A 57,671-nucleotide genomic window follows, 5' to 3' on the forward strand; every position below is an offset into this window, starting at 1 on the left:
CTGGTCCAGAGATAGAGTAACAGGTGGTCCAAAGTGACGCGAACGAGTGGTCCAGAGTTAGACGATACTGTGGTCCAGGGTAACGCGAAACTGTGGTCCAAAGTTATGCGAACGAGTGGTCCAAGGTTGCGCGAAACAGTGGTCCAGGGTACGAGAATAGCTAGTCAAAGGAGACATGGATGCCTGTGTCCATTCGAACAGAGGGGGAGCGGATCGTCACTGGTGACGAATTGCGACTACCGTTGTGGAGTCGAAGCGGTGGTCGGTTCGGATTGGGATCGGAGTACACTCCGAGATCAGGGTCCAGCAGAACCAAGAGGAACCGGGGTCAGTTGAGGTACGACTATGGAGTTGATCTCGCCTGCCTGGCACCCCCAAAGAGCAAAGTGAAGTTCTGGGTTGGGCTCGGACTGGCAATCTGCCCCTTTCATGATGCTGCGATCCAAATGCCATGTTGACTGAGCAAACTATCGCAACGATGGCTTCTATGAACGACGATCGCCCAACATGGCCTGCCGGTTGGGACTACCATAGGCGCCCGGCACGGGTTGCTTCGAGATGCTCTGGATTGAACCAGGACGATGACACTGGGTCCCCATGAGGGCCTCTGGTCAGCCACATGAATGCCAAGAGAGCCGACAATGCCTGAACGCCTCCTGCTAGTGTTGCCAAGTGTGCGGAAGCAGGAAGCCGAATTACTTCACAAAGGTAATCTTGGCCACTCAGGTCGATGGCGGTTACTAGCGCTTGTTACCAGCGCATCACTGCTCCTGGCGGCTTGCCATAAGAGTTCGTCCACCAACCAGGCTACTTCGACGACAATCAGCGGTATCGGTACTCCTCATCGAGCGCTGGTGATCGATGCTGTGCCCCTTCGACGATCCTTTCTGCTCTTTGCGATGGATTGCCAGGGCGGATCGTCGGGTGCAAAGCTCTACCTGAACTACAGCAAGACTGGCTCTCAGAACGAGTACGTTGAAACTTTTACCTGTCCGTCATCGAGAACTCGAAGCCCAGATCGTTTCTGGGTTAAGCGCTCCTCCCTCACCGACGATCGGGTGAATCTCTACCTGTCCAACCCGAAGATTAGCTGGCGTCTCCGCATATCCGGTGTTGCTCGTGCTCCAGATGCACCGAGGATTGCTCACGTACCACCTCCACCTCCCACGCACCTGTACATACCACCAACCCCCATTGGCCTCCCCAAGAGTGCACCTGCTTGCTCAGCAGATAACCTCGTAGCGACCGTCCAGGACTCGGTCCCATCCCCACCTCAAGGCGCCTCTCTCTTTGCGCTGATCACGCTCAGGGCCACGAGCGCAATCACATGCAGCCTAAAGGGCTATCCAACGGTGGTGTTGGACGGCACAGACGGTAGCGCTGTCCGACTCACGCCAACCACCAACAAAGGTGCGTTTTTCCTATTCACACCTCCGTTATCAAAGAGCATCCAGTATCGCAAATCCATCGTGATTGTAAAGCGTGGGGTCCAAAACGCTGAGATACCAATTAGCTTGCCATTACTGTGCGGTCCAGATGTTACATCGTCTCCACTGACGCCATATACCGGTGTAACGGTTACCCTTCCAGATGGCGGGGACTCTCTAACTGTGCCAGGGAACGATTTCGTTGATCGAGCAATGCCCGTCAACTACCATTTCTCGAGCTGCGGACAGGGCAGCGTCTACCCATTTGAACCGTCAGATCTATTTGAATACCCCACCAACCTCGGCCCCCCAGGTTCATAATTTCTGGCGCCCGATTCCCGGGATGCATGGGAGCGTTGTATGGCTGAAGGCGCTGCTGCCTTCATGCGTTTCAAGAAAGAGGGGTGCTATGAGTGACCCGGAGCTCGAACCACTTGCCGCAGAACTTGCTGACTTCGCACCGCCTGAGAAGAAGGGCGGACGACCGGCTCTTGAGGAGCGGGTTATCGTGGGCTTCGAGGAGATCCAGCGTTGTGCCGAGAAGCACGGCCGAGTTCCGCAACACGGTGAAGATCGCGAGATGTCCTTGTCATAACGTTCCCTTTGAACTGCCATTTTAACTGAGCAAACCATCGCAACGATGGCTTCTAAGAGCGACGATCGCCCTGTCTCCTCCATTCCCCCCATGACTAGGAGAGATGTTGTTGCTGTCCATCGTTTCGATGGTAAACCTGGCTCTCTATGAGTGCCGGTACTTGATTCCTCGCCCCGCTCGGACGCAGTCGAACATCAGAGCGTAACGAGGAATGTGGCCAGGAGCCCTCTGAGTGTCGTGTCTCTGCAGGTGAGTCGTCTTCATGCGGCGCCTGAGGCACTCCCTGGAGGTCAAGCGTTTCTGTCATAGACAGACCAGAATCAGCTGATGCCGCTCTGTTTCGCCGTACTGGTTCACCCCTAGCAACCCTACCAAGCCCTCGCATGGCTGTTGAAAGCTAGTGGCGTCCGTGTTTACGAAAGAAACTGTTCGTGGTTCGAGTTGGATGGAGGACTACCCAATTCCCTCCTCCTGCTTGATGGGTGATCCCAAAAGTGTGCCCATAATTGATGCCGCCTCTTGGTTCTTTGCCTCAAGCACATGGGAATAGACCTTCAAGGTGACAGAGGCCTCTGCATGGCCGAGGCGTCCGGCGACCGTACGAATGTCCACTCCAGCTGCGACGAGCTGAGTTGCGGAGAAGTGGCGCAAGCTATGAAGGTGCAGTTCATTCCACCCATACTTATCCGCCAGGCGCCGAAAGAGTTTGGAGGGGCTATCGGGATGTACTGGCAGTGATCCGTCAGGCTCTGAGTAGAAAAGATATGGGTTCACAACGAGCCTTAAGCCTACGCTCTGGGCTGCCAGCTGAAGCTGTTTCTTCTGATCCTCGATGAGGGACTGTGCAACCTCGTCAAGTGCGACGAACCGTGCTTGATGAGTCTTGGTCGGTGCCTCTCGTGTTCCTCCAGGTGAGGTATAGATAAGGGACTTGGCAACCGTGATCCCCGTCTCCTTGCAGTCGTCCCAATGCAAGGCGCAGAGTTCTCCACGTCGCATTCCCGTGAGGGCCGCTAGCAGGAAGAAAGCTCCCCACTGGGGATGCACCGCCCTTGCTTCCTCCAAGAGCTTGGTCAGCTGGTCAATTGATGGTGTGACAACTTGAGGGACTCGGACCTTGGGAGGAGATGCCAAGAGGGCAGGGTTCGCCCCTGTCCACCCCCACTTCATCGCCTGATTGAAGAAACGTCGAATGATGGCATGAGTCTGGCGAATAGAGGCAGGAGAGTTGCCTTGCCTCACCAGGTCTTGGTACAGAAGGTCCAAGTGAGAGGCGGACACCTCGTGGATGGCAAGCGCTCCAAGTTCCGGTAGGATCTGGCGCCGAATGCGCCCCTCGTAGCCTTGGACAGTCGTTGGAGAGAGTCCTTCACGCACCCGATCGAACCATTCGGTCATGGCTGAGGCGACAGACTGTGTTGAGGATCGGACTTTCTCGTCCTTGACGCTCACCAAGAGTTTCTGGAGTTCGAACTCAGCCTTGCGCTTGGAGCCATGTACGGTCACGTACTTCTGGCGACGATTTCCCGAGATTGGGTCCTTTGGGAGGTCCACAACAAGTTGCCAGACATCCTTGTCGCGCTTGCGAATGTATCCTCTCATGGCTCAAGTCTATCACAATCTTGAACCTAATGTGGGCAAGATGTGGGCAGATCCCTCCGTTAGAGACTCTCAAATAGCCCCTGAACTGGTGGGCCGCCAGGGTCTCGAACCCTGCACCTTGGGATTAAAAGTCCCCTGCTCTACCGGATGAGCTAGCGGCCCGTTGGCGCTCGCAAGAGCGAGCGCTCGGTTACAGGCTACTTCTTGGTCTCCCAAAAGATATCGCTAATCTGTCCAATGCTTGCAAGCAGTTGATCAGCTACGGCAGTGTCGTTGGTACGCTTCACTTGACTTGTTAGCTTCTTAGCGCTCCAAAATACTTCGTGGAGCTGCGGATACTTCTCAAGGTGGACAGGCTGGAAATACTGGTACCACAGAACATCAAGATGACGATTGACCTCCTCAGCACGCTGTTCCTTGATCAAGGTGGCACGATCTCTGAAGTACTGATCATCGGATGCATTATATTTTTCGACGATAGCTTTGATGGATTCAGCCTCGATCCGTGCTTGTGCAGGATCGTAAACACCACATGGTAGGTCGCAGTGCGCCGAGGCCTTGGCCGGAGCGCGTAGTGTGTCTACCAACGTGAGTATTTTTGTGAGGTACATAAGTTGTCCTTTCTACTGTTGTTATTGGACGACAGTAGCTTACCAGGGATAGTCGTGTCTGATCGGACCCCTCCCGAGTTCACTGTTCGTCGACGTGCACGCCTAGCGTTGAGTCTCCCTTCTCTGGTGATGGCATCCGGGGCTTTAGCTTGGGCAATGGTGCAGCGATACGAGGTGGTTGGAGACTCGATGTGTCCGACGTTGACCCATGGCGACAGGTTATTGGTCTTGAAGTGGCGTTGGGTACCGGTTGGGCGGATCCTCGTTCTGCAGGATTCGCATTCGGACGAGCACTTCATTAAGAGGTTGGTACGCCGTTCTCAGTCCTCGATTTGGGTTGAGGGTGATAATCCCTTGGGTTCGACGGATAGTCGCCAGTTAGGTTGGTTCTCGAACAAGAGTGTTGTTGGCTGGGCTATCTACCGTTATTATCCATCCAGTAGGGCAGGGAGCTTGATCGGTGAGTAGAGTAAGTTGGTAGCTGCAAAGGGGTGAGCATGGCGGACCTTCGGGTTCAGATCAACCAATGGTTGGAAGAGGTCGACGAGTTAAACCTCGACAAGACACCGATCGATTCATTACGATCACTGCGTGACGTCGGTCGTCGTCTAGAAAATTCCGTCTCGTATGCAAGAAGAGTGCTACAGACTCGACTTGATATCGCAACAGAGCTTGACGCCACTCGACCGACGTCGATCGTTTCAGTTGTCGCGTCGCATTCAGCTCCGTCTCCACTGGCTGAGCGCCACGTAGAGGTTGAGATTCCTGAGGACGACATGGTAAGTGCCGAGACGTATCTCCGCTTGCTGGTTGGCGGTGATCGAACGCACTCACTAGATCTTCTTGATGAATCGCAGCTGGCCGGCTATCAAGCGCGTCTGCAAGAGGGTGAGCGGACGATCTCTGGGTTGCGGAGACAGTTGCATCAACGCTTGGATGCGTTGGGTGGCGAACTGGTGCGCCGCTACCAACAGCACTCCGTGAATGACGTCTAGGTTCTCCGTTATCCCTGCTTAGGGAACAACAAGCGTGCTCCTGCGGTTAGGCTAGCCATGTTAGCCAAGTGTGCCAGGGGTGTTCCATCTTGAGACTTGCAGTGATTAGCTACCACGCCTCTCCCATAGCCGTGCCAGGATCTGGTGTGAACGGTGGTATGAACGTATACGTGAGGGCTCTGACGACTCATCTTGCCCGTGCTGGGGTGGAGTGCGATATTTTTTCGGCTAGGGTCGGTGCTCAACACGAGAAGTCCGTACGGCTGGAGTCTGGTCTCTGGCTCCATTCTTTGCCAGTACAACCCAACGCGCCAGTTGGTTCGGCGCCTGACTACACCGGGATTCCTGAGTTCGCTGACCGTGTGGTGGAGCACATGGTGCGATCTTCGATCACTTACGATGCCGTGCATGCAAACTATTGGCTATCTGGGGTCGCTGCACATAGGGTAAAACACGACCTTGATATCCCGATGATCACCACTTTCCATACACTCGAGAAGGCCAAGCGTGCACACGGGGCGTTGGTGGATGACAGATCGAGCCTCCGGATCCATCAGGAGTGTCGCATTCTGGGTTGCTCTGATGCCGTGTTAGCCTCCGGAGACGATGAGGCGAAGTGGTTGTTAGAGATGTATCAAGCGCCTGAGGAAAAAATCGTGCACTTGCCTCTTGGTATTGATCGAGCCTTCTTCGCACCTGGGCCGTCTGGGCCGGCGCGAGAGGCCATCGGCTTTGACGATACTATTCCCATCATTCTTTACGTCGGTCGTATCCAATCGCTCAAAGGCACGGCGTTGGCGGTCAGGACCCTTGCCGAACTGCGTAAACACCGTTCGGCTCGACTCATTATTGTTGGTGGTCCATCAGGTGTTGACGGTGAGCGGGAGTTTGCGCGTGTCTTGGCTCTTGTGAAAGAGCATGGACTTGATGATACGGTGACCATCGTTGAGCCTATGTCACATGAACTCTTGTCAACGTACTACCGTGCGGCGGATGTGGTTATCGTGCCTTCGGTGAGCGAGTCGTTTGGACTCGTTGCCTTGGAAGCCATGGGCTGCGGCACGCCGGTGGTGGCGACGGATGCGGGAGGACTTCGAACGGTTGTCGATGATGGTTACTCTGGGATCTTGGTTAAAGATCGTGAGCCCTCGGCCTTTGCTCAAGCCATTGAATCGTTGCTGGCGAACCCAGTGCACTATCGAGCGATGTCAAATCGGGCGTCAGCCTGTGCCGAATCGTTTACTTGGACGGCCAGTGCGCGAAGGCTCATCGGTGTTGTGGAACGTGTGGCTCAGCAGGAAGTATTGGTTAGCTGTATGAGTTGTGCGTAGTTCCGGCGGCTGGCGGTAGAAAAAAGCTTTCATTGACCTCCGCCCGTGACCAGTGCGGTGCTGGCAGGTTGTTTGAATAACCCCGAGTAGCTTGGAGTTTATCGTGCATGATTTGCTGGTAGTTGGTGGCGGGGTCATGGGTGGCGCTTTGGCCGTTGGGATTGGCCGTGCCGAAGGTGGACCTCGTTCGGTCGCGATCCTTGACCATAGTCCCGAAAAGGCTCGCTTCGTTGCCTCTCGTTTTCCAGGTGGCGTGGCGGTTGACAGTATGGAACCCGCAAAGATGTACCTGCTGGCGGTCAAACCCCACCACCTACGTGGTGTTCTCACCAATCTCCCTCCTCATTCCAAAGCAATCTCGGTCGCGGCGGGTGTGCGGCTCGATCAACTCCAGACCTGGGCGCCTGCCGGTGCCCAGGTCATTCGGGCAATGCCCAATACGGCCTGCGAGATCGGTGCGGGAGTCATCGCCATCAGTGAAGTAGATGACGGTGGCTTCTTGACGGCTACTCGGGAGCTCTTTGGTCTCGTGGGCAAAGTGTTTGTTGTACCTGAGAAGCAGTTCGACGTCGTAAGTGCGCTATCAGGTAGCGGACCTGCTTATGTGTTTTTACTGCTAGAAGCGATGCAAGAGGCTGGCCTGACCCTTGGCCTTCCAGCCTCGGTGGCCCTCGAGTTGGCGCGCGCCACCGTTCGAGGGGCGGCACTATTGGCCGACGCCAGAGGAGAAGACCCCCGGACCTTGAGGCTGGCGGTGACATCTCCAGGTGGAATGACAGCAGCGGCAATCGCTGTGTTTGAAGAGCTTGGCTTGCGACATCAGACACTTGAAGCGGTTCGCGCTGCCACTGCGCGGGCACAGGCACTCGCAGATCACGCCGGCGAGTGAATGGCTGTCGATGTCGTTGTCTGAAGTGGGTCCTAGCGTAGCGTTTCGGCTAGGGAGGACTTGTGCGATACACTGAACAAGTCAAAGGTTTGCGTTTTTGTTGCGGTGGTAGTGCATGTCTGTCATACTTTTAAGTATCAACGAGTCCGATGTCGGTGTCGATTTTGACCGATTTGCGCTGACCCGGCCTGGCGAGGAGGAGTTACGTTCGTCCCTCAGGAGTCTCGTCGAAGGCGGTGTGATCGAGGAAGCGTTGTTGTTGAGTACGTGCGCACGTACCGAGCTTTACGTCATGGCAGAGCAGTTTCACGCTACGGTTGATGAGGTTGCAGCTGCCCTAGCGCAGTCGCTGCAGCTGCCCATAACGGTGGTACAGCCGGTTACACGCGTGCTCTATGGAAGGGCGGCTGTTCGGCATCTTTTGAGGGTTGCCGGGGGTTTGGAGTCGGCCATTGTGGGGGAGAGCGAGATTCTTTCTCAGGTCAAGCAGGCCCTGTCAGCTGCGCGGGAGAGCAAGATTGTCCTTGGCTCACTTGGTCGCTACTTCGAACGTGCACTTGAGGTTGGAAAGCGCATTCGGAACGAGACACTGATTGGTTCTGGGAACGTATCAGTGACCTCGGCCGCTGCTTTGTTGGCCATGACCTCAGATGCGGCACTTGTTGATGGTACTCCTCGTGTTGGTGTTGTCGGTTCAGGAGCTATTGGGTCGGAGGTCGCTCGAGTTTTGGTCGATCATGGCGCTGAGGTGACGTTGATGTCGTCATCTCCGGAGCGTCGGGATCTTCTTCAACGGGAGCTCAGCGGTGTCAGGGTGGTTGCAACCAGCGATCTGTCTGACCAACTCGCTTCGCTTGACACCCTTGTAATGGCCGGATCGGCCGTCCCAATGGTCCTCGATGGTTCAATTCTTGAAGGTTTTTCGGGTTTACGCATTATTGATCTCTGTCGGCCACGCACGATCGAGCGGGGAGTTGCTGAGGTCGCAGGTGTTGTACTTGTCGATCTCGATGATGTCAATCGATTTGTGTCCGATCAGTTGGCGGAACGCATGGAAGCGGTCGACTCAGTAGAACTTATTATTGAGGCCGAACTCGCCGATTTTGGAGAGTTGGCCTGGCTGCAGGATATGAATCCCGTGCTCCGCGCCCTCTATGAGGAGGCAGAACGGGTTCGCGAAAGCGAGTTGAGCCGATCATTAAAGCGACTCGGGGCTACTGATCCAGCGGTCATTGAAGAACTGGAATTACTGACGCATCGGCTTGTGAACAAGCTACTGCATCATCCTGCCACATCATTGCGAGAACAGACAGGGGCAGAGGGCTTCGCGGAGTTTCTCGAAAACTTCAAAACTATCTTCCGGCTGTGACAGCCCATCGATCATGACGACCTCTTTGAAGATAGCTACGCGTGGTTCAGAGCTGGCGCTATGGCAGGCGATGCATGTCGCCTCCGCACTCCCGGTTCCGTCAGAGATTACTGTGGTCGAGACCGAGGGGGATCGAGTGCAGGATCGTCCGCTTGCGGAGATTGGCGGTCAAGGGGTATTCGCAAAGGAGATTCAACAGCACGTTTTGCACCATCAGGCTGCCTTGGCGGTCCATTCTGCGAAGGATCTCCCGAGCGTGACCGTCAGTGGCCTCCAGATTGGCGCTTGGCTCCCTCGCGCTGACCCTCGTGACATGCTTGTGGGTTCCACGTTAGGGGATCTCCCGAACGGTGCCCGTGTCGGGACCTCGTCAATTCGTCGAGCAGCGCAGCTCCTCGCCCTGCGGCCAGATGTCGAGATTGTGCCACTTCGTGGAAACATACGGACCAGGCTGGAGAAAGGTCAACGATTGGACGCAATCTTTGTCGCAGCTGCGGCGCTCCAACGACTCGATATCTTGCCAGAGATAACGGAAATTCTCAGCCCTGAGTTGATGGTGCCACAGGTTGGACAGGGAGCGATCGCTATCGAGTGCAGAGCGGATGATGTTGCTACCCTTGAGATGCTTGCATCGGTCAACGACTCTGCCACAGAAAGGGCGGTACTGGCGGAGCGAAGTCTCCTTCGGGTCTTTGGCACTGGCTGTAGCCTTCCTATCGGTGGACTGGCTGAGTTAAGCGGCCACGGGCTGGTGTTGCGTGCGATGGTAGCAGCCCATGATGGAACGAGGATCCTTCGCGGCTCCGCCAGCGGTGACGAACCTACCCAACTCGGATCCACACTTGCTCATTCACTTGTCGAACGAGGAGCCCTTGCGTTGTTATCTGATTCGGATGGGGAGTAGCATCAGGTGGCACGTGTTGTACTCGTAGGAGCCGGACCAGGAGATCCAGGACTCATCACGGTGCGAGGCTTGGAGTTACTCAGGTCGGCCGATGTCGTGGTGACCGATTTTCTGGTAGATGGCCGCCTTAAACAGCTGATCCCCGCAGATGTCGATATCGTCGATGTGGGCAAGCGGCCGGGTGCGACGTCGTTCTCACAGGATGCTATCAATCAAGAGCTCATTCGTCTCAGCCGGTCTCACGGCCTGGTCGTCCGTTTGAAGGGTGGAGACCCATTCCTTTTTGGTCGTGGCGGTGAGGAAGTGGATGCACTCCTTACGGCAGGCATCTCAGTCGAGGTGGTGCCTGGTGTGACGTCCGCGCTGGCTGCCCCAGCCTACGCTGGGGTTCCAGTGACACATCGAGGGTTGGCTGATGGCTACATTGTGATCACTGGGCATCGACATGCTGACGCTCCTCTCGACTACGATTGGTCGGCGCTGGTCGGGTCAAAACTCACCATTGTGGTCTTGATGGGAGTTGCACGCCGAGGACTCATCGCCGACGCGCTTATGGCCGCAGGCATGAGCGCGAATACCCCCGTTGTTGCGGTTGAGTCGGTCACCTGGCCCCAGGAACGATCACTGCGAACAACCGTTGGCCAGCTTGCTGCTCAACAGATCGGATCTCCTGCGGTCATCGTCATCGGGACCACAGCGGGCCTTCACTTGGATTGGCGAAGATCCTTGCCGTTGGCCGGTGTGAGCGTTCACCTGTTGCGCCCTTTTGATCCTTGTGATCCGCTTGCTGACAAGCTGCGTGCAGACGGGGCTACGGTGATTCAAGCGCCTGCGATTGAGATCCAGGATCCCTCAGATGGCGGTAGTGCCCTGCGGGATGCGATGCACAATATCGAGCGATATGATTGGCTGCTCTTTACCTCGAAGAACGGTGTTGAGCGCGCGATAGGAACGACGGTTGATCTGAGGCGACTGGCCAACATCAAGATCGCGGTGATTGGCTCTGGGACTCGCGCTGCTCTTCAACGCTATCGCGTTGGTAGTGATCTCATGCCTGCTGAGTTTGTGGGCGAGGCGTTAGTGGATAGTTTCCCGGCCGGCCCAGGAAGGGTGCTATTTCCACGAGCGCAAGTCGCCCGTGACGTGGTTCCCGATGGTCTACGAGCCAAGGGCTGGGATGTCGATATTGTCGAGGCCTATCAGATCGGTGTTCCTGCTCCGCTCATGAAAGAAGATCTCGCTGGCGCGATGGATATCACCGTCTTTACTGCTGCGTCTACGGTGAGTGGCTATCGTGAGCAGTATCCAGGTGTGTTACCCAAGCAGGCGGTTGCCATCGGTCCCGTGACGGCTGACCGCTTGCGAGACCTTGGCGTAGGGCAGATCGTTGTTGCTGACGAGTATTCAGTAGAGGGCCTGACTGCAGTGATTAGACGGCTCGCCTCCTCGTCGACGCAGGGGTAGGTGGGTAGGCTAGAGAGAATGGAACACTTTCGACGACCACGACGACTACGTGCGACGCCTCAGATTCGCAATCTTGTTGCAGAGACGCACCTCCATCGTGAGCAGTTTATCCTACCGATGTTTGTTCGTGAAGGACTTGACCGTCCTGCACCGATCGCTGCCATGCCAGGAGTGGTTCAACATTCCACGGCGAGTGCAGTGGAGGAGGTCCGCTCCCTTCTTGATCATGGAGTGACGAGCGTTCTCCTCTTCGGGGTGACTGATCATAAGGATGAGGATGGCAGCTACGCCTGTCGTGCCGATTTTGTGCTCCAACGTACGATCCAAGAGCTGAAGGAGACCTTTGGTGATACGGTCTTTGTGATCAGTGACCTGTGTCTTGACGAGTACACGACACATGGGCACTGTGGGGTTCTGGATGAGCGAGGGAGGGTAGATAACGACCGGACGCTCATCCGCTATCAGGTGCTGGCACAGTCGCTAGCACAGGCCGGCGTCGACATGGTAGCTCCCTCTGGGATGATGGATCATCAGGTCGCGGCGATACGAGAAGCGCTCGATGATAGCGACGCCATTGACTGCGGCATTTTGGCCTACTCGGCCAAGTACGGATCGGCCCTGTACGGGCCATTCCGAGAGGCGGTTGACGTTGAGATCGCTAACGGAGGCGACCGACGGGCCTACCAACAGGATTATCGCAATCAGCGAGAGGCGCTCTTGGAGGTGGAGTTAGATCTCACCGAGGGTGCAGACATGGTGATGGTGAAGCCAGCATCGTTCTATCTTGATGTCCTTTCCAAGGTCCGTTCGGTGTGCCCGGTCCCGCTGGCCGCTTACCAGGTTTCAGGCGAGTACTCGATGATTGTGGCGGCCGCAGCGGCGGGATACATCGATCGTCAGCAAACGATCCAAGAGTCACTGACGGCCATCGTTCGCGCTGGAGCGGATTGTGTGCTGACGTACTTTGCAAAGGAGGCAGCAGCATGGCTGTAATCGACGAGGACGCTATGACGAATGAGGCAGCGTTCTCCAGGGCCTGTACGTCGTTGGTTGGCGGAGTCAACTCGCCGGTGCGTTCCTTTAATGCAGTGGGGGGAGTCCCCTTCTTCGTACGGGAGGGTCACGGTTCCTATGTTGTTGACGTTGAGGGCCGTCGTTACCTCGATTACATCCAGTCCTACGGAGCGATCATCCATGGCCACGGTGATCAGCAAATCTTAAGTGCACTGTACGAAGCGGCTCGCCGCGGAACGACCTTCGGGGCTCCGACGCTTGGTGAGGTCCGATTGGCGGAGAGTATCAAGGCGAAGGTACCTGGAGTCGACCTGGTACGTCTCACGAATTCAGGTACCGAGGCGACCATGACCGCGCTGCGCTTAGCTCGTGGCGTGACAGGCCGTTCCAAGATCATCAAATTTGAGGGATGTTATCATGGGCATTCGGATGCCTTGCTGGCTGCAAGTGGTTCCGGAGTCGCATCGCTGGGTCTCCCTGCGTCGGTCGGCGTGACCGCTGCGGCGGTACACGATACGGTGGTGCTCCCCTTCAACGAAGTTCCTCAGATCGGTGAGGATATCGCCGCTGTGATTGTCGAACCAGTCGCCGCCAATATGGGACTGGTTCCAGCGGTACCAGGCTTTCTATCCCAGCTTCGCTCGCTCACCACCCAGGCCGGTGCCTTGCTCATCTTTGATGAGGTGATCACTGGATTCCGTGTGGCAGATGGTGGCGCATCGACGCTCTTTGACATCACGCCAGACCTATGGTGTTTTGGGAAGGTGATTGGTGGGGGACTGCCAGTTGGCGCCCTGGCAGGCAGAGAGGATCTGATGGCTCAGCTTGCGCCAACAGGCCCGGTCTACCAAGCTGGGACACTTTCTGGAAATCCACTAGCGACGGCGGCCGGAGCTGCTGCGCTTGATCAACTGAACGTGGCTAGTTACCGGATGCTGGATGGGCGGGCCGAACAGCTGGCACTGGGACTCACCAAGGTGATCGAAGAGGCCGATCTTGCCGTTCAGGTCCAGCGAGTGAATGGACTGCTTGGACTTTTCTTCGCTGATGAGCCCGTCACCAACTATCGTCAGGCGGTTGCATCGGTTGAGCGCGGATTCTATCCCTACTTCTTCCATGCGATGCTCAAACGTGGCGTAGCGCTCGCTCCGGGGCCCTATGAGATTCTGTTCCCTGGGCTCGCACATACAGTCGATGATATCGACAAGACCATCGATATTGCCTCAGCAGCAGCGGCTGAGGCTCGTGACCAGTGGCACCAACACCACTAGTTTGCAGAGACCTTCTGGAGGGTCTGAAGCGGTCACGCTACCGACGGAGGCGCCATTAGGTGGTTGCCTATAGCCCAGCGTTAGGGCTGCCGACTCGACCATACGATCCTCACTGGCAGGCGAGAGGACCAAGCGTGGTAGAGGACTGGCTAACCTGCCTCGCGTTCGCGTAGCCGCTGCGTCAAGCGATAGATCTGTTCGATCCGGTCGGGGGCTGAGCCTGGCATGAGATTGGCCATGATTGCCACGACTGGGGTCATCGTGGCCTTCGAGCGCATGGCGAGCCAGACCCCGGAGGACATCAGTAGTGGATTGGAGATCGCTTTGACGAATAGGGTTCCGACTGCGTAATAACCCGCGTAGCGAGTCTGCAGCGCTGTGGTGAAACCCACTATCGGGCGAGGATCTCCCGTGCCGAGGCTTTGTGTGATGGCATTAGCGGCCATCCGACCGGTCTCGTATCCGTAGGAGATCCCCTCACCATTGAAGGGATTGATGCTTGCCGTTGCGTCACCGACCATGAGGAAATTAGGTCCAGAACGCGGTTCGATACTAAGACCCATCTGTAATTTTCCGCCAGTAGCTTCGCGGACGGTTCTATCCGCCGGGAAGTGCCAAGCATCTTGCGTCTTTTCGAGAAACCGTTCTAGGGCATGCGTGGTGTTCATCTTGCGCCACCGAGCGCTGTTTGAAAGTAATCCAAAGCCGACGTTGGCGGTCCCATCTCCGGCTGGGAAGATCCACCCATAGCCGGGTATGGTCGCGCCATTCTCATCGCGAAGATCGAGGTGAGACTCGATCCATTGTTCGTCGGATCGATCCGTCTCAAAGTAGCCGCGGATTGCGAGCCCGAGAGGTTTGGTCACATTGCGGCGAGCTCCAAGGGATCGAGCGATCCGCGCGTTCGAACCTTCGGCGAGAACGTAGACCTTTGCCGTTAGGGTGGACGCTTCGTCCGTCTCGATGTCCTTGACACGTAGGGACTGGATATGTCCCGATGTGAGCGTCGCTTCAATCGCTTCATGATGGTACAGCACGGTCGCGCCGACGCTAGCGGCACGATCGAGGACCGCCTGATCTAGCACGGATCTTCGAACAACGTATCCATAGCTCGGATAGTCCGGCAGACTTGGCCAGGGTAACTCGTAGGAGCGACCATAGGCGACCGCACGTAATCCGTGGTATTTCTGCTGACTGTCGAGCATCGATTGCAGGCCCATGGCCTCAAGTTGAACGACGGCCCGTGGGGTCAGCCCATCACCACAGGTCTTGTCGCGGGGAAACTGCTTCTTCTCCACCACAATGACCGAGACTCCTCGCATGGCGAGCCAAAAGGCGGTTGCCGCACCTGCTGGGCCGCCCCCGATGACGATCACGTCAGCTGAGTGTTCTTCGTCGATATTTTTATTCACCTCATCTATCGTAGACTGGGGCAGGGCGCTAGTTAGTGGTTCACCAAATAGGTTGGTCCTTTGGCAATCAGAGTAGGGCGATCTCGTCTGGATTTGCACGTAAGGGTAGAAACGTATCAAGATGGAGGTGCACGTGGGTGATTTTCGCGTCTGCATTGACGATGGTACCGATAGAAATGGGGTGAGGTGACTCAATACCTTCCAATAGTCATCATGCTGGTCCTGGGAGCACTCTTTGCATCAGGTTCCTTTGTAGCCTCAGGCCTTTTTGCTCCACGGCGTCCGCATCGGGCCAAGTCGGCGCCCTACGAGTGTGGTATTGTCCCAAGGACTGAGTTGGCAGAACGTTTCCCTGTACGGTTTTACCTTGTAGCGATGATCTTCATCATCTTTGATATCGAAATAATCTTCTTATATCCCTTCGCGGCGGCCGCAGGCGAGTTAGGTACTTTCGGGGTGATTGAGATTGCGACCTTCGCTCTCGTTGTCTTCATCGCCTTTGCATACCTGGTGGCAAACGGCGCGCTGAGTTGGGGACCAAAGCGGGGCGCGTCGGTCGAGGGTCGTGTCGCTCGTCGGGTCGATCTCGGCGAACTGACCGCATCGATGGTGCGAGGAGGACGTGACTAATGCCACTGGAGGACCTCAGCTACAACTTCCTTACTGGTAACGTTGAGAAGTTGGTGCAGTGGGCACGCAAGGCCAGTGTCTGGCCAGCTACGTTTGGGCTCGCGTGTTGTGCCATTGAAATGATGGCGAGTGGAGCAGCTGATTTTGATCTCGCCCGCTTTGGTATGGAGGTTTTTCGAGCGTCGCCTCGACAATCAGATCTCATGATCGTGGCTGGTCGTGTATCGCAAAAAATGGCACCCGTCCTTCGTCAAGTGTACGACCAGATGATGGAACCTAAGTGGGTGATCTCAATGGGTGTGTGCGCTTCGACTGGTGGAATGTTCAACAACTATGCAATCGTTCAAGGTGTCGATCAGATCGTCCCGGTCGATGTCTACGCACCTGGATGTCCTCCTGGTCCAGAGACGTTGATGCACGCCATTCTGACCCTCCATCATCAGATTCAAACTGGGGACATCCTGCGGCGTCGTGCGGCCGGCGAGAAGGGTACGACTGTTCGCATGATTGGCGAGCCGTCCACGACCAAGATGCTCGGAGGTGTCGAGGACCTTGTCTGAGGTGATAGTGATGGAGAGGTCGGAGTACCTCTCAACGGTTCGTGCGCGCCATGACGACGGTTACATCTATCTGGCAGACCTCACCTGCGTCGACTATTTGAATGATCAGACGCGGTTGATCGATGGGGATCTTCGACCTCAACGATTTGAGTTGGTTGTCAATCTTCGATCATTTGCGCCACCAGCTATCCTGCGTCTGCGGGTACAGGTACCAGAGGATGACCCCGTGGTCCCATCGATCTTTTCTCTGTACCCGGGGGCAGAGGCCATGGAACGAGAGGTCTTCGATCTGTTTGGTATCCGATTTGCGGATCATCCTGACCTCACGCGCATCCTGTTGCCAGAGGACTGGGAAGGCCATCCACTCCGAAAAGACTATGGAGTGGGGAGAGTGCCGGTGCAGTTCAAGGAGGTGAAGCGTAATCGATGAGTAGCTCGATTTACACGGTCATTCGACCGGATGGGGACAGTCGATTCGGGCTCGTGCAGGAGACCTCTGAAGGGCTCCAGGAGCTTGGCGCACGCTCAGCAACGACGGCCGCTGCCCTTGCGAAGGAGACAGGGTCGACGTTGCGCATTCCAGAGGGTGAAGCCGAGCTTGAGAGCGAATCCGATGATGGCCGCATGATCATCAACATGGGTCCACAACACCCTTCGACTCACGGGGTACTGCGTATCATGCTGGAGATCGAAGGCGAGACGGTTCTCCGTTCCAAGCCCGTCGTTGGGTACCTCCACACAGGGATGGAGAAGACGGCCGAGAACCTGACCTATCTGCAGGGCACCACGAACGTGACTCGAATGGACTACCTGTCCCCATTAAACAACGAGCTGGTCTTCTGTCTAGCAGCCGAGAGTCTGCTCGGTATCGAAATGCCTGAACGTGCGACCTGGATTCGGATGCTGATGTCAGAGCTCAATCGCATCGCATCGCACGTCATGTGGCTGGCCACGAATGGGATGGATCTCGGTTCGACATCGATGATGATCTTTGGCTTCAGGGATCGCGAGATGGTGCTCTCGTTCTTCGAGAAGGCCTCTGGCCTCCGAATGAACAACAACTACATCCGTGTTGGCGGTGTCGCGGCAGACCTTCCTGATGGTTGGGAGGATGACGTCACCGCCATCGTCGACACGATCGAGGCTCGGACCAAAGATTATGACGAACTCATCACTGGACAGCCGATATTTCGTGAGCGTGTGGTCGGTGTTGGCCTTTTGAGTCCTGCGCAAGCCGTTGCACTTTCAGCGTCAGGTCCGATTCTTCGAGCCTCAGGAGTGCCCTGGGATCTGCGCAAGGAGATGCCATATCTCTACTACGACCAGGTGGATTTTGACGTTATTGTCGGGAGCGTGGGCGATACTTACGATCGATATGCGGTCCGGCTTTTTGAAATTCGGGAGTCCATCTCCATTGTTCGCCAGATACTCGACAAGATGCCAAAGGGCCCCTATCGAGCACTCGACCCCAAAGTGACGCCACCTCCGAGGGCGAGGATCGATGAATCGATGGAGGCATTGATCCACCATTTCAAACTCTTCACCGAGGGTATTCGTATCCCTCCTGGTGAAAGCTATGTAGCCATCGAGTCACCTCGAGGTGAGTTGGGTTGTTATATGGTCTCCGATGGCTCAGCGAAGCCGTTCAGGATGCACATACGCGGACCATCTTTTGTGAATCTGCAGAGTCTCCCGGTGATGCTCCATGGTGGAATGTTGGCAGATGCCGTCGCAGTCATATCGTCAGTAGATCCGGTGATGGGAGAGGTGGATCGTTAGGTGTCGCGTTTCACAGGTGAAATGTTGAGTCGTGCAGAGGAGCTGGTGTCACTCTACCCAGATCCTCGCTCCGCGACTATCCCACTGTGCCATCTGGCACAGGAGCAGGATGGTTATGTAACGAATGAGGCTATGGCCCATATCGCTGAGCTCGTAGGATCAAGCGCGGCGGAGGTCCAAGGGACAGCCTCGTTCTATGACATGCTGAAGTTAGAACCGGTTGGGCAGTATGTGATCGGTGTCTGCACAAATATTGCTTGCATGCTGCGCGGAGCCTATGAACTACTCGAGGATGCCGAAGCGGTCCTTGATACTCCGGTCGGAGCGACCACGCCCGATGGTCTGTTCACCCTGGAGGAGGTGGAGTGTATTGCCCACTGTGATCGGGCACCGGCGGCACAGGTTAACTATCGCTATTTCGGCCCGCTCGACCGGCCCAGTTTTGAGACCCTCGTAGCCAAGCTTCGCAACGGTGAACTCGATGACGAGGTTCCACCGCATGGAACGCTCCTGCGGGTTCGCAGAGAGGCACCTGGCGTGATCCCGATGGAGGAGATCGATCGCTACCGAGCCCAGGAGGCAGAGCGGGAGAAGCAAAGTGACTGAGCGAATTGTCGGAGCTCGTCTGCAGTATGAGGACTCTGCGACCCTGGAGCGGTTTTTGGCCACTGGTGGTGACGATGGACTTCGCAAAGCAGTGCTCGAGATGCGTCCCGAAGAGGTCGCAGCCGAGGTCATGACCGCCAACCTCCTTGGGCGTGGCGGCGCGGGGTTTGAAGCTGGTCGCAAGTGGTCGATGTTGCGCAAGGCCCCCCGTCGTTATCTGGTGATCAATGGGGATGAAAGCGAACCGGCGACTTTTAAGGACCATCTCTTAGTCGAGCGCGATCCCCATCAACTCGTCGAGGGAGCGACCATCGCAGCCTACGCAATTGAGGCCTCTTTTGTGGTGATCTATCTGCGAGGAGAGTTCGCGCTCGGCCTCGAGCGGGTGCAGCAGGCGATCAATGAAGCGTATGCGAGGAATGCACTGGGACGCTCGATCTTTGGGTCCTCGTTCTCGGTTGACATCGTCTTGCAGCCGGGAGCGGGCGCCTATATCTGTGGTGAGGAGACATCGCTGATTGAGTCCTTAGAGGGCAAGCGTGGGTTTCCAAGGATTAAGCCACCGTACTTCCCGGCGGTCATCGGCCTCTACGGTGAACCTACCATCGTCAACAATGTGGAGACGGTCTCGAACTTGCCCTGGATCATCAATCGAGGTGGCGAAGCATTTAAAGAACTTGGACAAGGTCGCTCAACCGGTACGCGACTCTTTGCGCTCTCCGGACAGGTGCAAAGGCCCGGGCCTTACGAGGTTGAGATGACAAAGATCACCTTTCGAGACTTGATTTATGGTAAAGAGTACGGGCAAGGGCTGCATCCTGATCGGTCTCTTTTGGCGTTTATCCCGGGAGGCGTTTCGGCACCATGGTTTTTTCCAGAGCACCTCGATATCCCGCTCGGGCAGGATGAGGTAGCCAAGGCCGGTTCGATGCTAGGGTCGGGGTCGGTCATTGTGATGGATGATTCCTCCTGCCCGGTCCGGTCGGCTTGGCGTATTGCAAGGTTCTTTGCCCGAGAGTCGTGCGGACAATGCACCCCGTGTCGTGAGGGAGGCGCCTGGATTGACAAGATTCTGCGACGTATCGAGGAAGGGGAGGGAAGAGAGGCTGATCTCGATCTTCTTCTTGACCTGTGCGACAACATCTCGCCTGGGATCAAGTGGCCTCCGGCACAGACGACGATCTGCGTGCTAGGGCCTTCGATTCCTCCGTCGGTCAATGCAGCGATTCAGCATTTTCGTGATGATTTTTTGATCCATATCAAGGAAGGACGGTGCCCTCATGCCTGATGAGTTGGTCGCCGTGACGGTCGATGGTCACTCCTTTCACGTGCGCAAGGGAGTAAAGGTCATCGATGCGCTCGATGATGTCGGGGTCCATGTACCTCGATTTTGTTACCACCCGCGCATGAGTGCGGTTGGGATGTGTCGGATGTGTCTGGTGGAGGTGCAGGGACCGCGTGGACCCTCTCTACAGCCATCATGTTTTATCGATATCGCCGACGGCATGGAGATCCGCACCGAATCGGAATCGGTCAAGAAGGCCCAGCATGGTGTCCTTGAGTTTCTGCTTGCGAACCACCCCTTGGACTGTCCAGTCTGTGATAAGGGTGGCGAGTGTCCCCTCCAGGACCAGGCCTTTGCCCATGGCTCAGGCGAGACCCGCTTCGTGGAAGAGAAACGACATTACGCAAAGCCGATCCCGATCTCGCGGTTGATCAAACTCGATCGCGAGCGCTGTATCCAGTGTGACCGGTGTACGCGGTTTGCTGATGAGATCGCCGGCGAGCCCCTCATCGACTTTGCTGGTCGCGGCGGAACGTTGCGTATCTCAACATTTTCGGACGTGGATTTCGACTCCTACTTCTCCGGCAACGTGGCGCAAATCTGTCCAGTAGGTGCGCTTACGGCGACGCCGTATCGCTTTAAGGCACGGCCATGGGACCTTTTGCAGTCGTCCTCGACCTGTCTGCAGTGTGACATGGGTTGCCAGGTCAGCCTCCAATCGAGCCAGAACGAGTTGACAAGAATGCTGGGGATCGACTCTGACGCCATCAATCATGGCTGGCTCTGTGATCGTGGCAGGTTCTCTACCAGTGAGATCAACAACCTTGAGGGTCGGGTGAGCCGACCACGGGTACGGGATCAAGACACCGTGGTGGATGTCTCATGGGCGAGGGCGTTACGGCTTGCGGCGGCGGCCATCAAACAAGCTATTGATGAGCGTGGTGCCTCCACAGTCGCCCTCCTTTCGGGGGCCTCAATGACGCTCGAAGATACCTACGCATGGGCGAAGCTTGGGAGCGATGTAGTGCGCACGAACGCCGTCGATGGAGCCGCTGACGTGCGCATTGATGGGACACTGCTCTTGGCAAACCCGGCAACGATCAACGAGGCGTTGCGTGCAAAGACACTGGTCTTGTTCAACGTTGATCCAAAGAACGAACTTCCAGTGATGCATCTGCGTTTGCGGGCCGCTATGCGTAATGGGCTTCGGGTCGTTGAGGTGAACACGACACCAACTGACCTTACGCCAATGGTCGATCGCTGGGTCGCCATTCAGCCGGAGGACTTGGCCAATACCATCGACGCGGCGGTGGCTGCTGTAGGAGATGATCTCGATGGCGTGGTGGTCATGGCAGGCTGTCGTGAACGAGCGATCAGTACGTCCTTGAACACGGCGTTGGTGGCAGCGATGTTGCACCGACTCCCGGACGCGAAGGTGCTGAGCGGTGTGGCTCGTGGGACGAACGCGTTGGCGGTGGGATTCACCCCAAACGCGCCCCAGGGAATCCGTGCGACGGATGGCGTCGCTCCATCGTTGTGCGCGGATGCGATTCTGGCGGGTGCGCTCCGAGGCGAGATAGCGGTACTGATGATACTCGATACGGATCTGATGCGTCTTGGACTCTCCGAGGAGGATCTTGTGACCCTAGGACAGCGAACGACCGTCATCGCGTTGAGCTCGTTCGAGTCGGCAACGACCCAGCACGCCTCTGTTGTGTTGCCGTTAAGTGCCTATGGCGAACAGCAGGGCTCGACACTCAACATCGAATGGCGACATCTCCGCCTTGGTCGGCAGGTGGAACCGGTTGCTCAGGCACGGCCAGCGTGGGTGGTGGCGACAGAGCTCGCCTCTGCACTCGGTGATGAACTGGGGTTCTTGACGTTGGCGGATATCACGCGCGGTCTGAGTCAGTCTGGTGGGCTGCTCGCAGGGCTCGGCTATCAGTACTTTGCGGAGGGTCTGGATGGACCACTCTTTCCAAGAACACGGACCGAACCGGTGGCGACCCGCCGAATCCTCGATCCGATGGCGACGCCAGGCATCGCGTCCATCGATCGTCAGGGGGCCAATTTTGGCTCCGGTAACGTCATCGAACCCAGTGAGGCCCCAGGTTTTGGACTCGGTGGAGGGGAGACGCCAAAGGCCCTTGCTTCGGCTTCGGTTCCCAAATGGGAGGGGCCGGTTGCGCTGGATCCACTCTCCGATGGGGAGTATTGGCTGCGATTGGTGCCCCGACTCTATGATCCGACGCCCGAGCTGATGGCCAATCCCTTCTTGAAGGCTGCAGTTCGTGAACCGGTACTTGCCCTAGCCCCCGCCCAGGCTGAAAGCCTTGGATTGGCCGAGGGGGACCGGTGTCGCCTCGTGGGTGCGGAGACGGTCGATATGCTAGTTCAGCTCGTCAAGGAGGATGCGATGGCCTTGACGGTTCGTGGAGTGACGCCGGGGACACTGCGGCTCTTAGGTGATCAATCGTGGGTCAAGGTGAGGGTGGAGAAAAGCAATGGGTAGCGATCCATTATTAGCGGGACCCATCACATGGGTTGTCGTGTTGATCGTAGTGATCAAGGTGCTCGTCGCCTTTATCGCACTGATGGTGTCGGTTTTGCTTGCGATCTGGATTGAGCGCAAGGTGATCTCCGACATGCAGAACCGCATTGGTCCCAACCGCGCTGGACCTTTTGGAATCCTGCAGAGTTTGGCCGATGGGATTAAGCTCTTCTTCAAGGAAGACCTGATCCCCGAGCGCTCCGATAAGTTCATCTTTAAGTTGGCCCCGTATCTGTCGGTGATTCCCGCCTTCATCACCTTTACGTTGGTACCGGTCGGAGGGATGGTCGATATCTTTGGCCACAGGACCGAACTCCAGGTGGCCGACCCACCGATCGGAATCCTGCTGCTACTGGCGATGTCTTCGATATCGGTCTATGGCGTCATGCTTGCCGGTTGGTCATCGGGATCGAAGTATCCGCTGATCGGTTCGGTGCGGGCCTCGGCGCAGATGATCTCCTACGAGGCTGCGATGGGGCTATCGATTGCCTCAGTCGTGCTCTTGACTGGCTCGCTATCGACGAGAAATATGGTGTCCCAACAGCTTGGGACGTTCTTTGGATTTATCCCACACTGGAATATCATTCGCTTAGGGGTGATCCCCTTCCTTGTCTTCATTATCGCTATCACCGCGGAGGTGAACCGCCCTCCCTTTGACCTCGTCGAGGCGGAGCAGGAGTTGGTCGGAGGTTTTCATACCGAGTACTCCTCCATCAGATTTGCTCTCTTCTATCTCGCGGAGTACATGAACACGATCACGATGTCGGCCATCATGGTGACGATGTTCTTTGGGGGGCCAGATGGTCCTGATCCACGTTTCTTGCATTGGCTGTGGCCAATCATCTGGTTCATCGTCAAGACAGCCATCTTTTTCTTCATCTATGTCTGGTTCCGTGCAGCACTTCCTCGTTTGCGCTATGACCAGCTGATGGACCTCGGCTGGAAGGTGTTGATCCCGGTGATGCTGGTGTGGCTGTTGGTGGTCGCCGCCATGCGCGTCTCTAGACCGCTCGGGTTTGGCATGGTGGGTCTTGGTATCGTTGGCGGGTTGCTACTCTATCGGGCCATTGCGGTGGGTCGCGATCGGAGTACATCGCGAGAGCTGGCTCGACCTTCGCGAGTTGAACTTGAACCACCTGGGGACAGGAGGGAGGAACATGGGGATTCTTAGTGGTCTAGGCGGCTTCAAGATAACCTTTAAACAGATGGCGGAGCCACGCGTGACTCGCCAATATCCTGAGGAGAAGAGGCCCAAGCCGCCCCGGTTTCATGGTCGCCATGTTCTCAATCGGTATCCCGATGGTATGGAAAAGTGCATTGGCTGTGAACTCTGTGCCGGTGTTTGTCCCGCTCGGTGTATCTATGTGCGTGGAGCTGACAACGATCCCGAGGCGCCAGTGTCACCCGGTGAGCGGTTTGGTTTTGTCTATGAGATCAACTACTTACGCTGCATCCACTGTGATCTCTGCGTGGAGGCATGCCCGACTGAGGCCATCACTGAATCCAAGATGTTTGAGTTCTCCTTCACCAGTCGGGAGGATGCGATCTACACGAAGGCCGAACTCGTCGTTGATGATGAGGGACATCCACGTCGGACCCCCTTTGAGGATTGGCATGACGATGATGAAGAGGACACCTCAGGATGGGTGCGAGCCACCGCTCCTTCGGGGGATCCACACTTCGAAGGGGTTGCTGGATGGTCTGGCGAACTAGGCCATGGCGTTCGACTGCCCGAGAGGGGTCAGTCGGATATCTCAGAGGACGAGATGGCTGCCGTGTTCTCGTTACGTGATGTCCTCTCGGATCGTATTGCGCGAAAGATTGGAGGGAAGGTCTGGTGATCCTCGCCTCGGTGATATCTGTACCTCAACTCATCGTCTTTATGGTGTCGGTGGTGATCATTGCTATCGGCGGTGTGGGGCTTCTGACGGCACGGTACCCTGTGCACGCTGCACTGTTTCTTGTGATGACCCTCTTTGGGGTAGCGATACTCTTCATCGAGGAGGGCGCTGAGTTTCTTGCGGCGGTGCAGGTGGTGGTCTATGCAGGAGCGGTGGTTGTCTTGTTCCTGTTCGTGATCATGTTGCTTGGCGTCGACCGTGAGGAGATTGCGAGTTTCGCGGGCGATACTGTGCGCGTGGCGCTTGCAGGAGCGGGCGTCGTCTTAATCCTCGCCGAGCTGTTCATTGTGGCGACCGGTGCTTGGGCGACCGGTGCGCATTCGACGGCGGGGAAACTGAGTGCAGGTTCGAATATTGGAGTGCTTGCACGCTCGGTCTTTACGACCTATCTTCTACCTTTTGAACTGACCGCAGCCCTCCTGGTGATAGCGGTGGTGGGAGCCGTGATACTGTCTCGCCGCATGGGGGTCGAGACGGCAACACTTGACCAGGCGCCGGTTGGCCAGTCATCGGTTGGCCCGGATCAGGAGGCTGGACAGTGACGATCCCTGGGAGTTGGTATCTGGTAGTGGCAGCACTGCTGTTTGGTCTTGGGACCTTCGGGGTGTTGACCCGGCGCAACGTCATTGTCATGTTTATGTCTGTTGAGCTGATGTTGAATGCGGTCAACTTGACCTTTGTCACCTATGCCAGGATGCTCAACGATGTTGGCGGCCAGATCGCGGTGTTCTTTGTACTCGTGGTCGCGGCTGCTGAGGTGGTCGTTGGACTTGGGATCATTGTTGCGATCTTTCGACATCGTGCGACCGTCACCGTCGATGATATTTCGAGTTTGAAGGGCTAGACATGGTTGTTTTGGGTTTGGTGATCGGCTTTCCGCTGCTTGGTTTCCTCGTCTTGCTTGCCTTTGGGAAACGGATGGGAGACCCTGGAGCTGGCTGGTTCGGGACGATAGCGGTCGCTTCAAGTTTTGTCGCCGCGGTCGCAACCTGGATCGTTCTTTTGACCAAGCATGGGGCAAGTCGCACCCAAATATTGCACGTATTCCCTTGGTTCCATGCGGGAAGTCTGCAGGTGAACATCACCTTCCGGGCTGATCCACTCTCCGTTGTGATGATCCTCTTCGTAACTGGGGTTGCGGCACTCATCCATCTCTATTCGATCGGCTACATGAAGCGTGATGCGCGCTTCCACCAGTTTTTCGTCTACCTCAACCTCTTCGTCTTCTCGATGCTCGTTCTCGTGACCGCCAACAACCTTCCGCTGACCTTTCTTGGGTGGGAGGGAGTAGGGGCTTGTTCCTATTGGTTGATCTCGTTTTGGTTTGAACGTCCGACCGCGGCCAGTGCAGGTAAGAAGGCCTTCATCATCAATCGCATTGGTGACATGGGTTTCATGTTGGGAACCTTCCTGATCTTTCTTAACCTCCATTCGGTTAGCTACTCGAAGGTGCTACCCGAGGCCCATCAGCTGTCTAGCGGGACAGCAGAGGCGATCGCACTGTTGTTCTTTCTGGCAGCTGCAGGCAAGTCAGCACAGTTGCCGTTGTTTACCTGGTTGCTTGATGCCATGGAGGGACCAACCCCTGTATCGGCTTTGATCCATGCCGCGACAATGGTGACCGCAGGGGTTTACCTGATGGCACGGCTGTCGCCGATCCTTGCGCTCGCTCATGCCGCGTCGATGACGATCGCGATCATCGGTGTGATTACCGCGTTCGTGGCGGCGATGGCGGCGACTTCGCAGACTGACATCAAGAAAATTGTGGCCTTCTCAACGGTGAGCCAATTGGGCTACATGATGCTCGGCATCGGAACGGGTGCCTACATTGCGGCGATCTTTTTGATGGTTACGCACGCCTTCTATAAGGCGCTGATCTTCTTGTCCTCTGGATCGGTGATCCATTCGCTCGACAATGAACAGAGCATCCGGCGCATGGGTGCGCTTGCGAAGTTGATGCCGATTACTGCATGGACCATGATCATCGCCTGGCTCTCCATCGCTGGCGTACCGCCGTTTTCTGGTTTCTTCTCGAAGGGCTCCGTACTTGAGGATGCCTTCGGTCGCAACGAGTTGCTCTGGGTTGTTGGTGTGGTGACCGCCTTGTTGACGGCGTACTACATGGGCCGTCTCGTCTTTGTGGTCTTCTACGGCAAGGCACGCTGGGAGGAGATCACCCATGGTCACGATCCACATGAGTCGCCCCGCATCATGACGATCCCGCTGATCGTGCTGGCCGTTGCGGCGGCGACTGCAGGTCTGTTGAACCTACCCTACGGTGGCCTTCGTTTCCTGCACAACTGGCTAGCGCCGGTCTTCGGTTCCGCCTTAGTCACCTATCATCTCTCGAGTTCAGAGAAGGTGTTACTCCCGGCCACCGATGCTGTCGTTGCTCTCCTTGGTATCTTCCTGGCATGGCGTCTGTGGCGCAATCACTCCGAACGCAAAGCGCTTGAACCCGCGGTGCTGTTCAAGGGCTGGTATATCGATACCTTCTATGACCGGACCTTTGCGCGCGGAGGTACGGCCTTAGCGAAGCTCGGCGATCGAGTCGTTGACCCCACCATCATCGACGGAGCGGTTGGAGGAGTCGCTTGGCTGTTTCGTTGGGTGGGTGGACTTGGTAAACGAGTGCAGTCGGGATTGGTTCGGAGTTATCTCCTGATAATGGTCGCAGGGATCGTGGTGGTCCTTGCGTATGTGCTCGTGAGTGCGGCGCGGTAGAGAGGAATTCGATGACGTTACTCGATTGGCTGATAGCACTTCCCGCCCTAGGAGCTCTGGTGGTACCGATGATGGCCCTGCCACCGGAGAACCAGAAGTTGATTCGATATTTTGGGATTGCGATCTCCTTGGTGGAGTTAGGTATCGCCATTGGTATGGCGATCGCCTTCAAGCTTCATACAAGTTCCTATCAGTTTGTCACCAAGGTTCACTGGATTGGAGCTTTTGGAATCGACTGGTATCTGGGAGCCGACGGTATCTCGTTGGTGCTCGTACTGCTGACGGCGGTGCTCTTCACCATCGCCATGTTCGCGATGAAGGGGGTAAAGGACTATCGAGCCTATGTCGGTTGGATGTTGCTCCTTGAGGCAGCATGCATGGGTAGCTTTACTGCTCTGGACCTTTTTCTCTTCTTCGTCTTCTTTGAGCTGACGCTGGTACCTAGCTATTTTTTGATTGCCGACTTCGGCTTAGGGGCATCGGGACGAGCGGCGATCAAGTTTTTTGTCTACACCTTTGCAGGCTCAGCCTTTCTGCTAGTGGGTATCGTCTCGCTGGTCTTTATCCATGATCACCAGACTGGACATCTCACCTTCTCGTTGCCGGCGCTTATGCATACGAGGCTTCCAAAAGATACCGCAATACTGCTGTTTCTGGCTTTTGCCGCCGCCTTTGCCGTCAAGACGCCGATCTTTCCTTTCCACACCTGGTCGCCGGATACCTATCGTTCTGCTCCTATCCCGGCCGTAGTGATTCTGGCGGGTGTCATGGCCAAGCTTGGTACCTATGGTCTCATTCGGTTCAACCTGGAGTTGTTCCCCGCGACCTCTCGGGAACTTGCTTGGTTGATGTTGACGCTTGGAGTTGTCGGTATTCTCTACGGCGCGATCGTGGCGGCTGGTGAACGGGATCTTGGTCGAATGGTCGCCTACTCATCGCTGTCGCATATGGGGTTCATCGTGCTTGGCATCTTTGCCTTTTCGGCCGAAGCCCTCTCGGGGAGCACGCTCCAGATGGTGAATCACGGCATCTACACCGCTGCTATCTTCCTACTGCTGGGGATGATCTACGAGCGGCGAGGCACCTTGGATATGAACAAGCTCGGAGGCCTTCAAAAGAAGGCGCCCATCTTCGCCGCTGTCTTCATCCTCGTCGTCATGGGTATGATCGGTCTGCCGGGGTTGAACGGCTTCGTCGGGGAGTTCTTAATTCTTATCGGCACCTTCATCACCCATCGGTGGTGGGCGGTCGTTGCGGTATTGGGTGTTGTTCTGAGCGCGATCTATCTCCTCTGGGCCTACCAGCGGGTGTTCCACGGAGAACCCAAGGACGATCGTAGCTTTCGTGACTTGGCGCCGCGTGAGGCGTTGTTGCTGCTGCCCTTGGTCGCCCTCATCGTCTTTCTGGGGATCTATCCAATCCCACTTTTGGCACGCATCAACCCGTCGACCGCGGCAATCGTTCACCATGTCGCTACTGCTCCGGCACTCGGGAAATCGACCGTGTCTTCGAATGTAACTGGAGGGGCAAAGTAGTGTTTGGAACGCTCGTATCACAGTTGCCAATTCGGCTTCCAGCGATCTCCTATCAAGCGATCGCTCCAGAGATGATCCTCTTTGGTGCAGCCCTCGTGGTACTTGCACTGTCGGCTACCATCGGCCGACGCGAGCACCCTGAACTCTATCGTGGAATTGGTCTCTTGGCCGCCCTGGGAGAGGGGGCTTGGTCGGCGAACCTCTTGCGGCTGGTCGATAAGCATGGGCCGTCTCTCGCGATCGCCGGGGCTATTGCAAACGATGGGTTTGCTGCGGTCGTGGGTATCATCGTGGCCGCTGCGCTCGTGCTCACCATGTTGATTGGGCCAGGGTTCGTTCGTTCGGTTGCAGGCCAAGGGCCGGAGTTCGTGACGTTACTTTTGATATCGGCAACGGGAGCGATCGTCATGGCCCAGGCGGAGGACTTGATCGTTATCTTCCTGGGGTTGGAGATTCTTTCGATTGCGCTCTACATCATGGTCGGCTTCCGACTCCGAGATGGTCTCTCACGCGAGGCGGCCTTTAAGTACTTCATTCTCGGCGGTTTCTCGTCTGCGGTGTTTCTCTATGGCGTCGCGCTCGTCTACGGTGCGACCGGTTCGACGAACCTATTGAAGATCGGTTCGTTCCTTTCGACGCACGTGTTGATCAATAACGGGGTACTGCTCTTTGGCATCGCGTTGATCTTGGTGGGTTTTGGCTTCAAGATCTCCGCCGTCCCCTTCCATGTGTGGTCTCCTGACGTCTATCAGGGGGCTCCCACCTCTGTTACGGGATATATGGCGGCGATGGCTAAAATCGCTGCGTTCTCTGCCCTTTTGCGAGTACTCACGGTCGCCTTCCATCTCCAGCTCCAGTACTGGCGACCGATTGTGATCGGACTCGCGGTGTTGTCGCTGGTTTTTGGTGCTGTTTTCGCGTTGCGCCAGCGCGAGGTAAAACGAATGCTGGCGTACTCGTCGATCAATCATGCGGGCTTCATCCTGCTGGGAGTTTTGGCGGCGACCAGTGGAGGTACTCGTGATGCGTTGTTCTATCTTGCCGCCTACTCGGTCATGGTGATTGGAACTTTTGGCTTGATCTCGTTGATCCAGGTCGACGCAGGGAAAACGGAGGGTTCCCTGTCCTTGACGGAGGTCCGAGGACTCGGACAACGGAGGCCTGCGGTCGCAATTCTGCTCGCGATCTTGGTGCTCGCGCAGGCGGGAGCCCCCTTTACGAGCGGATTCATCGCCAAGTTTTCGGTCATTACCGCGGTGATCGCCGTCAACGAGTACTGGATCGCTGTCGTGGCGATGATCACCGCAGCGATCGCTGTCGCCTTCTACCTGCGACTTGTCCTCGCCCTGTTTGCGCGGGACGAACAGACCGCTGGCGTCGGCGATGCCCTGTATCCCGTGCCAGTCCGTGGAGGAAGTGATGCGGGATTGGTCCAGTCATCACGAGCGGCGCAGGTGCCGGTCTGGATTGGCATTTGGCTCTCCGTTGCGATTACGGTGTTCTTTGGAGTATTCCCGACGCTGTTGTTGAATCTGGTGGCTAAAGGCAAAATCTTTTTGTAGTGAGAGCGTCAATCGTGCCGTCGTGCTCGGTATACCCTCAGCTCGTAGAACCTCTCACCGCACTGTGGTGGCGGTGGTAGTGCCCGAGATTGCCAGTGGACGATTGCAGCTAAGGCCAGCGTTAGTATGACCCACGTGCGTTTCCCCTCTTCCGTCACCGTCCGTCGCGGAGTCGGCGTCCTCGTCACTGGCCTTATCGCTGGTGTGGGAGTGGTGGTGTTTCGGTGGACCCTTCGTGCGCTGGTCGACCTGTTGCAGCGTGCCATTGGTGTCAAGAGGCTGGTCGCGGTCACGGAGATCTCCCGCCTGACTGGTGGGCGGCTGTGGCTGTTACCGGTCTTTATCCTGATCGGTTTTCTTCTGGCCAAGGTGGTGTCCGTGCAGAGCGGGGTAGCACGCCGAGGCGAACGGGGCGCGGATCGCGTGATTGAAGTCGTCAACGGATCGACGGTGAAGTTGCCGATGCCTGAAGCGTTGGGTACCGGAGTGGCAGGTGTGATCGCACTGGGTACTGGCGTGTCGGGAGGACCAGAAGGTCCGATTGCGATGCTCGTTGGGGGTCCATTGATCAACTGGTTGCCGCGATTGGGTTTGGAGAAGCGCGACGTCCGAATGTTCGTGGCGTGTGGTGTGGGTGCCGCACTCGCCTGCCTGTTTCAGGCCCCGCTAGCAGGTGTTTTGCTTGCTGGGGAACTCTTTGTTGTCGGCGGGTTCCTTGGGGTGGTCATACTCCCTGGCCTCTTGATCACCGCTATTGCCTGGGGTGTCGATACCGCGGTGTTCGGGGGCTCTCCACTGATCGGGCACCTTTCGTTCGGTACTATCCACCCCCAAGCGTACGCCACCGCCGTGGTGGCAGGTGTGATCGCCGGGGCGATTGGGCTGCTCTATCGGTGGTGGATTGTCGTCGCAGGGAAGGAGATTATTCGACGCTCTCGATCAGCCTGGTGGCGATGGGCCGTGATCGCCCTTGGGGTTACGGTGATCACGTCGGGGATTGCCTTCGTGGCTCCCGAGGTTCTCTCCACCGGGACGGGCTGGATCCGACTGGTCGTGCTCGGTGCCGTGCTGCGGTCATGGCCTCTTTGGCTGCTGCTGTTGGTTCCCGTTGCGCGACTGGTCCTAACAGGATTGAGCCTGTCGGCCGAGGCTCCGATTGGGGTGCTTGGTCCAGCGCTCATTATCGGTACCTTTAGTGGCGCCGCACTCTGGCGGCTGGCGGCCTTGGCGCACGTCCCGGTGAGCTTTGGCTCTTTGGCAACGGTGGCGCTGCTCATGTTTGCCGCTGTGTTCGGCTCGATTGGCAGGGTCCCACTGTCGATGATCGTGATCGCACTCGAGGCGACTGGATCGATGACGATTGCGCCGTTGTTGGTGGTTGCGGTTGGCGTTGCGACGGTCATCGTCCATCGACGCGGAATGACCATCTTTGGTGCCCAGGCCACCCCAGGTCAAAGCCCGCTGGCGCCTTTAGGTTGATGAGGCGACGTGTTCCTCTGTCGAGGGGCTGTTGTTGAGGAAGCGCCCGATGACTGGAAGATCCCAGAGCGACTCTGCTTTGCCAGCAGCGATGGCGATGGCGGGTACGTTCTCGATGCTGTCAACCACGAGATAGCGCGGTAACCAGGTGGGTTCGAACTTTGCGTTGAAGTGCCAAAGTGATTCGATCTGCATGGAGTCGGAGAGTCGACCAAGGACCCAACGCTCCACTCGCGAGGGTATGCCTGAACCCCGCTCGCCGGCCAAGACCGCGCGCATGGCGGCAAAGTTGAGACTTAATGTTTGGTAGCCCTGATCGTTGAGTTGCCGGATCGTCTCTACGATGAGGAGATCGAACATACCGTTGGGGTGTTCACCTAGGTCGCGCCGCATGAGGTCAAGGGAGTAACCATGTACCGCAGGAGCGGGTACCCACTGGCAAAAGCCGGTGATCGTCGCGTCAGCGTTACGACAGACACTCATCAGAAGGTCGTTGTCTCGGGGATCGAAGACACGCCCGAGCGTCATCGAGAAACCGCGTTCGTGGTCACCCCGACGCGATGAGGCCATAATGGCGAGGATCTGCCTGCGATCCTGTTCGGCCAGCTGCAACGGGTTGATAAGGCTGACCGAGTACCCGTACTTTTTCATTCTGTTGACGGCTTGACGTAAGCTTTTGTGACGTTTCCCGGCCAAGTCCAGATTTGCCAGTGTTACGAGCGCCTCATCGCCGATGTAGTAGCTGCGCATGTTGAGGTTGTGGTAGATGCGTTGCCACTCGGCGCTGGCCCCAAGAACAGCGATCGAGCGTCCTAGCCGCTTCATCTCGGTAAAGAACTCGATGAAGGCCTGTGGTGCGTTCGATCGAGGTCCAATGGGGTCAGGCGAGACGATGATCGTCGATCCGAAGATACCATAGGCGATCACGACTCCATGGCGTACCCAGTGGAGTTTATCATCGCGTAGGACGAAGTAGTCGAGGGTCCCTTGCGGGTGTGACGACAGGATCTGGCTGAGCGCGGTAACGCTGAGATCAGATCTGGAATCGAGGTGAACGTAGGTCGACAGTGGCGCAATGACAGTCCAGATAGTGATGAGGAGGAGGACTACCATCGCAAGTTGCATAGCGTCACGCAGGTAGGGGTGATTGAAAGGTAAGGGTGCATGGGTCGACACCCCTATCGAGACCGCGATGATCTGGCCAAATGTTGGCACGATTCGATAGAGTTCCTGCCGGCGAAAGAGCAGATGGGCGACGATGGTGGCGCTGTCGGCGACGATCCAGAGGAGCAGGGTGGTTACCACTATCCTGCCCAAACGGGTAAGACTCGGCCGAGCAGGGGTCGGTTGGTCGAACGCTCGTCGGTTGAGGAGCAGTATCGCTAAGACGACGCCGAGGACGATCAGCGTGGGTAAATCACCACCGCGTGCAAGGTTGGCCAAGAAGGCGACAAAGCCGACGGCGACGGTGATCTGGAACGAACGTCGTCGACCAGCGTGCAGGCCAAGGGCGACAGCGATCATGCCGACGCCTGCTGCTGTGGTGATCGCATTGGCGTAGCTGCGAATGAAGAGTGCGAGGTTTGGGAAAAGCGTCGACACGAGCCTAAAGTGGCTGTGTAGGGGTGGGATCAGGGAGGTGGCGAGCTCGGTGAGGCCACCCAAGAAGACCACGATGGCACTCACTCGTCGAAAGGGCAGGCTCGGGCTACGCAGGTTGTCTTGCACTACTGGTGAGTAACTTGGACCACCAGGGATACTCGCCAGGAGGCGGGGTTTGGGTTGGTGGAGGTCCTTCGCGGCCAGGAGTCTCAGTAGCCGTGATGGCGCGACGAGTCGCTGAAGCGACCAAAGGTTGATCCGCAGGGTTGCTCCTGGCTCTATCTCCAGCCAAGAGGTGTCGGTCGCGGCGACGTAGAGTGCGGGGATTGGAAGTCGCGTTGGCAGTCGGATAACGGTGGTGGAAAAGGTCCCAGGAGAGGCAAAAATTCCATTGCTAGTGGTGATGAGCTCTTTTGTTCGCGTCGCGGCGCTGATCATGCCATGATACCCATGCTTGGTGAACTCATCGAAGCGGAGACGCTCCGAGGCGTTTGGATCGAGGGTGCGCAGGGCGGAGTCCAGTGGGGTGTCGAGGATGCGCAGCGTGCCTCGACTGGTGAAGAACGAGACCGTAACGGCAAGGACAACATCGAGGACGATGGCCATCGCTACTAGCTCCGTGTTGGTAATGAGCGCCGACTGTCGGCGCAGGAGGGGTATCGCGAGGAGAATTGGGATCCGAATCGCCAAGATGATCACCAAGGGGATGGTTGTCCAGAGAACGAGCGCACGTAGCCTCCGGTAGAAGGATCGTGAGGCGATATAGCGAGCGAGCGATGCCTGGGGGTGGAGCTTGTCGGCGTCGCGGAACCGACTTCCCTGCTGGCTCAAGCGGGCAAGAATCGTGTCGCGTGGATCGGTCGGTTGGCCTTGGCCGGGATCGACGAGGATGTGTTGCGTGCCATGGTCGTCGTAGGTGAGATCGAGACGCGAACATAGCTGGAGTTCGCCCTCGGCATCACCAGCAAAGCCAACGGATTGGCGAAGGCGATCGACGTCGGTCTGTGGGGCGACGAGGTAGGAGCGGTGGTGACGCTGAAGAAGGTCCATGAACAGAGACAGATGCGTGGAAGCGTTGTGACTGATGGGGCCGCAGATGATGACGACATCCTCGTCGCTGAGACCATCGGTGGCCTGGTGGTACTCATCGTCGATGGTCTGAGGTTGGTCGAGCACGGCACTCGAAAGGACGATTGCCCTCTGGCCTGGTCGAAGATGATAGGTCGTCCCCATTGGGGATGCCTAGTCGCGGAAGTTGACGAATTGCAACGGCACGTCAGCGATCTTCTCTTTGAGCTGGGTCATGACTGCTTGCAGATCGTCACGCTTTTTGCTGGTGACCCGCACCTGCTCTCCCTGGATCTGTGCCTGGACGCCCTTGATAGCCATCGTTTTGATGGCTCCGGTAACCTGCTTTGCCCGCTCACCCTCGAGGCCAGAGATGAGACGGATTGATTGGCGTACCGTGCCCTTGGCTGCGTCCTCCACCTTTTGTCGGTCGAGGGCCTTGAGCGAGACCGAACGCTTGACAAGCCGTTCTTCGAGCACGGTCATCACTGCTTTGAGGCGGTCCGGCGTATTCGAAGCGAGGGTGATGATCTGATCACCCTCGTTCAAAACCACTGAGGAATCGGTGTTCTTAAAGTCGAAGCGGGTAGCGATCTCGCGACTTGCCTGGTCAACCGCATTTTTAACTTCTTGGATATCAATCTCTGAAACTACGTCGAATGAAGGCATACTGGTAGACTATTATGTCCTCACCAGGGTCGGTGCCCGAGTGGCCAATGGGAGCAGACTGTAAATCTGCCGGCGTACGCCTACGGGGGTTCGAATCCCTCCCGGCCCACCGAGGGGTCTAGCGTGGAGCGATGTGGGAACATCCGCTGCGCGCTAGACTGTAGCGAGCTCATGGAGAACAACACTAGCGAGCCAAGCGCCGCATCGCACGAGGGACAGCTGCAGGAGAATGGACGGCTTCGTCGTGGGCGAGCCAAGCAATGGGCACAATCTTCCCAAGGCGCGAGCAAGATTGCTTCCGGTGAAATAGAGGCTGGAAACCGAGTGCAGTCTCGCACCCAAAGCCAATCAGCCAGCGGGACACTGGGCAGAGCGATCCGTCTTGTTCGGCGGTGGTTTGCTTGGGCCAATGCCGACAATCTCATGCACGTGAACCCTCTTTGGACCGGGTTTATCGGCTCGCTCTTGGTTTTTCTGGGTTCGCTTCAGGCGAACTCCCCCTTTACGTCCAAGATTCCTGGATCCTGGTATCTTGGCGTCAACGCCACCCCTCACCCAGGGAACGTGGTTGTTGAACTACTTGCCCAATCGCTGGTCTACTACGGCCTTATCCTGACCGGTGTCGCCTGGCTGAGAATCGTGGTGGGTAGTCGTCGTGGTGAGGAACTGCGTCATAAGTGGCTCTTGTTTGGGCTGTGGATTTTGCCGTTGATGGTGGCTGGACCGCTTTTTTCACGGGACGTATACTCCTATGCCGCGCAGGGTCGTATGGTTACGCTTGGTATCAACCCTTACAGTGGTGGCCCCGCGCTACTCGGGAACAGCGCCTATCGATCGACGGTCGACCCGTTGTGGGGTATGGCAAAGGCGCCCTATGGCCCATTGTTTCTTGCGTTGGCGGGAGGACTTGTTGAGCTGGCTGGTCACTCTCCACTGCTGACCGTGCTGCTTTTGCGGCTGGTCGCCCTTATCTCGGTCGTGGTCATTGGGATTTTTGTTCTTAAGATTGCTGATCTGTTGGGAGTGAATCGTGATCTTGCTTTTGCTCTCTCAGCAGCAAATCCTATTCTGCTCTATACCTTCGCATCCGCAGGGCATAACGATGCGCTGATGACTGCACTGATGCTTGTGGGGATCTACCTTTTCCTCAAGGATCGGAGGTTGGCTGGTATTGTCGTGGTGGCTTTGGCGGCGTCCGTCAAGGTCCCAGCGATTGTAGCGATTGGTTTTATGGGCTACCACTGGAGCAACTCCGAGCGGGTACTGAGCAAACTCCGCGGGCTGGTCATCGCCGTGATGCTGACGGTGGCGATTTTCTACCTGCTGGGGCTTGTCACCCATTTAGGGATGGGCTGGATTCCTGCCCTATCCACACCGGGTTCGGTACTGTCGTTCGAGGACCCGATCATCCTCGTGGGTTACGCATTAGGTTGGGTGTTGGCGCACCTTGGCCTACCGTTTGGACCGCATTTCGTGGTTGGTGTCTTCCGCGCTATCGGTGATGTGCTTATTTTGCTCATCGGAGGGATCACCATCCTTGGGAGCCGTCGCTCGAATATCGTAAGGTTGACCGGCGTTGTACTTGTGGTGACTGTTGTACTTGGACCGGTTATCTGGCCATGGTATCTGGGTTGGGGAATAGTGTTGTTGGCGCTTGGAGCTGGAGATTTGACCGTAGATTTTCTGGTGCTTCTCACCCTGTCTGCGATGCCTATTGATTTCCTAGGGGCACCAACTGCTTTTGCATGGATCGGTTACGCGGGGCTCGTCACTGTCCTCTATCGTCGGCGGGCGAGTCTCTTCCGCGAGGCCGGCGAGGTCTATGATGGGTTTCGAGCGGCCCTTGGAGAGGCTGTTCCTGCCCGTTACCAGCGCTGGTTGCCTCAATTCGTTCGCATTGCCACTGATTCGTGATCCTCTCGCAGGAGATCACTGTGGGTAGGTCGGTGTTCCGCGATGACGATCAGCTGGTTATCTCATGAGTGAGCAGACTGAGGAACGGATTGAGGAAGCTGTTGCTACGCTGTCGACCCAACATGCCTTGATGGCCCAGTTCGCAAGGCTCTACGGCACCCCGCGCCTTTACCGGGATTCGTTCGATCCGGGTCGAAGGGATGAGCAGGGTCGAAGGGGCATGCGCGATGATAGCGATGCGTTCGGCTTCTTGGTGGAGACTCTGGTCTATCAACAGCTGTCGGGGTCGTCGGCGCGAGCGATCCTTGATCGTTTGATCTTGGCTACCGGACTAGAGATCGACGCGATTCGTGGACTTGGTGATGAAGAACTGCGCCGTATCGGGCTTTCGGGTCCGAAGATAAAGACGTTGGAGCGGCTCTGCGCCAGCGTCACTCGTGAGGAGCTTGCGCAACTCGCTTGCTGCGATGATGAGACGGTCCGAAGTTATATTGTGGGACTCTACGGCTTTGGCGAGTGGAGTGCAGATATGTATCTGATGTTTCATCTGCAGCGGCTCGATGTCTGGCCGGTGGGTGATCTGGCGATGCGAAGAAGCGTTGAGCGACATCTGGCCGATAATCGTACGATGACGTTGTCGGAGTTGGTGGCCCAAGGTGAGCACTTTCGACCGTTCCGTTCCCTGGCTGCATGGTATTTTTGGGCTGATGATCACGCACAGGGCCGTTAGCGATTCAGGTAGCGCAAGCGGGGCAGAGCAGTTCTTCGCTCGGATTTGGGTTCTGTTATCGGAGCTGTCGCTGTAAAATCGCCATATCGAGCCACTTGCCGAACTTGCGACCGATCTCATGTTCAACGCCTACGAGCCTGAATTCACAGCTGAGATGGAGCTGTAACGAGGCTCGATGGTCGGCGACGATGTGAGCGATGCAGCTATGGAAGCCTAATGAGGTTGCCGTTGCCAACAGGTGCTCCAACAACAGATGTCCAACACCCTGTCGTTGATGTAGGGGGTCGATATAGACGGAGTCCTCCACAGTGGAGTTGTACCCCGCTCGAGGGCGAAAGGGGGAGATGGTTGCGTAACCGATCGGATGATCATCTTGCACCGCAACCAACGCTGGATAGATGCCAGAGTGCAGCTCCAGCCAGCGTTCTTGCTCGAGACGAGTGCGGGGTTCTAAGTCGAGCGTCGCCGTAGATGACAGCACGGCGTGGTTATAGATTTGGCGTAGGATCTCCCCGTCCTCTGGGAGGATGTGGCGGATCATGATGGGTGAGGATATTGGCAGGGTCATTGCCAGGACTCGGAGTGGTAGCGGAGACGAACAGCGGGGGGACCCTGTGGAGTCGTGTTCACGGGATCCTGATCAATGGGAGAATGTGGAGGACTGAGCCCACGAAAGTGAGTAGGGTGTGAGGATCAATTCTCATGACCTAGTATCATAGATTGAGCCTTATACGTATTGCCCCCTTAGCTCAGTCGGCAGAGCACAGCCATGGTAAGGCTGGTGTCGTCGGTTCGATTCCGACAGGGGGCTCTGCAAGGCGGCGTAGCTCAGTAGGTAAGAGCACACGGCTCATAATCGTGGGGTCGTCGGTTCGAGTCCGACCGCCGCTACTGTGTCCGGGTAGGGCCATCGCCCGGGCTATCAACCAGGTTGCTCGCGACCTCGGGCTGCTCGACGTTGTCGTGTTGTTACGGGTCTGGCGGAGTTCGGCGCTTGGTGGACGTAATCGTTCATTACGGTGAGGTGGAGACGGTCGTGCTTGGAGTGAACGCCAAGGTTGGACTTGCTAAGGTGTAGTGGTAGCCGTGGCCGGTGCCGATTATTCTTATAGTTGAGTTTCGGTTCGGGGTTTTGATGTTGGTCGTGTTGATTGTTCATGATGCGGCTCAGAGAGGTAAATAATGGCAAAAAATGAGAAGCGGGTCAAGGTTACGTTGGCTTGCGAAGAGTGCAAGCGTCGCAACTACATCACGACGAAGAACAAGCAGAATGATCGCGAGCGCATCGAGATGCGCAAGTTCTGCCAGTGGGATCGCCGTCATACCCTTCACAAGGAGACACGCTGACCGCGCCAAAGGCGTTGCAGGCCGTTGGTGACCTCAAGCCAAGCTTCGAGGAGATCCTGAAGAGGACTCAACGGGCCAGTGCGAGTCTGGCGATGAGGATTTTGGGAGATGCTGAGAGCGTCGGCGATGTGCTGCAGGATGCCTATCTCAACGTCTATCGTTCGCTGGAGCGCTTTCGGGGAGACTCCAAATGTGAGACCTGGGTTTACCGAATCGTAGTGAACTCTGCACTTGGTCATCTTCGCGCTCGGAATCGGATTACTCATCGGGAATGCTCGCTTGAGGTGTGTTCACCGATTGCATCGGAGGTGAGTCGCGAGGACCCCAACGAGTCCACGGCCGCTGTGGTGGATCTCATCGCGCTACTCGATAGGGTACCACTCTCAACGCGAGAGTTACTTGTGATGCGATACGGCATGGGCTATAGCGTTCGGATGATCGCTGATGCGACGGGTCAAACAGAGTCAAACGTGAAGGTTCGCTTGTATCGTGCGCGTAAGCAGCTAGCCCTTCTCTTTGCTCAAGAGGCGGCCAACTCGGCAACAGAGGGTGCCAACGATGGGGATCCCCTGATAAGCTGGTAGCCCATAGAGGGTAGTAGCTCAATTGGTAGAGCACCGGTCTCCAAAACCGGGGGTTGGGGGTTCGAGTCCCTCCTGCCCTGCTGGTAGAGTGGCAACTTTTGTGAAGTACGAGGTTTTGACGTGAATCGCGAGACGAAGCGGTTGATGGCGCGCCAACAGATGGCGCCAGAGAAGAAGCAGGACGCTGTCCGCCGTTCGAAGACGAAATCGAAGCGGACCAGGGAAAAAGGCCGTATTCGTGCCTATTTCAGTTCAGTCATCGCCGAGCTGAAGCTGGTGGATTGGCCGACTCGAGCCCAGGTGCGAAGTTACGCTACCGTTGTGTTCGTTACGCTTGTTTTTGTAGTGGGTCTTATCTTTTTGTTGAACCTCCTGTTCTCGACCGGTGTGACCAAGCTGTACGGTTGAGGCAGAGGATTGTGGGAGTAGTAGCGGTGTCAGACGAACAGGTTTCCGGTGAGGACGTTTCTGGTGGAGTTTTCCAGCAGGCCAATGGTGTGGGCGAGGAGAGTGCTCATGCTTTCGCAGGCGATAGCGGAGAAGATCTGCGTGGTGACGGTGCGCTAAGCACTGATGAGTTTGTCGACGGAGATCCGGCCCAGGGTGACGCGGTTCCGAATGACGTCACCGATGATGATGCAGTTGCTGATGATGCTTCTGGGGTCGACGGTGTTGAGGAGGAGTTTCTTGACGAGGTCGTAGAGTCTCCATACGATCGTGCTGGAGCTTGGTACGTGGTGCATTGTTATTCGGGTTACGAGAACAAAGTGAAGACAAACCTCTTTGCTCGTGTCAAGTCACTCAACCTTGATGAGCGAATCTATGAGGTCGAGATCCCGATGGAGGATGTGGCCGAGATCAAGAATGGCAAAAGAGTGTCGGTCCGCCGCAAGGTGTTTCCTGGGTACGTGATGGTCCGAGCTGACATGGACGACGAGGTGTGGACAGCGATCCGTAACACGCCAGGGATCACCTCATTTGTAGGATCTGGATCTAAACCAACCCCACTTTCGAAACGAGAAGTGGAGTCGATGCTCGCGTTCAAGACACCAGAAGAGATGCGAACGACGACCGTCCGCAAGCCGACCCATGGATTTGAGATTGGCGATACAGTACAGGTCAAAGAGGGTCCGTTGGCTGACTTTTCGGGACAGATCTCTGAGATCAACGCTGATCAGATGAAACTCAAGGTACTTTTCAATATCTTTGGGCGCGAGACGCCTGTGGAGCTCGACTTCTCACAGGTTACCAAAATCTAGCCTTGTCTCACGGTACTTTCTCACCGTAGTTGAGGCGAGCGCGGGCCCTTAGGCTGCGCAGCGTATATACTTGTCTGGTTCAATGTAAGGAGTTCAATCATCGTGGCAAAGAAACGTGTCGCCGCCATCGTCAAGATCAATTTGCCTGCTGGGGCGGCAACCCCGGCTCCTCCTGTGGGTACTGCGCTCGGACCGCATGGGATTCAGACCATGGAGTTCGTGAAGCAATACAATGCCGCTACCGAGGCGCAGCGTGGCCAAGTTATCCCGGTGGAGGTCACGATCTTTGAGGATCGCTCCTTCAGTTTTGTTCTCAAGACCCCACCGACATCGGAGCTCTTGAAGCAGGCGGCTGGCTTGGAGAAGGGGTCTGCCACCAACCGTCGGGCTTTGGTGGGAACGGTGACGAGAGACCAGGTCGAGGAGATCGCCAAGACCAAGATGCCTGATCTGAACGCCTTCAACTTGGAATCTGCCATGAAGCAGGTGATCGGCACTGCGATGTCAATGGGTCTTACCGTTGCTGAATAATCGGATTCTCGTGTTGACGAGTTGGAGAGTTTGGAGTTACTAATGGCTGGAAAAGTGTATTCGGAGCAGATCGCCAAGGTTGATGTTGAGAGGTTGTATCAGCCTCGTGAGGCTCTTGAACTCGTGCAGGCGTTGAGTAAGGCGAAGTTCGATGAGACCGTTGAGCTCGCAGTTCGTCTCGGTGTTGACCCACGAAAGGCTGATCAGATGGTACGTGGCACGGTAGCCTTGCCAAATGGTACCGGTCGAGTGGTTCGTATCGCTGTCTTTGCAGCTGGTGAGGCCGCTGCAGAAGCGAGGGAAGCTGGCGCGGATGTGGTTGGCGCGGACGATCTGGTGGAGCGCGTGACTGGTGGTTTTCTCGATTTCGACGTGGCGATCGCCACGCCGGATTTGATGGGACAGGTAGGTCGTCTGGGTAGAGTGCTAGGTCCGCGAGGTCTGATGCCGAACCCGCGAACTGGTACGGTGACGATGGAGGTTGGCAAAGCCGTCGCGGAGTTCAAGGCGGGTCGTGTGGAGTTTCGAACCGATAAGGTGGGCAATGTGCATGTGCCGATCGGTAAGGTATCCTTCACAACCGTGGCATTGCTGGAAAACTTTAGAGCGGTAATCGATGAGCTCGCTCGCGCAAAGCCGGCCTCCGCAAAGGGTCGTTACTTCCGTTCGGTGCACGTCAGCGCGACCATGACTCCCTCGGTCGGGCTCGATCCCAACAGGATCCGCCTTGTGGACGAAGATTTTCTCGCTGTTGGGGCTGCATAGTCACCATCTCTGCTAGAGTGTAAGACGCCTCGATTCGCTCAAGAGGTCCGGTGCTGTTGCTTAAATCCTGTGATGGGTGCCCGACGAAGCGATCTCTCCGAGTCAGGCAAAAGTTGTAAGGAGAGAAAATGGTCGAGAATCCGCGTCCCGCAAAGGTCGCTGTCGTCGAAGAGGTGCGAGCGAAGCTTGTCGCCCACGATGTGGTCTTTGTCACTGAGTACCGTGGCCTAAAGGTTGCCGATTTACAGGTCCTCCGCTCCCAGCTCCGGACCGTTGGAGCAGAATACAAGGTGTTTAAGAATACCTTGGTGCGGATCGCCGCTGTTGAGGCAGGTAGTGAGGTACTCGTTGGGCTTCTCACCGGGCCAAGTGGTCTGGTCTTTAGTGGTCCCGATGCCGCAGCAACAGCGAAGGCACTGCGCGAATTTTCGCGCACCAATGAATCGCTCGTCGTCAAGGGGGCACTCTTTGACGGTCAGTTGCTGGATCAGTCTGCCGTGTTCGCATTGGCGAACTTGCCAAGTCGTGAGGTGCTGCTAGCGCAGCTGGCTGGTCTGATCGCTGCACCAATGGTCTCGTTCGCTTCGGCATTGAATGCGCTTCCTCGTGACTTTGCATACGGGTTGAAGGCATTGGTCGATCAGCGAGAGGCTGCCTAGCGTGATGGATACGACGGGGTCATACTCGTCGGTCTCCCACTAGACGTTCGTAATAAGTAGCTCGACATAGTCGTTAGCGTAATCGTCCTCGACAGGACACGAAAGGAAACCAATGGCAGATGTGCAAGCGTTGCTTGACCAGATCTCTGAGATGACGGTAATCGAGCTCTCTGAGCTTTTGAAGGCCTTTGAGGAGCGCTTCGGTGTCACCGCAGCCGCTCCGGTAGCTGTTGCTGCTGCGGGCGCGGCCACCGGTGGTGCTGGTGAGGCTGCAGCGGCCGCTGAAGAGCAGGATGAGTTCGATGTCATCTTGACGGCGGCTGGTGAGAAGAAGATCCAAGTCATCAAAGAGGTGCGCGCGCTCACCAATCTTGGGCTTAAGGAAGCCAAGGATCTTGTCGATGCAGCTCCGAAGCCGGTGCTCGAGAAGGCCTCGAAGGAGGATGCCGAAAAGGCTAAGGCGCAGCTGGAAGCCGCTGGCGCTACTGTTGAGTTGAAGTAACGTTCGTACGCGCGTTCACGTGTCGTTTGTACCCGTCTTTTCGGGGACAAACGACACATCGCGTACTTCTTCCATCTATGCTATATGTTGTAGTGTCTTGCCCACCACTGAGCTCTTGAAAAACTCATCTGAGCGACCTTGTCGCTTGTATGAGTTTTTTTGTGTTTTCGGATCTCGTCTAAGGAGTAGTACTTGACCTTGCTTAACCGCTCACCCCAACGTTTCTCGTTTGCGAAACTCCCCCAGGTACTTCCGTTACCTGATCTTATCGCTATCCAGACAGATTCCTTCCGTTGGTTTCTTGAGGAGGGTCTCGCCGAGGCGTTCCACGACATCTCGCCGATCGAGGACTACGGGGGTCAGTTATCGCTCGAGCTTGAGTATGATCCCAACGATCCTGACTTGGCACCCTTCCCGAAGTATTCGGTGGAGGAGTGCAAAGAGAAGGATATGAACTACGCGGCACCGATCTTTGTGCGAGCCAAGTTCTCGAATAAGAGCACCTACGAGATCAAGGAGCAGATCGTCTTCATGGGCGACTTTCCCTTGATGACCGATCGAGGTACCTTTGTGATCAACGGTACGGAACGTGTCATTGTGTCGCAGTTGGTGCGCTCGCCTGGGGTGCTCTTCCAACCGGGGCGCGACCAACGCACCATCGTCACGGCCACCATCAATCCGTATCGGGGCGAGTGGCTGGAGTTTGATGTTGAGGCACGACCTGGTCGTGACATCCAGGCAGGGGCACGGGTCGCTCGTAAACGACGGCTGAGCCTGTTCACCTTGTTGCGAGCGGTTGGGTTTTCGGACCCTGCTGACCTGCAAAAGCTCGTACAACACTTTGATTTCTTGATTCCGCAATGGGAGAAAGAGGATCAGTCTCAGACCGAAGACGAGGCACTACTCGAGGTCTTCAAACGAGTGCGGCCAGGTGAGCCGCCCAACGCGGATGCTGCGCGCATGTACCTCGAGGGGGCGTTCTTTCAGGCACGACGTTACGATCTCACGCGAGTGGGACGTTATAAGATCGACAAGCGACTCAAGCCGGAGATCGCTCGTCTTGAGGATATTCTTGGCCATCCTCTCGACACCGAACATGAGACTCCGGGTGTACTCTCGAGAGCTGAAGTGGTGGCGACGGCTTCGTACATGTTGCACCTAGCCAGCGGTGAGCTGGGGTATCGCTATGACGACCAGGATCACTTCTCGAATCGGCGTGTCCGTAGCGTTGGGGAGCTGATTCAAAATCAGCTCAAGATCGGGCTTTCGCGTCTAGAGCGTCTTGTCCGCGAGCGGATGACTACCCAGGATGTGGAGGCGATCACGCCGCAGAGCTTGATCAACATTCGTCCAGTCGTCGCTGCAGTGAAGGAGTTCTTCTCAACCAGCCAGCTGTCGCAGTTCATGGACCAGAACAATCCACTCTCGGGATTAGCGCATAAGCGACGTCTCTCCGCACTCGGACCTGGTGGACTCTCCCGGGAGCGTGCTGGCTTTGAGGTGCGTGACGTCCACTCATCCCACTATGGCCGCATGTGCCCAATCGAGACGCCAGAGGGTCCGAACATCGGTCTGATCGGTGCCTTGGCGAGTTATGCGCGGTTGAATCGTTTCGGTTTTATCGAGACTCCGTACCGCAAGGTGGTCGAGGGTCGCGTGACCGATGATATCGTCTACCTCACTGCTGACGAGGAGGAGGAGTTCATCATCGCTCAGGCGAACGCTCGTCTCGATGCCGATGGACGCTTCATTGAGCCCAAGGTGCTGGTCCGTCGAGGACCACAAGGTGCGGTTGTGAAGGTCGGTGTCAATGAGGTCTCCTACGGTTCGACCTCCGAGGTGGAGTTGGCGACCCCAGACGAGGTGCATCTCATGGATGTCTCCACCTCTCAGGTGGTCTCAGTCTCCACGTCCCTGATTCCCTTTGTCGAACACGATGATGCCAATCGCGCCCTCATGGGTGCCAACATGCAAAAGCAGGCGGTTCCGCTGATGATCCCGGAGGCACCCTTCGTCGGTACGGGGGTCGAGGCTCGTGCAGGGCTCGATGCGGGCGATGTGTTGGTCGCGAAAGGTTCTGGTGTAGTGGCTGAGGTGACGGGCGATTCGATCGTCGTCGATTACGACAAGGGCCAGACCGATGGCAATGGGGTCCCCCTTGGAACCAAACGGTATCGCTTGGTGAAGTTTGAGCGTTCGAATCAAAACACCTGTTGGAACCAGCGCCCGCTTGTTGACCAGGGAGACCGTGTGCAAGCCGGGGATCTTCTGGCCGACGGCCCTGCGACCCAGAACGGTGAACTTGGACTGGGCAAAAATCTCCTCGTCGGATTTATGCCGTGGGAGGGTTACAACTTCGAGGACGCCATCATTATCTCTGAACGGCTGGTAAAAGACGACGTCTTGAGCTCGATTCATATCGAGGAGTTCGAGACCGATGCGCGCGACACGAAGCTCGGTGCTGAGGAGATCACCCGAGATATTCCGAACCTTTCGGAGGAGGCGCTGGCTGATCTCGACGAACGAGGAATCATCCGCGTCGGTGCCGAGGTGGGGCCTGGTGATATCTTGGTGGGCAAGGTGACCCCAAAGGGTGAGACGGAACTCACTCCTGAGGAGCGTCTGTTGCGGGCGATCTTTGGTGAGAAGTCGCGCGAGGTGCGCGATACTTCCCTCAGGGTGCCGCACGGTGAGTATGGGAAGGTTATCGACATCAAGGTCTTCAGTCGTGATGACTCTACGGAGCTGCCTCCTGGTGTCAACCAGCTGGTCCGGGTCTATGTGGCCCAGCATCGCAAGATCTCTGAAGGCGATAAGTTGGCAGGGCGACACGGCAATAAGGGTGTGATCTCGAAGATCCTTCCGCTTGAGGATATGCCTCGAATGGCTGACGGGACGCCGCTGGATATCATTTTGAATCCGTTAGGTGTGCCGTCGCGCATGAACGTCGGTCAGGTCCTCGAGGGGCATCTTGGGTTCGCGGCAAAGTGGGGTTGGACTCCAGTCGAAGCACCTGAGCAGCTGGCCTCGCTGAGTCACAAGACTCGACCACGGGCCATACCAAACACGTGGGTCGCAAGCCCGTCTTTTGACGGTGCGCACTGGGACGAGACCGAAGAGGCGGGTGGGCTACCCACGATTAAAGAGTTACTCACGAACCTCAACCCACAGTCCTTCGATGGCAACCGACTCGTCGGTGAAGACGGCAAGGCGCAGCTCTTCAATGGACGTACCGGAGAACCCTATGACAGCCCAGTCATGGTCGGCTACGTGTATATGATCAAGCTTGCCCACATGGTGGACGACAAGATCCACGCTCGGTCGACGGGACCCTACTCCATGATCACTCAGCAGCCACTCGGTGGCAAGGCACAATTCGGTGGACAGCGCTTCGGTGAGATGGAGGTATGGGCACTAGAGGCCTATGGCGCAGCGTACGCGCTCCAAGAACTGTTAACCATTAAGTCTGATGACGTGGTCGGACGTGTGAAGGTCTATGAGTCCATCGTCAAGGGTGAGAATATTCCGGAGCCGGGCATCCCAGAGAGTTTCAAGGTGCTGATCAAGGAGATGCAGTCGCTCTGTTTGAATGTGGATGTGCTCTCGCCCACGGGTGAGCGGGTGCAACTGCGCGAGCTCGATGAAGATGCATACTCTGCCTCTGAGGATCTTGGAATCAACCTCAGTCGGCCAGAACGCAATGTGGATTACGAAGATGATGGACGTCAGGAGAGAGGGATTTAAATGCTTGATTTGAGCCGATTCGATCAGATAAGAATAGGGCTGGCGACCTCTGACGATATCAAGAACTGGTCACGTGGCGAGGTCAAGAAGCCAGAGACGATTAACTATCGCACCCTACGTCCGGAACGCGACGGTCTATTCTGCGAGCGTATCTTTGGTCCAACCAAGGATTGGGAATGCGCCTGTGGAAAATACAAGCGGGTGCGATTTAAGGGGATCGTCTGTGAACGTTGTGGCGTGGAGGTCACACGAGCCAAGGTGCGTCGCGAGCGGATGGGTCATATCGAACTTGCGGCCCCGGTGGTGCATATCTGGTATCTTCGTGGCACGCGATCCTGGCTTGCCTATCTCCTCATGGGCACGACACCGAAGGAAGAGCTCAAAGCGAAGCAGTTGGAGAAGGTGATCTATTTCGCTGCCAATCTTGTGACTGCAGTCGATGAGGATCGCCGCCATCAGGATCTTCCTAATCTTGAGACGGAGATGCTCGAGGAGATCAAGAGTCTTGAGGACGGCCGCGATATCGAGATCGAGCATCGATTCCAAGATCTTGAGGAGCAGCTCGCAGCCATGGAGGCCGAGGGTGCCAAAGACAGTGATGTTCGTGCACGCCAACGCCAGCTGGAGAAGGAGATTCAGGCGGTTCGCGAACGGGCGAACCAGTCGATTGAACTTGTTCGGCGTGCGTTCGACGAGTTCCGTGAGCTCTATCCACGCATGATCATCGAGGATGAGATTCTTTGGAGGGAGTTGCGCGCCCGTTACTCGGAGTACTTCGATGGCGGTATGGGTGCCGAGGCGATCGCTGACTTGATCAACCGCATCGACTTCGATGCTGAGCAGATCAAGCTACGCGAAATGATTGAACCTACGGATGCCCGTCGGCCGCTTTCCGCGCAGCGACGTCAGAAGGCTATCCGCCGACTCAAGATCGTCTCCGCTTTCAATCGTCGTGATGAGGATGGCCGCAGGATCAACGATCCGATGGCGATGATTCTGTCCGTGGTCCCGGTGATTCCACCTGATCTGCGTCCAATGGTGCAGCTCGATGGTGGGCGTTTTGCCACCTCGGACCTGAATGACCTCTATCGCCGGGTGATCAACCGGAATAACCGACTCAAGCGTCTGCTCGACCTTGGTGCTCCGGAGATCATCGTCAACAATGAGAAGCGTATGTTGCAGGAGGCGGTAGACGCACTTTTTGACAATGGACGACGTGGTCGCCCTGTTGTCGGGCCTGGCAACCGGCCGCTGAAAAGCCTCTCCGATATGCTGAAGGGTAAGCAGGGACGTTTTCGACAGAATCTTCTTGGGAAGCGTGTCGATTACTCTGGTCGTTCGGTCATTGTCGGTGGTCCGACGCTAAAACTCCATCAGTGCGGGCTTCCCAAGTTGATGGCGCTCGAACTCTTCAAGCCATTCGTCATGCGAAGGCTGGTGGAGATGGAGTTTGCACAGAATATCAAATCGGCCAAACGAATGGTAGAACGTCGGCGCCCTCAGGTGTGGGAGGTGCTCGATGGTGTGATACGGGAACATCCGGTCCTTTTGAACCGTGCACCGACGCTCCACCGTCTCGGTATCCAGGCTTTTGAGCCGGTGCTGGTGGAAGGCAAAGCCATTCAGATCCATCCACTGGTGACCACCGCCTTCAATGCCGACTTTGATGGTGATCAGATGGCGGTTCACCTGCCACTCTCACCAGAGGCACAAGCAGAGGCGAGGGTGCTGATGCTCTCTGCGAGCAACATCATTTCGCCGGCCACTGGACGTCCAATCACCGTGCCGAGCTTGGACATGGTCTTTGGGTTGTTTTATCTCACCATCATCCGTGAGGACGAGATCGGTGCCGGCAAGGTGTTCAGACATAACTACGAGGTGCGTCGAGCGCTCGATGCCGGCGAGTTGGGGCTGCACGCTCCGATTCGTTTGCGTACGCTTGGGGCCGATGGAGAGGTCACCGAGCTGAGGACCACTGCGGGTCGCGTGATCTTTAACGAAGCGCTTCCGGAGGATTTTCGCTATGTCAATGAGATTATTGGCAAGAAAAACCTCCCCATCGGTGCCATCGTCGAAGAGGTTGCCAATCGCTATTCTCGCATCACGGTGCAGGTGACGCTGGATGCGATTAAGGACTTGGGCTTTCGGTACGCAACGCAGTCCGGTTTGACGATCTCTATCGATGACGTCAAGACACCAGTGGCGAAGGCGGAGATCCTCAACCGTTACGAACGCGAGGCTGAGAAAGCGGAGGCGCAATTCAAGCGTGGCATTATCACTGATGATGAACGTAAGCAGAAAGAGATCGAGATCTGGACCTCGGCGACGGCGGAGATCGGCCGTGCGATCGATGAGATGCTCGCTGCTGACATCATGAACCCGCTGGGAATGATGATCGAATCGGGGGCTCGTGGTAACCCACAGCAGATTCGGCAGATCTCGGGGATCAAGGGGTTGGTGGCGAATCCACGGGGTGAGATGATTCCCCGTCCGATTAAGTCCTCATTCCGCGAAGGGTTGCAGGTGCTCGAGTACTTCCTCTCCACCCACGGTGCTCGAAAAGGGCTTGCTGATACCGCCCTGCGGACCGCTGACTCCGGCTACCTGACTCGACGTCTGGTTGATGTCGCTCAGGAGATGATTGTTCGGGAGATCGATTGTGAGACGACTCGCGGGATCTGGTTGGAGGATATCCGACCTGATGAGGCAGGTAAGCGGTTCTACGTGGAGACACGTGCCTTCGGTCGCGTGCTTGCGGACTCGGTGCATCTCAATGACGGAAGTGAGATAGGGCGTGGAACCTTGCTCACCGATGCCTTGGTCGCCGCCATCACTGAGGATCCTGAAGTGCAACAGATTCGAGTACGATCGGCGTTGACGTGCGAGACCTCTCATGGGGTCTGCGCGATGTGCTATGGCAAGTCGCTCGGTGGAGTTGGCCTGATCGAATTGGGTGAGGCCGTCGGCGTGGTTGCAGCGCAATCGATCGGAGAGCCGGGAACCCAGTTGACGATGCGTACCTTCCACCAGGGAGGTATCGCAGGTTCGGACATCACCCATGGACTCCCGCGTGTCGTCGAGCTCTTTGAGGCTCGTACTCCTCGAGGTGCGGCTATCCTGGCCCATGGTGCGGGGATTGTCCATCTCGTAGATGAGGAGAATGGTCAGCGCGTCACGGTGGTCCATGACGATGGCACCGAAGAGACGTATTTGCTGCCGACACGAGTGCACCTTAATGTGCAAGAGGGCCAAGAGGTGGCCGCTGGTGACCCGCTCGTTGAAGGTCCAAAGGATCCAAAGCAGGTTCTTGAGATCAAGGGTATCCGGGAGACCCAACAGTATCTGGTTGAAGAGGTGCAGAAGGTCTATCGGGATCAGGGAGTGCCGATTCACGACAAGCACATCGAACTGATCGTCCGGCAGATGCTCCGACGGGTACTGGTTGCCGAACCGGGTGACTCACAGTTCCTCCCAGGAGAGCGCGTAGAGTCGCAGCAGTATGCCGAGGTGAATCGGGCACTGTTTGCCGAAGGGGCACGTCCAGCCGAAGGTCGACCGGAACTGATGGGGATCACCAAAGCATCGCTCGCGACTGAATCGTGGTTGAGTGCCGCCTCCTTCCAGGAGACGACTCGAGTGCTGACAGAGGCTGCCATCGAAGGCAAGTCGGATCCGTTGCTTGGACTGAAGGAGAATATTATTCTCGGGAAACTGATTCCGGCTGGCTCGGGTGTTCGAGATTATCGGTCGGTTGAGGTCAAGGCACCCTTCCATCGCAAGCTGTCATTTTGGAGCTCGGAGGAGGAGAACGAGTCTGGTCCGGAGGATCTCATTGAAGAGGGCTAGATCCATGCGTGTGTGCGTTAGACTGTCCGATTGGGCCAAGAGCGGCTCTGGGCTGCTCTGCGTGATGGCTATACCAGAATGTATTTGACGAGAGGAACGTCTTGCCTACGATTTCACAGTTAGTTAGAAAGGGTCGTGAGTCCAAGCGGACCAAGACCAAAACGCCGGCACTGAAGGGTTCCCCGCAGCGTCGTGGGGTCTGTACCCGCGTCTATACGGCTACTCCGAAGAAGCCGAACTCGGCATTGCGCAAGGTAGCCAGAGTGCGCCTGACCTCCGGAGTCGAGGTGACGGCGTACATACCTGGGATTGGTCACAATCTTCAGGAGCACTCTATCGTGCTTGTAAGAGGTGGTCGAGTCAAGGACCTCCCTGGAGTCCGCTACAAGATCGTTCGCGGCTCGCTGGACTCAGCTGGTGTGAAGAATCGTAAGCAAGCCCGTAGCCGATACGGTGCGAAGAGGGAGAAGTAGAGTTATGCCCAGAAAGGGCCCAATCCAGCCGCGATATATTGCCTCAGATCCGGTCTACCATTCAGTGCTTGTCGCGCAATTTGTGAACAAAGTGTTGGTGAGCGGCAAGAAGTCGGTCGCAGAGCATATTGTCTATCGGGCACTTGACACCATCGCAGAGAAGGTTGGTAGCGATCCGGTAGCGGTGCTCAAGCGTGCCGTCGACAACACGCGACCAGATACCGAGGTTCGCTCCAGGCGAGTAGGTGGTACCACCTATCAGGTCCCCGTGTTGGTCAAGCCGAGGCGGGCAAATTCGGTAGCGATCCGGTGGATCGTCACCAATGCCAAGGGTCGCCGCGAAAAGACGATGGTTGAACGTTTGGCGAATGAGGTACTCGATGCCTCGAATGGTATCGGTGCGTCGGTCAAACGTCGCGACGATACCCACAAGATGGCGGAGTCTAACCGCGCCTTCATGCACTATCGCTGGTAGGCAAGGCGTTGTCTTCGCGTCCACCGGTTCTGTTGGCTTGGCATGGTGCCGTTCTGTAGGTGTCTGCAATGGGCAGGTGGGGTCGCCTGGTTTGGTTGCGACAGCGGTCGCTGCCCTCAGGGAGCGTTGGCGGTAGGAGGAAGTGGTCCTCCGAGAGGACAACGGCCATGAGCTGGGGAGCCCGATCTTCATGGATGTGGAGGGACTGAGTAGACGTGGTTTGGATGAGAGTACGAAGGTATGAGCAGGGGGCCCAAGGAGTGTTAGTGGCTAGCCACGCAGAGGAGAAGGAGTAAATGGTCACGAAGCGCGAGATTCCGCTCGACCGTATCCGAAATATCGGAATTATGGCGCATATCGATGCGGGTAAGACGACGACGACGGAGCGTATTCTCTACTACACCGGCAAGAATTATAAGATCGGTGAGGTGCACGAAGGTGCGGCCACGATGGACTGGATGCCCCAAGAGCAGGAGCGTGGCATCACCATTACCTCTGCGGCCACGACGGCGTTCTGGAAGGATCACCGCATCAACATCATCGACACCCCGGGCCACGTGGATTTCACCGTTGAAGTGGAGCGGTCGCTCCGGGTGCTCGATGGCGCGGTTGCGGTCTTTGATGCAGTCGCCGGGGTAGAGCCTCAGACCGAGACAGTCTGGCGGCAGGGCAACAAGTATCTGGTTCCGCGCATCTGTTTTGTCAACAAGATGGATCGCGTTGGGGCTAATTTTGAGCGATGTGTCGAAATGATTAAAGATCGTTTGGACGCGAATCCTCTCGTCATCCAACTGCCCATTGGGTCGGAGAGCGATTTCCTCGGAGTGATCGACCTACTCCGAATGGAGGCGATCATTTGGGATGAGGGGATGGGAGACAAGTTCCATACCGAAGTGATTCCCGCTCATCTCCAGAGCGCGGCAGAGGATGCCCATCGAGAGTTGATCGACGTGCTCAGTAACTTCGATGATGATCTGATGGAGCTGTACATCGGCGATCAGGAGATCTCCGCCGAGTTTCTTCAGGGCGCGATCCGTAAAGCGACGATAGCGAACTCGTTGGTGCCGGTGTTGTGTGGGTCGGCCTTCAAAAACAAGGGAGTGCAGCCACTGCTGGATGCGGTGGTCGATTACTTGCCATCGCCGGTGGATATCAAGCCAGCTGTCGGTACCTCGCTCTCGGGAGCGGAGATGATCGAGCGTGAGCCGACGGACGAGGCCCCGTTCTCTGCGCTGGCTTTTAAGATCATGACCGACCCCTTCGTTGGGAAGTTGACCTATTTTCGGGTCTACTCCGGCACGCTTGACAAGGGCGCCACCGTGTTAAATTCGACCAAGGATAAAAAGGAGCGCTTGGGGCGGATTCTGTTAATGCACGCCAACCATCGCGAGGATATTGATTCCGTCGCTGCTGGTGACATCGTGGCGGCAGTCGGCTTTAAGAATACGACGACGGGCGATACCCTGTGCGACCCATCGAAGCCGATTATCCTTGAGAGTCTTGACTTCCCAGATCCAGTGATCCACGTTGCCGTTGAACCGAAGACGAAGGCGGATCAGGAAAAGATGGGTCGAGCGTTGTTCGCCCTCTCTGAGGAGGATCCGACGTTTCGCGTGCGCTCAGATCAGGAGACCGGTCAAACGGTGATCTCGGGCATGGGCGAGCTCCACCTTGAGGTGTTGGTCGACCGTATGTTGCGCGAGTTCAGGGTCGATGCGAATGTGGGTAAGCCTCAGGTGGCGTACCGCGAGACGATTCGCAAACCGGTTGAGCGGATCGAGGAGCGCTATATCCGCCAGACAGGTGGCCGTGGGCAGTATGGACACGTGGTGATCAATGTTGAGCCACTGGGCGTCGGTAGCGGTTATGAGTTTGTAGATAAGATCACAGGTGGTGTCATTCCTAAGGAGTACATCCCTGCAGTCGATGCTGGTATCCAAGATGCGCTTGGATCGGGTATTTTGGCCGGTTATCCGGTTGAGGACCTGCGTGTCACTTTGGTGTTTGGCTCCTATCACGACGTTGACTCTTCAGAGATGGCGTTTCGTATAGCAGGTTCTATGGCGGTGAAGAAAGCGGTTCGAGCGGCAGACCCTGTCCTCCTTGAACCGATCATGGCGGTAGAGGTGGTGACCCCAGACGATTACATGGGGGACGTCATCGGAGATCTCTCGTCCCGGCGTGGTCGGGTCGAGGGCATGGATCAGATCGGGAATAACCAAGTTATTCGCGCGCTGGTCCCATTGTCGGAGATGTTTGGTTACGCCACCGACGTGCGTTCTCGGACGCAGGGTCGGGCGACGTATACCATGCAGTTCCATGCGTATCAAGAAGTACCGGATTCCATAGCGGCGGAGATCGTTCGCAAGGTCCGGGGCGAGTAGACTACGTAGTTCTGTAATGGGTCAAGGTTGCGCCATGTGGGCGCAGTGAGTAGCAACGGAGCAGGAAAAGATGGCAAAGCAGAAGTTCGAGCGAAGTAAGCCTCACTTGAACATCGGAACCATGGGACATATTGACCATGGTAAGACGACGTTGACGGCGGCGATTACAAAGGTATTGTCCGAAGGGAATCCCAATGTAAAGTTCAAGCCCTTCGATCAGATCGATAAGGCACCAGAGGAGAAGGCCCGCGGCATAACGATCGCGATCTCGCACGTTGAGTACGAGACAGACAAGCGACACTATGCCCATGTTGACATGCCTGGACACGCGGACTATATCAAGAATATGATCACGGGTGCCGCTCAGGTCGATGGTGCAATTTTGGTGGTGGCGGCAACCGATGGTCCGATGCCCCAGACGCGTGAGCATGTGTTGCTCGCTCGCCAGGTCGGTGTCCCCTATATTGTCGTGGCGCTCAACAAGGCCGACATGGTCGACGATGAGGAGCTCTTGGATCTCGTTGAACTCGAGGTTCGCGAACTGCTGAACGAGTATGAGTTCCCCGGTGACGATACTCCGATCATTCGTGTCTCGGCCTTGAAGGCTCTTGAGGGCGACAAGGAGTATCAGGACAAGATCATCGAGCTGATGGACGCGGTCGATGAGTACATCCCCGTGCCTGAGCGTCCGCTTGATCGCCCCTTCCTTATGCCGATCGAGGATGTTTTGACAATTCCCGGTCGTGGAACTGTGGTAACGGGTAAGGTCGAGGCTGGTAAAGTCAAGGTCTCTGAGGAGGTCGAGATTGTTGGTCTTCGCCCCACGCAGAAGACGGTCGTGACTGGCGTCGAGATGTTCAACAAAGAGCTTGGCGAGGGCATGGCCGGCGACAACGTCGGTGTCTTGCTCCGTGGTGTCAAGCGAACCGATGTCGAGCGCGGTCAGGTGGTCTGCAAGCCAGGAAGCATCACTCCGCACACGGAGTTCGAGGCGAACGTCTACGTTCTGTCCAAAGACGAGGGAGGACGACACAAGCCGTTCTTCAATCACTATCGCCCGCAGTTCTACTTCAGGACGACCGACGTTACGGGAAGTATCATGCTGCCTGAGGGTACCGAGATGGCGATGCCAGGTGATAATCTCACCATCAAAGTGGAACTCGGAAAGCCTATTGCGATGGATGAGGGCCTTCGATTTGCTATCCGTGAGGGTGGCCGAACCGTTGGCGCTGGTCGTGTCGTGAAGATTATTAAGTAGTTCGCTGGTGAATGGCCCGGAGTGCGCTCCGGGCCATTCCCTGTGTTTGGTGAGGTGTTGGCCTGGTGTCGGCACAGAGACGGAGAGAAATGAGCGAAAAGCAGCGGATCAGAATCAGAATCAAGGGTTTTGATCATGAAATTTTGGAGGCGTCGACTCGTCGAATCGTGGACACAGTCACGCGTACCCAGGGCAAGGTTGTCGGTCCCGTGCCGTTGCCGACGGATATCCATCGATATACGGTGATCCGCTCGCCGCATAAGTACAAGGATTCCCGTGAGCATTTTGAGATGCGCGTCCATAAGCGGTTGCTTGATATCGTTGATCATTCTGCAAAAACGGTAGATGCGCTTAAGCGATTGGAGTTGCCGGCAGGGGTCGACATCGAGATCAAAATACAAAACGTGTAAATAACCCTGTTGGAGGCCCGGTCGTGGGTGCTGACAGAGTAGTATTAGTTGGTCATTTTGTGTCCGGTTGTGCCTTCATGGGACCCTCCGGCAGTTCTGACCTTTTGGCACCAATGCGCTGCTAAGCGTACGTGCCGTTGCAAAGATTGAAGGAATTCATGGCTAGTAAAACAGTGGTTGGCGAGAAAATCGGCATGACCCAAATCTGGGTCGACAACGATCGCGTGGTCCCGGTCACCGTGATTCGCGTCCTTCCTGCGAGGGTCCTGCGCCGCAAGACGGTCGAGCGCGATGGGTATGAGGCTTTGCAGGTAGCGGTCGGGGTGGTACAGCCTTCGCGCTTAACCAAACCGGTGCTCGGGCAGTTCACCTCCAGGGGTGTGGAGCCGGGACGCAGAATCATGGAGTTTCGCCTTGAGGGTTCCGAAGGGATGAGCGTCGGTTCGCAAATCGACGCCTCTGCGATCAGCTCAGGTGATCATGTTGATGTGATCGGCACTAGCCGGGGACATGGTTTTTCGGGTGGCATGAAGCGGCATAACTTCAAGGGCCAGGGAGCTAGCCACGGTAACCACAAAAAGCATCGTGCCCCGGGCTCGATTGGGGCTTGTGCGACGCCGGCACGCGTCTTTAAAGGTACTCGTATGGCGGGACAGTACGGTAGCGAGCGCACGACGATTTTGAATCTCGAGGTTGTGCGGTCCGAGCCGGACCGTCAATTGCTGCTGATCAAGGGTGCGGTCCCCGGTCCTCGCGGGGCGATGGTCGTCATCCGCGATACGGTGAAAGGTGGGAAGCGACTATGACGCTACAGGCACGAGTCGTCAGCATTACCGGAGCCATCGAGGGCGAGGTTGAACTCGCTGATGGGATCTTTGATATTCCCACCAACATCGGCTTGCTGCACCAGGTGGTCGTAGCCGAGGAGGCGAATCGTCGACGGGGTACCCATTCGACGAAAACACGAGCCGAGGTCTCTGGCGGTGGAGCCAAGCCCTTCCGACAGAAGGGTACAGGCAATGCGAGGCAGGGTTCGACCCGCGCACCGCAATTCACCGGTGGTGGTATTGTTCATGGACCCCGTCCACGCAGCTATGCGCAGGCGACACCCAAGAAGATGGTTCGGGCCGCGTTGAAGCAGGCGCTCTCCGACCGGGCTCGCGGGGCGGCAATCTATGTGTTGCGAGGAGCCGTACCGGTCCCCTCAACCAAAGGGGCCGTTGCGATCGTTCAGGGCGCCGGTCTTGCGGGAAAGAATGTATCGCTGGTTGCATTGCCAAACGAGGACGGCATCGTTCGTAGTTTCCGCAATCTGCCAGATCTCATGATTGCTACGCCATCTTCCCTGCTGACACGCACGGTTCTCACGAGCGATGTGGTGTTGTTCACGGAGGCGGGTTTGGCGGGCATCGTTGAACGTCTTGGTGACAAGGAGAGTGAGTAATGCACGCTGGGGATCGTTATCAGGTGTTGCGGCGGCCGTTGGTCTCCGAAAAGAGCTATCAGCTGATGGATACCGGTGTGTACACCTTTGAGGTAGATACGGATGCGACCAAGATCGATGTCCGCAAGGCAGTCGAGAAGCTCTTCGAGGTCAAGGTTGCTAAGGTCAACACCCTGAATCGCAAGGGTAAGTCGACGCGGAACCGTCGCACCGGCAAGGTTAGTTTTCGTCCCGATACCAAAATCGCCTACGTGACACTTCGCGAGGGTTTTGCTATCGAGTTGTTGCAGAGGTAGGTAGTCATGGCGATTCGTAGGCGTAAACCAACGAGCGCGGGACGGCGATTTCAGTCCGTCTCGACGTTTGATGAGATCACGAAGAAGGCCCCAGAGAAGTCCCTCTTGCAGCCGAAGGCGAGCACGGGTGGGCGCAACGCCAAGGGTCGCAAGACGGCCCGGCACCGGGGTGGCGGTCACAAGCAGCAGTATCGGTTGATCGACTTCAAGCGGAC

Annotated in this window: 52 protein-coding genes, 5 tRNA genes and 1 pseudogene (1 of these 58 running past the window's edge); 51 read left to right on the top strand and 7 right to left on the bottom strand. The window is 56.7% G+C overall.

Annotated features, from left to right (window positions below):
• Positions 1-899: 899 nt before the first annotated feature.
• Together M7Q83_RS14240 and M7Q83_RS06930 are read left to right on the top strand one after the other, a co-directional pair.
• Complete coding sequence (locus M7Q83_RS14240; RefSeq protein WP_366526384.1) at positions 900-1,748, top strand: DUF4232 domain-containing protein; 849 nt, start codon at positions 900-902, stop codon at positions 1,746-1,748.
• 88 nt (positions 1,749-1,836) lie between these two features.
• Positions 1,837-2,007: pseudogene (locus tag M7Q83_RS06930) on the top strand (GIY-YIG nuclease family protein); the annotation flags it as partial.
• Between the two features lie 468 nt (positions 2,008-2,475).
• On the opposite strand, the gene M7Q83_RS06935 reads toward M7Q83_RS06930, so the two are convergent.
• The 3 genes from M7Q83_RS06935 to sodN form a co-directional block, all read right to left on the bottom strand.
• Positions 2,476-3,624 carry a site-specific integrase gene (locus M7Q83_RS06935; RefSeq protein WP_298336758.1) on the bottom strand — a complete coding sequence of 383 codons (1,149 nt, stop codon included), beginning with the start codon at positions 3,622-3,624 and terminating at the stop codon, positions 2,476-2,478.
• A gap of 86 nt (positions 3,625-3,710) precedes the next feature.
• Positions 3,711-3,786: transfer RNA gene (locus tag M7Q83_RS06940), tRNA-Lys, on the bottom strand.
• 35 nt (positions 3,787-3,821) lie between these two features.
• Positions 3,822-4,235 (bottom strand): superoxide dismutase, Ni, encoded by a 414-nt coding sequence (gene sodN / locus M7Q83_RS06945; protein ID WP_298336760.1) that lies wholly within the window; start codon positions 4,233-4,235, stop codon positions 3,822-3,824.
• A gap of 126 nt (positions 4,236-4,361) precedes the next feature.
• Here sodN and M7Q83_RS14245 point away from each other — a divergent pair, with 126 nt between their 5' ends.
• The 9 genes from M7Q83_RS14245 to hemL all read left to right on the top strand — a co-directional run bounded on the left by M7Q83_RS14245 (position 4,362) and on the right by hemL (position 13,472).
• Positions 4,362-4,703: a S26 family signal peptidase gene (locus M7Q83_RS14245; RefSeq protein ID WP_366526385.1), complete on the top strand. Its 342-nt coding sequence runs from the start codon at positions 4,362-4,364 to the stop codon at positions 4,701-4,703.
• Positions 4,704-4,732: 29 nt separating this feature from the next.
• Entirely contained in the window at positions 4,733-5,230 is a 498-nt protein-coding gene (locus M7Q83_RS06950; protein ID WP_298336762.1) for a hypothetical protein, read from the top strand.
• A gap of 158 nt (positions 5,231-5,388) precedes the next feature.
• Entirely contained in the window at positions 5,389-6,561 is a 1,173-nt protein-coding gene (locus M7Q83_RS06955; protein ID WP_298336764.1) for a glycosyltransferase, read from the top strand.
• A 103-nt stretch (positions 6,562-6,664) separates the two neighbouring features.
• The gene (gene proC / locus M7Q83_RS06960) at positions 6,665-7,450 is read left to right on the top strand and encodes a pyrroline-5-carboxylate reductase (protein ID WP_298336765.1); all 786 of its coding nucleotides are present in this window, start codon (positions 6,665-6,667) and stop codon (positions 7,448-7,450) included.
• 115 nt (positions 7,451-7,565) lie between these two features.
• The gene (hemA, locus tag M7Q83_RS06965) at positions 7,566-8,819 is read left to right on the top strand and encodes a glutamyl-tRNA reductase (protein ID WP_298336767.1); all 1,254 of its coding nucleotides are present in this window, start codon (positions 7,566-7,568) and stop codon (positions 8,817-8,819) included.
• Between the two features lie 25 nt (positions 8,820-8,844).
• The gene (gene hemC, locus M7Q83_RS06970; RefSeq protein WP_298336769.1) at positions 8,845-9,723 is read left to right on the top strand and encodes a hydroxymethylbilane synthase; all 879 of its coding nucleotides are present in this window, start codon (positions 8,845-8,847) and stop codon (positions 9,721-9,723) included.
• A 6-nt stretch (positions 9,724-9,729) separates the two neighbouring features.
• Positions 9,730-11,187 (top strand): uroporphyrinogen-III C-methyltransferase, encoded by a 1,458-nt coding sequence (gene cobA, locus M7Q83_RS06975; RefSeq protein ID WP_298336771.1) that lies wholly within the window; start codon positions 9,730-9,732, stop codon positions 11,185-11,187.
• 18 nt (positions 11,188-11,205) lie between these two features.
• A complete protein-coding gene (gene hemB / locus M7Q83_RS06980; RefSeq protein ID WP_298336773.1) occupies positions 11,206-12,180 on the top strand; it encodes a porphobilinogen synthase in 975 nt (324 codons plus the stop codon).
• A 14-nt stretch (positions 12,181-12,194) separates the two neighbouring features.
• Positions 12,195-13,472, top strand: a complete 1,278-nt coding sequence (gene hemL / locus M7Q83_RS06985; protein ID WP_366526386.1) for a glutamate-1-semialdehyde 2,1-aminomutase — start codon at positions 12,195-12,197, stop codon at positions 13,470-13,472.
• A 149-nt stretch (positions 13,473-13,621) separates the two neighbouring features.
• Here hemL and M7Q83_RS06990 read toward each other — a convergent pair whose 3' ends face one another.
• Positions 13,622-14,884: a geranylgeranyl reductase family protein gene (locus M7Q83_RS06990; RefSeq protein ID WP_298336778.1), complete on the bottom strand. Its 1,263-nt coding sequence runs from the start codon at positions 14,882-14,884 to the stop codon at positions 13,622-13,624.
• Between the two features lie 186 nt (positions 14,885-15,070).
• Here M7Q83_RS06990 and ndhC point away from each other — a divergent pair, with 186 nt between their 5' ends.
• The 15 genes from ndhC (at position 15,071) to M7Q83_RS07065 (ending at position 31,496) form a co-directional block, all read left to right on the top strand.
• Positions 15,071-15,514 (top strand): NADH-quinone oxidoreductase subunit A, encoded by a 444-nt coding sequence (gene ndhC, locus M7Q83_RS06995; RefSeq protein ID WP_298336780.1) that lies wholly within the window; start codon positions 15,071-15,073, stop codon positions 15,512-15,514.
• Positions 15,514-16,074: an NADH-quinone oxidoreductase subunit B gene (locus M7Q83_RS07000; protein WP_298336782.1), complete on the top strand. Its 561-nt coding sequence runs from the start codon at positions 15,514-15,516 to the stop codon at positions 16,072-16,074. The genes ndhC and M7Q83_RS07000 overlap by 1 nt, the downstream gene beginning before the upstream one ends.
• 10 nt (positions 16,075-16,084) lie before the next feature.
• The gene (locus M7Q83_RS07005) at positions 16,085-16,504 is read left to right on the top strand and encodes an NADH-quinone oxidoreductase subunit C (protein WP_298336784.1); all 420 of its coding nucleotides are present in this window, start codon (positions 16,085-16,087) and stop codon (positions 16,502-16,504) included.
• Positions 16,501-17,853 carry an NADH-quinone oxidoreductase subunit D gene (locus tag M7Q83_RS07010; RefSeq protein WP_298336786.1) on the top strand — a complete coding sequence of 451 codons (1,353 nt, stop codon included), beginning with the start codon at positions 16,501-16,503 and terminating at the stop codon, positions 17,851-17,853. The genes M7Q83_RS07005 and M7Q83_RS07010 overlap by 4 nt, the downstream gene beginning before the upstream one ends.
• On the top strand, positions 17,854-18,459 hold the full coding sequence (locus tag M7Q83_RS07015; protein WP_298336788.1) for an NAD(P)H-dependent oxidoreductase subunit E: 606 nt from the start codon (positions 17,854-17,856) through the stop codon (positions 18,457-18,459).
• A complete protein-coding gene (locus M7Q83_RS07020) occupies positions 18,452-19,747 on the top strand; it encodes an NADH-ubiquinone oxidoreductase-F iron-sulfur binding region domain-containing protein (RefSeq protein ID WP_298336790.1) in 1,296 nt (431 codons plus the stop codon). The genes M7Q83_RS07015 and M7Q83_RS07020 overlap by 8 nt, the downstream gene beginning before the upstream one ends.
• Positions 19,740-22,256: an NADH-quinone oxidoreductase subunit NuoG gene (gene nuoG, locus M7Q83_RS07025; protein ID WP_298336792.1), complete on the top strand. Its 2,517-nt coding sequence runs from the start codon at positions 19,740-19,742 to the stop codon at positions 22,254-22,256. Before M7Q83_RS07020 ends, nuoG begins: the two co-directional genes overlap by 8 nt.
• Positions 22,249-23,466: an NADH-quinone oxidoreductase subunit NuoH gene (nuoH, locus tag M7Q83_RS07030; RefSeq protein ID WP_298336794.1), complete on the top strand. Its 1,218-nt coding sequence runs from the start codon at positions 22,249-22,251 to the stop codon at positions 23,464-23,466. Before nuoG ends, nuoH begins: the two co-directional genes overlap by 8 nt.
• A complete protein-coding gene (gene nuoI, locus M7Q83_RS07035; protein ID WP_298336796.1) occupies positions 23,453-24,136 on the top strand; it encodes an NADH-quinone oxidoreductase subunit NuoI in 684 nt (227 codons plus the stop codon). Before nuoH ends, nuoI begins: the two co-directional genes overlap by 14 nt.
• A complete protein-coding gene (locus tag M7Q83_RS07040) occupies positions 24,133-24,738 on the top strand; it encodes an NADH-quinone oxidoreductase subunit J (protein WP_298336798.1) in 606 nt (201 codons plus the stop codon). The genes nuoI and M7Q83_RS07040 overlap by 4 nt, the downstream gene beginning before the upstream one ends.
• Positions 24,735-25,040 carry an NADH-quinone oxidoreductase subunit NuoK gene (gene nuoK / locus M7Q83_RS07045; protein ID WP_298211886.1) on the top strand — a complete coding sequence of 102 codons (306 nt, stop codon included), beginning with the start codon at positions 24,735-24,737 and terminating at the stop codon, positions 25,038-25,040. Before M7Q83_RS07040 ends, nuoK begins: the two co-directional genes overlap by 4 nt.
• A 2-nt stretch (positions 25,041-25,042) precedes the next feature.
• Positions 25,043-26,920 carry an NADH-quinone oxidoreductase subunit L gene (nuoL, locus tag M7Q83_RS07050; protein ID WP_298336800.1) on the top strand — a complete coding sequence of 626 codons (1,878 nt, stop codon included), beginning with the start codon at positions 25,043-25,045 and terminating at the stop codon, positions 26,918-26,920.
• Positions 26,921-26,931: 11 nt separating this feature from the next.
• Positions 26,932-28,455: an NADH-quinone oxidoreductase subunit M gene (locus M7Q83_RS07055; RefSeq protein WP_298336802.1), complete on the top strand. Its 1,524-nt coding sequence runs from the start codon at positions 26,932-26,934 to the stop codon at positions 28,453-28,455.
• Entirely contained in the window at positions 28,455-30,017 is a 1,563-nt protein-coding gene (locus tag M7Q83_RS07060; protein WP_298336804.1) for an NADH-quinone oxidoreductase subunit N, read from the top strand. The genes M7Q83_RS07055 and M7Q83_RS07060 overlap by 1 nt, the downstream gene beginning before the upstream one ends.
• 135 nt (positions 30,018-30,152) lie before the next feature.
• Positions 30,153-31,496 carry a chloride channel protein gene (locus tag M7Q83_RS07065; protein ID WP_298336806.1) on the top strand — a complete coding sequence of 448 codons (1,344 nt, stop codon included), beginning with the start codon at positions 30,153-30,155 and terminating at the stop codon, positions 31,494-31,496.
• On the opposite strand, the gene M7Q83_RS07070 is transcribed toward M7Q83_RS07065, so the two are convergent.
• Together M7Q83_RS07070 and M7Q83_RS07075 are read right to left on the bottom strand one after the other, a co-directional pair.
• Positions 31,488-34,331 carry a phosphatidylglycerol lysyltransferase domain-containing protein gene (locus M7Q83_RS07070; protein WP_298336808.1) on the bottom strand — a complete coding sequence of 948 codons (2,844 nt, stop codon included), beginning with the start codon at positions 34,329-34,331 and terminating at the stop codon, positions 31,488-31,490. The two genes, M7Q83_RS07065 and M7Q83_RS07070, sit on opposite strands and share 9 nt — an antisense overlap.
• Positions 34,332-34,340: 9 nt before the next feature.
• Positions 34,341-34,835: a YajQ family cyclic di-GMP-binding protein gene (locus tag M7Q83_RS07075; RefSeq protein ID WP_298336810.1), complete on the bottom strand. Its 495-nt coding sequence runs from the start codon at positions 34,833-34,835 to the stop codon at positions 34,341-34,343.
• A gap of 26 nt (positions 34,836-34,861) precedes the next feature.
• Here M7Q83_RS07075 and M7Q83_RS07080 point away from each other — a divergent pair.
• The 3 genes from M7Q83_RS07080 to M7Q83_RS07090 all read left to right on the top strand — a co-directional run bounded on the left by M7Q83_RS07080 (position 34,862) and on the right by M7Q83_RS07090 (position 37,479).
• Positions 34,862-34,944, top strand: a tRNA-Tyr gene (locus M7Q83_RS07080).
• 62 nt (positions 34,945-35,006) lie between these two features.
• On the top strand, positions 35,007-36,749 hold the full coding sequence (gene mptB, locus M7Q83_RS07085; RefSeq protein ID WP_298336811.1) for a polyprenol phosphomannose-dependent alpha 1,6 mannosyltransferase MptB: 1,743 nt from the start codon (positions 35,007-35,009) through the stop codon (positions 36,747-36,749).
• A 64-nt stretch (positions 36,750-36,813) separates the two neighbouring features.
• A complete protein-coding gene (locus M7Q83_RS07090; protein WP_298336813.1) occupies positions 36,814-37,479 on the top strand; it encodes a hypothetical protein in 666 nt (221 codons plus the stop codon).
• A gap of 55 nt (positions 37,480-37,534) precedes the next feature.
• Here M7Q83_RS07090 and M7Q83_RS07095 read toward each other — a convergent pair whose 3' ends face one another.
• On the bottom strand, positions 37,535-38,020 hold the full coding sequence (locus tag M7Q83_RS07095; protein WP_298336815.1) for a GNAT family N-acetyltransferase: 486 nt from the start codon (positions 38,018-38,020) through the stop codon (positions 37,535-37,537).
• A gap of 197 nt (positions 38,021-38,217) precedes the next feature.
• Between M7Q83_RS07095 and M7Q83_RS07100 the strand changes: the two genes are divergently transcribed.
• The 22 genes from M7Q83_RS07100 to rplB all read left to right on the top strand — a co-directional run.
• Positions 38,218-38,290, top strand: a tRNA-Thr gene (locus M7Q83_RS07100).
• A 6-nt stretch (positions 38,291-38,296) separates the two neighbouring features.
• Positions 38,297-38,370: transfer RNA gene (locus M7Q83_RS07105), tRNA-Met, on the top strand.
• Positions 38,371-38,661: 291 nt separating this feature from the next.
• Positions 38,662-38,826 carry a 50S ribosomal protein L33 gene (gene rpmG, locus M7Q83_RS07110; protein ID WP_081901041.1) on the top strand — a complete coding sequence of 55 codons (165 nt, stop codon included), beginning with the start codon at positions 38,662-38,664 and terminating at the stop codon, positions 38,824-38,826.
• Positions 38,787-39,410 carry a sigma-70 family RNA polymerase sigma factor gene (locus tag M7Q83_RS07115; protein ID WP_298336817.1) on the top strand — a complete coding sequence of 208 codons (624 nt, stop codon included), beginning with the start codon at positions 38,787-38,789 and terminating at the stop codon, positions 39,408-39,410. Before rpmG ends, M7Q83_RS07115 begins: the two co-directional genes overlap by 40 nt.
• Positions 39,411-39,417: 7 nt before the next feature.
• Positions 39,418-39,490, top strand: a tRNA-Trp gene (locus M7Q83_RS07120).
• Positions 39,491-39,530: 40 nt separating this feature from the next.
• Positions 39,531-39,818: a preprotein translocase subunit SecE gene (gene secE / locus M7Q83_RS07125; RefSeq protein ID WP_298336818.1), complete on the top strand. Its 288-nt coding sequence runs from the start codon at positions 39,531-39,533 to the stop codon at positions 39,816-39,818.
• Between the two features lie 26 nt (positions 39,819-39,844).
• Complete coding sequence (gene nusG, locus M7Q83_RS07130) at positions 39,845-40,669, top strand: transcription termination/antitermination protein NusG (RefSeq protein WP_298336820.1); 825 nt, start codon at positions 39,845-39,847, stop codon at positions 40,667-40,669.
• 99 nt (positions 40,670-40,768) lie between these two features.
• Positions 40,769-41,200: a 50S ribosomal protein L11 gene (gene rplK / locus M7Q83_RS07135; RefSeq protein ID WP_298336957.1), complete on the top strand. Its 432-nt coding sequence runs from the start codon at positions 40,769-40,771 to the stop codon at positions 41,198-41,200.
• 42 nt (positions 41,201-41,242) lie between these two features.
• Positions 41,243-41,965: a 50S ribosomal protein L1 gene (rplA, locus tag M7Q83_RS07140; RefSeq protein WP_298336822.1), complete on the top strand. Its 723-nt coding sequence runs from the start codon at positions 41,243-41,245 to the stop codon at positions 41,963-41,965.
• 128 nt (positions 41,966-42,093) lie between these two features.
• Positions 42,094-42,624 (top strand): 50S ribosomal protein L10, encoded by a 531-nt coding sequence (gene rplJ / locus M7Q83_RS07145; RefSeq protein WP_298336824.1) that lies wholly within the window; start codon positions 42,094-42,096, stop codon positions 42,622-42,624.
• A 112-nt stretch (positions 42,625-42,736) separates the two neighbouring features.
• On the top strand, positions 42,737-43,126 hold the full coding sequence (gene rplL, locus M7Q83_RS07150) for a 50S ribosomal protein L7/L12 (protein WP_298336826.1): 390 nt from the start codon (positions 42,737-42,739) through the stop codon (positions 43,124-43,126).
• A 192-nt stretch (positions 43,127-43,318) separates the two neighbouring features.
• A complete protein-coding gene (rpoB, locus tag M7Q83_RS07155; protein ID WP_298336828.1) occupies positions 43,319-46,870 on the top strand; it encodes a DNA-directed RNA polymerase subunit beta in 3,552 nt (1,183 codons plus the stop codon).
• Positions 46,871-50,716: a DNA-directed RNA polymerase subunit beta' gene (locus tag M7Q83_RS07160; protein ID WP_298336830.1), complete on the top strand. Its 3,846-nt coding sequence runs from the start codon at positions 46,871-46,873 to the stop codon at positions 50,714-50,716. It abuts the gene before it with no gap.
• 101 nt (positions 50,717-50,817) lie between these two features.
• Positions 50,818-51,189, top strand: a complete 372-nt coding sequence (gene rpsL, locus M7Q83_RS07165) for a 30S ribosomal protein S12 (RefSeq protein ID WP_035389109.1) — start codon at positions 50,818-50,820, stop codon at positions 51,187-51,189.
• 4 nt (positions 51,190-51,193) lie between these two features.
• On the top strand, positions 51,194-51,664 hold the full coding sequence (rpsG, locus tag M7Q83_RS07170) for a 30S ribosomal protein S7 (protein WP_298336832.1): 471 nt from the start codon (positions 51,194-51,196) through the stop codon (positions 51,662-51,664).
• A 296-nt stretch (positions 51,665-51,960) separates the two neighbouring features.
• Entirely contained in the window at positions 51,961-54,048 is a 2,088-nt protein-coding gene (fusA, locus tag M7Q83_RS07175; protein WP_298336834.1) for an elongation factor G, read from the top strand.
• 70 nt (positions 54,049-54,118) lie between these two features.
• Entirely contained in the window at positions 54,119-55,306 is a 1,188-nt protein-coding gene (tuf, locus tag M7Q83_RS07180) for an elongation factor Tu (RefSeq protein ID WP_298336836.1), read from the top strand.
• Positions 55,307-55,395: 89 nt separating this feature from the next.
• Entirely contained in the window at positions 55,396-55,716 is a 321-nt protein-coding gene (rpsJ, locus tag M7Q83_RS07185; RefSeq protein WP_298336838.1) for a 30S ribosomal protein S10, read from the top strand.
• A 158-nt stretch (positions 55,717-55,874) separates the two neighbouring features.
• On the top strand, positions 55,875-56,522 hold the full coding sequence (gene rplC / locus M7Q83_RS07190) for a 50S ribosomal protein L3 (RefSeq protein WP_298336840.1): 648 nt from the start codon (positions 55,875-55,877) through the stop codon (positions 56,520-56,522).
• Complete coding sequence (gene rplD, locus M7Q83_RS07195) at positions 56,519-57,160, top strand: 50S ribosomal protein L4 (protein WP_298336842.1); 642 nt, start codon at positions 56,519-56,521, stop codon at positions 57,158-57,160. The genes rplC and rplD overlap by 4 nt, the downstream gene beginning before the upstream one ends.
• Complete coding sequence (rplW, locus tag M7Q83_RS07200) at positions 57,160-57,456, top strand: 50S ribosomal protein L23 (protein WP_298336844.1); 297 nt, start codon at positions 57,160-57,162, stop codon at positions 57,454-57,456. The genes rplD and rplW overlap by 1 nt, the downstream gene beginning before the upstream one ends.
• Positions 57,457-57,462: 6 nt before the next feature.
• Positions 57,463-57,671, top strand: the start of a protein-coding gene (gene rplB / locus M7Q83_RS07205) for a 50S ribosomal protein L2 (protein WP_298336846.1). 628 nt of this gene lie beyond the right edge of the window; the window shows 209 of its 837 coding nt (coding positions 1-209); its start codon is at positions 57,463-57,465; its stop codon lies beyond the right edge, outside the window.

This window comes from Ferrimicrobium sp., from assembly GCF_027364955.1.
Classification (GTDB): Bacteria; Actinomycetota; Acidimicrobiia; order Acidimicrobiales; family Acidimicrobiaceae; genus Ferrimicrobium.

Excerpts from the sequence above, each read along its gene's own strand:
- M7Q83_RS14240 (WP_366526384.1), top strand. The coding sequence starts at position 900 with ATGGATTGCCAGGGCGGATCGTCGGGTGCAAAGCTCTACCTGAACTAC.
- M7Q83_RS06935 (WP_298336758.1), bottom strand. The coding sequence starts at position 3,624 with ATGAGAGGATACATTCGCAAGCGCGACAAGGATGTCTGGCAACTTGTT.
- sodN (WP_298336760.1), bottom strand. The coding sequence starts at position 4,235 with ATGTACCTCACAAAAATACTCACGTTGGTAGACACACTACGCGCTCCG.
- M7Q83_RS06950 (WP_298336762.1), top strand. The coding sequence starts at position 4,733 with ATGGCGGACCTTCGGGTTCAGATCAACCAATGGTTGGAAGAGGTCGAC.
- M7Q83_RS06955 (WP_298336764.1), top strand. The coding sequence starts at position 5,389 with ATGAACGTATACGTGAGGGCTCTGACGACTCATCTTGCCCGTGCTGGG.
- hemA (WP_298336767.1), top strand. The coding sequence starts at position 7,566 with ATGTCTGTCATACTTTTAAGTATCAACGAGTCCGATGTCGGTGTCGAT.
- hemB (WP_298336773.1), top strand. The coding sequence starts at position 11,206 with ATGGAACACTTTCGACGACCACGACGACTACGTGCGACGCCTCAGATT.
- hemL (WP_366526386.1), top strand. The coding sequence starts at position 12,195 with ATGACGAATGAGGCAGCGTTCTCCAGGGCCTGTACGTCGTTGGTTGGC.
- M7Q83_RS07000 (WP_298336782.1), top strand. The coding sequence starts at position 15,514 with ATGCCACTGGAGGACCTCAGCTACAACTTCCTTACTGGTAACGTTGAG.
- M7Q83_RS07005 (WP_298336784.1), top strand. The coding sequence starts at position 16,085 with ATGGAGAGGTCGGAGTACCTCTCAACGGTTCGTGCGCGCCATGACGAC.
- M7Q83_RS07010 (WP_298336786.1), top strand. The coding sequence starts at position 16,501 with ATGAGTAGCTCGATTTACACGGTCATTCGACCGGATGGGGACAGTCGA.
- nuoG (WP_298336792.1), top strand. The coding sequence starts at position 19,740 with ATGCCTGATGAGTTGGTCGCCGTGACGGTCGATGGTCACTCCTTTCAC.
- nuoH (WP_298336794.1), top strand. The coding sequence starts at position 22,249 with ATGGGTAGCGATCCATTATTAGCGGGACCCATCACATGGGTTGTCGTG.
- nuoI (WP_298336796.1), top strand. The coding sequence starts at position 23,453 with ATGGGGATTCTTAGTGGTCTAGGCGGCTTCAAGATAACCTTTAAACAG.
- nuoL (WP_298336800.1), top strand. The coding sequence starts at position 25,043 with ATGGTTGTTTTGGGTTTGGTGATCGGCTTTCCGCTGCTTGGTTTCCTC.
- M7Q83_RS07055 (WP_298336802.1), top strand. The coding sequence starts at position 26,932 with ATGACGTTACTCGATTGGCTGATAGCACTTCCCGCCCTAGGAGCTCTG.
- M7Q83_RS07070 (WP_298336808.1), bottom strand. The coding sequence starts at position 34,331 with ATGGGGACGACCTATCATCTTCGACCAGGCCAGAGGGCAATCGTCCTT.
- M7Q83_RS07075 (WP_298336810.1), bottom strand. The coding sequence starts at position 34,835 with ATGCCTTCATTCGACGTAGTTTCAGAGATTGATATCCAAGAAGTTAAA.
- mptB (WP_298336811.1), top strand. The coding sequence starts at position 35,007 with ATGGAGAACAACACTAGCGAGCCAAGCGCCGCATCGCACGAGGGACAG.
- M7Q83_RS07090 (WP_298336813.1), top strand. The coding sequence starts at position 36,814 with ATGAGTGAGCAGACTGAGGAACGGATTGAGGAAGCTGTTGCTACGCTG.
- M7Q83_RS07095 (WP_298336815.1), bottom strand. The coding sequence starts at position 38,020 with ATGATCCGCCACATCCTCCCAGAGGACGGGGAGATCCTACGCCAAATC.
- rpmG (WP_081901041.1), top strand. The coding sequence starts at position 38,662 with ATGGCAAAAAATGAGAAGCGGGTCAAGGTTACGTTGGCTTGCGAAGAG.
- rplA (WP_298336822.1), top strand. The coding sequence starts at position 41,243 with ATGGCTGGAAAAGTGTATTCGGAGCAGATCGCCAAGGTTGATGTTGAG.
- rplJ (WP_298336824.1), top strand. The coding sequence starts at position 42,094 with ATGGTCGAGAATCCGCGTCCCGCAAAGGTCGCTGTCGTCGAAGAGGTG.
- rplL (WP_298336826.1), top strand. The coding sequence starts at position 42,737 with ATGGCAGATGTGCAAGCGTTGCTTGACCAGATCTCTGAGATGACGGTA.
- M7Q83_RS07160 (WP_298336830.1), top strand. The coding sequence starts at position 46,871 with ATGCTTGATTTGAGCCGATTCGATCAGATAAGAATAGGGCTGGCGACC.
- rpsG (WP_298336832.1), top strand. The coding sequence starts at position 51,194 with ATGCCCAGAAAGGGCCCAATCCAGCCGCGATATATTGCCTCAGATCCG.
- fusA (WP_298336834.1), top strand. The coding sequence starts at position 51,961 with ATGGTCACGAAGCGCGAGATTCCGCTCGACCGTATCCGAAATATCGGA.
- tuf (WP_298336836.1), top strand. The coding sequence starts at position 54,119 with ATGGCAAAGCAGAAGTTCGAGCGAAGTAAGCCTCACTTGAACATCGGA.
- rpsJ (WP_298336838.1), top strand. The coding sequence starts at position 55,396 with ATGAGCGAAAAGCAGCGGATCAGAATCAGAATCAAGGGTTTTGATCAT.
- rplC (WP_298336840.1), top strand. The coding sequence starts at position 55,875 with ATGGCTAGTAAAACAGTGGTTGGCGAGAAAATCGGCATGACCCAAATC.
- rplD (WP_298336842.1), top strand. The coding sequence starts at position 56,519 with ATGACGCTACAGGCACGAGTCGTCAGCATTACCGGAGCCATCGAGGGC.
- rplW (WP_298336844.1), top strand. The coding sequence starts at position 57,160 with ATGCACGCTGGGGATCGTTATCAGGTGTTGCGGCGGCCGTTGGTCTCC.